Genomic DNA, 43,084 nt, shown 5'->3' on the forward strand with positions numbered 1-43,084 from the left:
TGTCTATCCCCCACCGGCTCTGGAGCGCGTCCCGCCACGCGGCGCCGCGTTGCGCGGCCTGATATTGACGCGGCGACACACCCACCACCCGCTTGAACAGCCGTTGCAGATGAAACGGGCTGACGTGCACGGCGTCGCTCAATTGCGCGAGCGTGAGGCGCTCTTGCGGCTGGGCGTCCAGCGCGGCGCACGCGCGATTGACGATTTCCAGCTCGCGCGGCAGTCCGCCAGGCTGGCAGCGCTTGCAATCGCGAAAGCCCGCGGCGCGCGCGGCGGCAGCGTCCGTGAAGAACGCGACGTTCTCACGGTGCGGCAGGCGCGAGGCGCACGACGGACGGCAGAACACGCCGGTCGTTTTGACGGCATAGAAGAACGCGCCGTCGGCTTGCGATTCGCGGTGCGTGACGGCTTCCCAGCGCGCGTCGTCGGAAGTCCACGTGGTGGCGCTGGAGGCGGTATCAGTAGGTTTGCGGTTCATGATGGTCCCGGAGAGACGGTGTCGATGCTCACCAATGTAGGCCGCATGCCGACACACTACGCTCCGGTTCTTGCTCTGTCATTGCGCTTCTTCGTAGACCCAAAGCCCCGCCAGGCGTCCGTTTAGCGGAAAACTGCGACAATTTGGCACGATATCGGGTTTTCCCTTAAAAAGTTATTGCGCCGCACCAGGTGCATGTGTATATTAGTACTTGTCTCCTCCATGTCTCCTCCTGATATGGATTCAGCCCGCTCCACATAGAGCGGGCTTTTTTTCGTCCATACGGTCCTGATCGGGCCCTCAAGGCGGTTTCACGGCCTGTACTCGCAGCGCCGCCCTTTCTTCTTCTACACTGGCAATTCACCCGTTCTGAGAGTCAGCCAAGGGGCGTTCCACATGAAAATCCACATTCGCGAGATCGATCACGTTGTCATTCGGGCGACGAACGTCGAAGCCATGTCGCGTTTCTATTGCGACGTGCTCGGCTGCCGCATCGAAAAGGAGCAGCGCGATCTGGGCCTGACGCAGTTACGCGCGGGCCGTTCGTTAATCGACCTGTTGCAGGTAGGCGCCAAGCTCGACCACGCTGAAAACGGCGTGCCCGGTACGGGGCGGAATATGGATCATGTGTGTTTGCGCATCGATCCGTTTGACGCTGAAGCGCTCAAGGCGCATCTGGTCGAACACGGCGCGCGGCTGGGCGAACTGGGGCAGCGCTACGGCGCGGACGGCTACGGACAGTCGCTGTATCTGTTCGACCCGGAAGGCAACATGGTCGAACTCAAGGGGCCCCCGGAAGCGGCGCGTGTGACGTCGCTATAAGCTTGCTTGTAGCCCTCAAAAAGCGTCAGGCGTTGGCGGGCGCCTTCAGCACCGTCCATTCGATTTTCACCGCATCGGCTTCGGCGCTGCCGAGCCATGCTTCACCGTCCTGCACCGTGCATTGCAGCCGCATGGTCCGTTCGGCCAGCGAGCCGAGGGCAGTGGCGACGTCTTCGCCGAGCGACCACACCGTCACGTTGCGCATGCGCTCCACCTTGTTGCGCACGCCCTGCCACCAGATATCCGATGCGCGGCCGCCGTAAGCGATCACGATCACCTCGTTCGAGCGGCCGCTCGCCTTGGCGATGCGCCGTTCATCCGGCTGGCCGACCTCGATCCAGGTTTCGATCGCGCCGGTCAGATCCTTCTCCCACAGATCCGGTTCGTCCACATCCGACAAGCCTTTGCAGAATTCGAGACGTTCCTGCGCGAACAGCGCGAACGCGGCGACGCGGACCATCATCCGTTCGTCGGTTTCCGAGGGATGGCGGGCGATCGTCAGCGAATGGTCGGCGTAGTAGTGCCGGTCCATGTTGGCGATCTGCAGTTCCGCCTTGTAAATCGTCGATTTGAGAGCCATGCCGTTGCTAAACCAGGCGCTCGCTCCACCGGAGCGAACTGAAAAGGAATCGTCGACGGCGCGTTGCCGTTTTCCGTGTTTGTTGTACATCTTCTGTTCCTCCCGCGCCGCCAGCCGGCTGCCATGACCACGGGAGAAGCATTTATCGCGCCACTGTCGGTTCGAAAGCGGTGCCGTAGACCTCGCCAGCGGCTTCCCGCAAGGCTTCGAGCACGACTGAGGCCGCCGGCGAAAGCAGGTGCGACTGGCGCGTGATGATACCGAATGTATCCATCCTGCACGGTAAATCGATCGGTACTCGCTTCAGAACGCCATACTGTTGGTATTGACGCGCCACTTCGTCGGGTAAAACCGCCAACATGTCGCTTTGGAGCAGCAAGCTCGAAATCGCCAGAAAATTGTTGGTATTGACCACGTTTTGCGGCGGATTCAGCCCGATTTGCGAAAACATCAGATCGAAGCGATGGCGCAAAACGCTGCCCGGCGGATGCAAAACCCAGCTGGCGTTGACAATTCCGCGCAGTGTCAAACCTGTCTCATTTTCGAGATGATGGCCGGGACGCGCCACGACGCAAAGCGGCTCGTCGGCGAGCGGTTCGTAGCGGACTTCGGTCTTGAACTGGTTCTGCCGCTCCAATACGCGGCCGATCATGATGTCCAATTCACCTTCCGCCAGTCGCGGCAGCATCACATCGGAGGTTTCGACCTCTGCCCAGATTTGCAGTTGCGGATAGCGTTGTTTCACGCTGGCGATCGCGCGCGGCACCATGGTCGCCGCGGCCGCCGCGATCACGCCGATCCGCACCTGGCCTGCCAGACCGGCGCGCAGTGCCGAAATTTCGTCGTGTGCGTGACTTAGGTTCGACAGCACCATGCGCGCATGACGGATCATCACCTCGCCGTACAGCGTGGCGTGCATGCCGTGCGGCGTGCGGTCGAACAGGCTCACTTCCAGCATGTCCTCGAGCTCTTTCAGCAAACGGGACGCGGCTGGCTGGGTCATGCCGAGCACGTCGGCGGCCCGCCGGACGTTGCCCTCCTCTTCCATCGCCGCGAGCAGCAGCAACTGCCGCGTCTTGAGCCGCGCCCGCACGAACCAGTTCGAGTAGCTACGCGTCATGGCCTGTCTCCAACCTGTTTTCTGATGACGCGGCTCGAAGCCACGAACCGCGCACTCTGCCGAGGCAAGGCTCCATCATGCCATACCGGAATTGATATCGGGATGGCCTAAAAAGGGATTGGAAAGTTATTGGGGCGGCTCATACCATTCGTGGACTTTCTGAGCTTCCTCACGTGGCGCCTTTCCGTCGATGAACCGCGATCCGCTCGTCCCACTCGTTGCAAGTCCGTTCCGCCACTACATCAACGGCGGATGGGAGACGGGCGCGACCACGGGCGTCTCGCTCAACCCGTCGGACCTGGACGAACCGGTCGGCGAATATGTACGAGCCGACGTGCGGCAAACCGATATGGCCATCGAAGCGGCGCACGCGGCCTTCCGCGAATGGTCGATGGGTTCGGCGCAGCGCCGTGCGGATGCGCTCGACGCCATCGGCAGCGAGGTGCTCGCGCGCCGCGACGAACTCGGCCGGCTGCTCGCGCGTGAAGTCGGTAAGACGCTGCCCGAGGCCTTAACTGAAGCGACGCGTGCCGGGCAGATTTTCAAGCTGTGCGCGGCCGAGGCAATGCGCGCCTTCGCCGAGCCCGTCGCGTCAGCGCGCGCCGGCGTCGAGATCGACGTGACGCGCGAACCGCTCGGGGTGGTCGGCATCATCGCCCCGTGGAGCGCGCCGCTGGCGATTGCCGCGGCGAAGATCGGCGCCGCGCTCGCTCACGGCAACTGCGTCGTCTTCAAGCCGGCCGAATCGGTGCCGGCTTGCGCGGCGGCGCTGGCCTCGATCATCAGCCGCGCCGGTTTGCCCGCTGGCGTGTTCAATCTCGTGATGGGCAGCGGCCGCCAGGTCGGCGCGCGGATCGTCGCGCATTCGCTGACGGCGGCGATCAGCTTCACGGGCTCGGCGGAAACCGGCACACGCGTGCTGCAAGCCGCCGCCGCGCGGCAGGCGCGAGTGCAGCTCGAGATGGGCGGCAAGAATCCGTTCGTGGTGCTGGCCGATGCCGATCTCGACAGCGCCGTCGAGGCAGCTTTGACCGGCGCTTATGGCTCGACGGGCCAACGCAGCACAGCGGCGGCGAGGTTGATCGTCGAACGCGCGGTGTTCGAGCCGTTCGTGGACGCATTGCAGGCGAAGCTCGCCAGACTCTTGATCGACCACGCGTTAAAGCACGGCACGGACATGGGTCCTGTGGCGAACGCCGCGCAGTTGGAGCGCAATCTCGACTACGTGCGCATCGGTCAGCAGGAAGGCGCGCAATTGCTGCATGGCGGCCGGCAACTGGAGCGCGCCACGCGCGGCTACTTTTTCGAACCGGCGCTCTTCATCGGCGAACCCGAACACCGTATCGCGCGGGAGGAAATCTTCGGCCCCCTCGCCGTCGTGCTGCGCGCCGACGACTACGACCACGCGCTGCATCTCGCGAACGACACCGCATACGGTCTGTGCGCCGGCATCTGCACGCGCTCGCTCAATCGCGCGCGGCATTTTCGCCGTCATGTGCACAGTGGCCTCGTCACGATCAATCTGCCGACCACTGCCGTCGAGCATCACGCGCCCGGCGGCGGCCGTAAGGCGTCCGCCTACGGCGCCACGGATGCGGCCTTCTGGAGCGCCGTGAAAACGGCGTACGTGGCGGGCTGATGGTGACGAGATCTCTTCACCTCACCGCGCACCCCGACGCTCATCCACGTCCCGGCTGACGCCGCCGCGCATCACCCGCTGCAATTAAACGAAATCAATGCAGCCCTTCAACCTCAGGAGACAGATATGACCAGCAAGCTTCGCCGTTTGACCCTATCCGCGATGGCGGCCGCCGCCCTCGCCGCGCCTTTTGCCGCACAACTTTCCGCACACGCGGACGCGCCGCTCAAAGTCGGCTTCCTCGTGAAGATGCCGGAACAGGCATGGTTCATCAACGAACAGAAAGCCGCGAGCGCGCTCGGCCAGAAAGACGGCTTCTCGGTGGTGAACATCGGCACGCCGGACGGTGAAAAAGTGCTGGCCGCGATCGACAACCTCGGCGCACAAGGCGCCAAAGGCTTCGTGATCTGCGCACCGGACGTGCGTCTCGGACCGGCGATCCAGGCACGGGCGAAGCGCTACAACATGAAGTTCGTCACGGTCGACGATCAACTGGTCGACTCCACCGGCAAGCCGCTGCCGAACGTGCCGCATCTCGGCATGTCCGCGTTCAAGATCGGCAATCAGGTCGGCACCGCGATCGCTGAAGAGATGAAGCGCCGTGGCTGGAAGCCGGAAGAAGTCGGCGCGCTGCGCATCACGAACTACGAATTGCCGACCGCGAAACTACGCACCGATGGCGCGACGCAATCGCTCATCGCCGGCGGCTTCAAGAAGGAAAACATCTTCGACGCCCCGCAAAAGACGACCGATGACGAAGGCGGTTTCAACGCGTCGTCGCCGGTGCTCGCGCAGCATCCGAACATCAAGAAGTGGGTGATCTTCGCGCTCAACGAGGAAAGCGTGCTGGGCGGCGTACGCGCAACCGAGCAATTGCACATTCCGGCGGCGGACGTGATCGGTGTCGGCATCAACGGCGCGGGCGAAGCATTCGCCGAATTCCAGAAGAAGGAACCGACGGGCTTCTACGGCACGATCGCCGTCAGCTCGACGATGCACGGCAAGGAAAGCACGGAGAACCTCGTCGAGTGGATCAAGGACGGCAAGCAGCCGCCCGCCGATACGCAGACCACCGGCAAGCTGATGGTGCGTGGCAACTGGCAGGACGTGCGTAAAGAACTCGGTATTTAAGCGAGATTCGAGTTTGCACGCTGCGGGCCGTTTCTCGCTCACGCGAGAGCGGCCCGCACAGGTTGTTCACCAGCTTGAGGTTTTTCGATGACGTCCTCACACACCGAGTCCCATATCGCCGAAGCGGCGCCCTCGCCTGCGCTCGCGTCCACCGAGCCCTATCTGCGACTCGACGGGATCACCGTGCGCTTTCCCGGCGTGCTCGCGCTCGACCAGGTGTCGCTCGAAGTGCGGCGCGGCGAAGTGCACGGCTTGATGGGCGAAAACGGCGCCGGCAAATCGACGCTGCTCAAGGTGTTGTCCGGCGTGAATCAGCCCGCGGCGGGCACCTTGTCGCTCGATGGCGTCGAACAGCAGTTCGTCACGACGAAGGCCGCGATTGCCGCGGGCGTGGCGATCATCTATCAGGAATTGCATCTGGTGCCGGAACTGACGGTCGCCGAAAACCTGATGCTCGGCGCCCTGCCGAATCGTTTCGGCGTGCTGGACGAAAAAGCGCTCGTGGCGCGCGCCGTGCGCGAACTGGAACGCCTCGGCGAAAAGATCGATCCGTCGCAGCAAGTGAAGAATCTCTCGATCGGCCAGCGGCAAATGATCGAGATCGGCAAGGCGCTGATGCGCGACGCGCGCGTAATCGCGTTCGACGAACCGACCAGTTCGCTGTCGTCGCGTGAAACGACGCAACTCTTCCGGATCATTCGCGCGTTGAAGGCCGAGGGTCGCGCGATCATCTACGTCACGCATCGAATGGATGAAGTCTACGAACTGTGCGATCGCGTCACGGTGTTTCGCGATGGCCGCCGCATCGATACGTTCGAAGCGGGTGAAGGACTCGATCGCGATCGCCTGATCAGTTGCATGGTGGGCCGTTCGATCGCCGACGTGTACGGCTATCGCTCGCGCGACCTCGGCGACGTGCAACTCGACGTCAAGGAATTGATGGGACGTGGCCTGCGCGAACCGGCTTCTTTCACGGCGCGCAAAGGCGAAATAGTCGGTTTCTTCGGACTCGTCGGCGCGGGACGTTCCGAGTTGATGAAGCTCATCTACGGCGCGGTCAAACCTGCAGCCGGCGAGATCACGCTCAAAGGCAAGCGCGTGCACTTTGCCACACCACGCGACGCCGTGCGCGCTGGCGTGGCGCTGTGTCCCGAAGATCGCAAGCAGGAAGGCATCGTCTCGATTGCCTCGGTATCGGACAACCTCAACATCAGTTGCCGCCGCCATTTCAGCCGCTTCAACGTGCTCAACGGCCGCAAGGAAGCACAGACCGCGAAAGAGTTCATCGGCAAGCTCGCGATCAAGACGCGCAATGGCGACACGCCGATCGGCACGCTCTCCGGCGGCAATCAGCAGAAGGTGATTCTGTCGCGCTGGCTCGCTGAAGACATCGACGTGTTCCTGATGGACGAACCCACGCGTGGCATCGACGTCGGCGCGCGCAGCGAGATTTATGGCCTGCTGTATGGGCTCGCCGAGGCGGGCCGCACGGTGATCGTCGTGTCGAGCGATCTGGCCGAAGTGATCGGCGTGGCGGATCGCGTGATCGTGATGAAGGAAGGCCGCATCGTCGGCGATCTGCCCAAGGCGCAGGCCACGCCGGATGCGCTGATCAAGCTCGCCCTGCCCCGCTGACGCTGCCTTAAATCCTCGACACAACGAAGGCAATTGAATCGAATCGCGCCATTGACACGGAATACACACCATGCATACACCCTCAACCGATTCCTCGACCCCAGCCGTCGCCTCAGCGGGCCTGAGCGCGCGCGCCGCGCGTACCTGGGACCTGATCAACAAGTCCGGCATCGTGATGGTGTTCGTGATTCTGTTCGCGGCTTTGTCGTTCACCGTGCCGGATTTTTTGAGCTCGCGAAATATCCAGGGCTTGCTGCTCTCCGTCACGCTGATCGGTTCGATCTCCGTGACGATGATGTTCGTTCTCGCGCTCGGCGAAGTGGATTTGTCGGTGGCGTCGATCGTCGCGTTTGCGGGCGTGGTGGCCTCCACGCTGATCACCGCGACGCATAGCGTGCTGCTCGGCGTCGCGGCCGGCGTGCTCGCGGGCGGCGCGGTCGGACTCGTCAACGGCGTGCTGGTCGCGCGCTACAAGATCAACTCGCTGATCGTCACGCTTGCCATGATGGAGGTCGTGCGCGGCCTCGCCTACATCACCTCGAACGGCGACGCCGTGATGATCTCCGAAGAGCGTTTCTTCGACCTCGGCGGCGGCGCGTTCCTCGGCATTTCGTATCCGATCTGGAGCAACATCGTCGGCTTCGTGCTGTTCGGTTTTTTGCTGAAGAAAACCGTGTTCGGCAAGAACGTGCTGGCCGTCGGCGGCAATAGCGAGGCGGCGTTGCTGGCAGGCTTGCCGGTGACTCGCATCAAGATCACAGTGTTCGTATTACAGGGCCTCGTCACCGGATTTGCAGGCGTGATGCTTGCGTCACGTATGAGCCTCGGCGACCCAAAGACTTCCGTCGGCCTCGAACTCGGCGTGATTTCCGCGTGCGTGCTCGGCGGCGTCTCGCTCACGGGCGGGGTCGCGACGATTTCCGGCGTGCTGGTCGGCGTGCTGATCATGGGCTCGGTGCAGGACGCCATGAGCCTGCTCAACGTGCCGACCTTCTACCAATACCTGATTCGCGGCGGGATTCTGCTGCTCGCGGTGCTGTTCGATCAGTTCCGCCGCAGCAAGCGCGTGCACTGACGCGCGCCCCGCTCTACATGTTTGCCAACAGGAGATTTCATGGCTGATTCGAACCAGACTAAAAAGCCGCTACGCAGCCAGGCGTGGTTCGGCCTCAAGGACCGCGACGGTTTTCTGCATCGCTCGTGGATGAAAAACCAGGGCATCCCACACGACGAATTCGACGGACGTCCGGTGATCGGCATTTGCAATACGTGGTCGGAACTGACGCCGTGCAACGCGCACTTTCGCGAACTGGCGGAGTACGTGAAGAAAGGCGTGCATGAGGCGGGCGGCTTGCCGCTCGAGTTTCCGGTGATGTCGCTCGGCGAGACCAATTTGCGCCCTACCGCGATGCTGTTTCGCAATCTGGCCTCGATGGATGTCGAGGAGTCGATTCGCGGCAATCCGATGGACGGCGTGATTCTGCTGGTGGGTTGCGACAAGACCACGCCCGCCTTGCTAATGGGCGCGGCGTCGTGCAATCTGCCCGCGCTCGCGGTTTCCGGCGGCCCGATGCTTAATGGCCGGTTTCGTGGCAAAAACATCGGCTCGGGAACAGGTGTCTGGCAGATGTCCGAGGAAGTGCGCGCCGGCACGATGACGCAGGAAGAATTCACCGAAGCCGAGTCGTGCATGAACCGCTCGCGCGGTCACTGCATGACGATGGGCACGGCGTCGACGATGGCGTCGATGGTCGAATCGCTCGGCATGGGCTTGCCGCACAACGCGGCGATTCCGGCGGTCGATGCGCGCCGCCAGGTGCTGGCGCATCTGGCCGGACGACGCATCGTCGATATGGTTCGCGAAGACCTGACGATGGACAAGATCCTGACGCGCCAGGCGTTTGAAAACGCGATCCGCACGAATGCGGCGATCGGCGGCTCGACCAATGCGGTGGTTCATCTGATCGCGCTGGCCAAGCGGATTGGCGTGAAGTTATCGCTTGAAGACTGGGAGCTGGGTTCGAACGTGCCGTGTCTCGTGAACCTGCAACCGTCCGGTGAGTATTTGATGGAGGATTTTTACTACGCGGGCGGTTTGCCCGCCGTGTTGAAGCAACTCGGCGAGCAAGGGCTCTTGCATAAAGAAGCGTTGACCGTCAACGGCAAGACGATCTGGGACAACGTACGCAACGCGCCGAATCACGACGAGAAAGTCATCACGACGTTCGCCGAGCCGTTCAAGCCGAAGGCCGGCATCGCTGTGCTCAAGGGCAACCTGGCGCCGAATGGCGCGGTGATCAAGCCATCGGCGGCCACAGCGGCGTTGCTCAAGCATCGCGGTCGCGCGGTGGTGTTCGAGAACATCGAGGAACTGCACGCGAAGATCGATGACGAGTCGCTCGATATCGATGAGCATTGCATCATGGTGCTCAAGGGCGCGGGGCCGAAGGGCTATCCGGGTTTTGCGGAAGTCGGCAACATGCCGCTGCCGAAAAAGGTGCTGCAGAAGGGCATTACGGACATGGTGCGCATTTCCGATGGCCGTATGAGCGGCACGGCGTACGGCGCGGTGGTGTTGCATGTGTCGCCGGAAGCGGCTGCGGGCGGGCCGCTCGCGTTCGTGCAGACCGGAGACATGATCGAACTGGACGTCGAAGCACGCCGCCTACATCTGGATGTCACCGACGAAGAACTCGCGCGCCGGCGCGCCGCATGGCAGCCACCGGAGGCGCCCAAACGCGGCTACTACAAGCTCTACGTCGAACACGTGCTGCAAGCGGATCAGGGCGCGGATCTCGACTTCCTCGTCGGATCGAGCGGCGCGCCGGTGCCACGCGACTCACATTGATCCGCACGTCATGAGCTAACAGTTGTTCCCTGCGCTTTGCGAGAAGGCGTACTGCCGATGCGGATTCAGACGATCCGCATCGGCTTTTTTCTGCCTGTTTCAAAGCGAAGCCAACGCGTGCAAATAAAAACGGCCGGGCATTTTATGCCCAGCCGATTTTTAACTCACAGGTTCACCACCCCGGCTTATTAAGCCAGAGGATGTACACCCGCGCAAAATCACATTCCGGCGTTTTCGCCGGAATGTCGGCGTTCAGCTTATTGCTTGATGAATCGATCGTTTGCCCAGAGGCCTTGCGTATCGCTATTACTCGAATTCACGAATTCGACGTCGTGACCGACCACGCGGACGACGCGGAAACTCGAGTTTTCCGGTGTCGAAACACATTGATATCCCGAGAAGAATTCCTGCATCTTTTGCTGTTCACCGGCTTGCGCATGCTGGTCGGCGGCGTCGAGTTTATCCTTCGACAGGCAGCCATATGCATTGGCCTTGAACTGGATGGTTTGCTGCGGCTTGATCATGACGTCTTGCGCCTGAACAGTGGCGGCAGCCAATCCCGCAATGGCGAAAACAAGGGCGAATCGCATTTTCATATTTTCCTCCGGTGCGGGTGGATACTCAGGTTAGCTATGTATTTAACTTTAACGTTGAACCCGCATCTTGCACTTTAGGAGAACGCGAGAGAACGACAAGCACATCTTGTGTGCGGTCGCAACAGCGGCGAATTGTCGCACCGTCCGCGACACCTGCTTAATCGTTGAGCAATGGCTTAAATAGTCGTGATTGCGACGGATAACTAAACGACGGGCGGGGCACGGCGCTTTAACCAGTAAAGCTTTGCGGCGCGTATTCGCGTAAACGAGAGGCACCAATTAAGTGATTTACTACATTTAATCGGCGCAATTGGTGCGTTGCACACAAAGTCATTCAACCGACTAAAGCGGAATCGCGAAATAACGGTGTGTTTGCAGAAGATAAACGGTGCCAGGTGTGAGGGTGGTGCGCACAGGGTCTGCCAAACGGAGGACCCTGTGCGCATTCGCGGAGTCAATCGACGTGCCGATTGGCCTCGAAGAACTCGGACTGGAACATGCACATACGCAAGGCGTTGTGATAGCTGCCATTGCCGAAAAATTCCTCGATCAGCTCGGCCTCGTGCCTGAAGCCGCACTTTTCGTAGACGTGGATCGCCGCCGTATTCGACTTGTCGACGATCAAATAGACCTTGCGCAGGTTCAGCACTGAAAACGCATAGTCGGTTGCGAGCTGCGTGGCGAGGGTCGCGTAGCCGCGGCCTTGCGCATGCGGCGCGATGATGATCTGAAACTCGCCGCGTCGATGGATATAGTCCAGCTCGATCAATTCGACCACGCCGACGGTTTGCCCCTCGTTGTCGATCGCCACGAAGCGCCGCTCGCGCAGGTCGTGCACGTGCTGGTCGTAAAGCTGGGTCAGTTCCGAGAAGGTTTCGTACGGCTCCTCGAACCAGTAACGCATGATTTTCGCGTTGTTGTTCACTTCATGGACGAAGCGCAGATCGGTGCGCTCGAGCGGGCGCAAGGTGAGTTCGCTGCTGCGTTCGGTCGTCATTGGATTCCCCTTGAGAATTATTGGTTTGGATACGCGCGTTCCGTCTCGGCTCGGGCGCTTTCCAGTTAGTCAGGGCGCGGTGCGGGGAGTTCTTGCAAGCTCTCGCGCCCGCACAGCATTATCTTGCGATAAGCCCGGCGGCATGCGAGTCCCGCGAGTGAAGGGCGTCGCGTTGTCGCAGGCCTGTGTTTGACTCGATCGTCGCGATTGTGAGGCGCGCGGCACGGTACGGGTACGCGCGGTGCTCTACAATGAAATCATGCTCCTGCAATCGGAGGCCACCGTGATCGAGAACTTGATATTGGGCGTTTTTCTGGTCATTCCGCTGCTGATCGTCGCATTTCTTTTCTCCGACGAATTGTGGCAGGAACACCGGCACCTGCACGACATGCGGCCCATGCATGTGAGACCGCGCCGCATCGACTGGCGGCATCCGCTGCGGCGCTCGCGGGATCGTCTTTAACGCGTTGCGTTGGCTCGCCGATTGGGCCTCCTGCGTGCTGCACTGCACGAATCCATGTGCCGTCTTAAAATGGCGGCCCGTTGAACGGGAGGATTCGTGCGCAAACTGATGTCATTGATGCTGCTGGCGGCGACGGCCACCGGCTTCGTGCCGGCGGCTGCCGAGGCGCACTCGCGCGTGGTGTGCAAACGTGTATGGGTGCATGGCCGTCTGGTGAAGCGTTGCCGTCGCGTGCCGGCGCCGCGCCATCACCATCATCGTCGTCCGCCGCCGCATCACGGGCCGGCGCCATACCATCGGTAGTGATGAAATGAAAACCCGCCGCGCGCGGGTTTTTTTGCGCGTGCCGCAAGGGCAGGGGCGGGGCGACGCGCAGTGCGCCAATAAAAAAGCCTGCCCGTTTCGGGCAGGCTAAAAAGAGATCCACACTCAATGCCTTGTGAGGACCAAGGCAAGGAGCAGTCTAGCCGTGCGGCACGCAACGCTGGTTTCAGCGGCTTTTACACATGTTACGGCGCATGACGGCCTCAGTCGGCGCGCCAGTGCGAGCGAATCCGCTTAGCGAGCGCTTCGAGCGTGTCCGCGTCGGCGACATCGCGCGCATGCATGCGCAGCGGCTGGCCTTCCCAACGCGGGATCACATGAAAATGCACATGCGGCACCGTTTGTCCCGCAGCCGAGCCATTGAATTGTCCGATGAACACGCCGTCCGGCCGCAACGCCGCGCGCACCGCAATCGCGAGCTTCTGTGTCATGCGCATGCATGCCACCGTCGAGGCATCCGACAACTCGAAAATCTCCGCAGCGGCTTCCTTCGGCACCACCAGCAGATGGCCGTCGGCTTGGGGCATCAGGTCCATGAAGGCGAGGGCGGCATCGGTTTCGGCCACCTTGATGCAGGGTAGTTCGCCACGCAGAATCCTTGCGAAGGGATTGCTGTCGTCGTATTTCATCGCGTTCCTCTCATGGTGGAAGGTCATATCGGGTAAAGCGCTGTTGCCGACATTGTCCATCACCTGTGTTACACCACGCCCACGCGCGCTGCGCGTTTGATCGCCTGAGGCGGCTGACCGAACGCGCGCAGAAAGGCGCGCCGCATCCGTTCGGTATCGACGAAGCCGGTCTCCGCGGCCACCGCCTCCATGGAATGGCGGCCCGCTTCCAGCATGGCGCGCGCGGCTTCGACGCGCAATGCCTCGATGGCTTTGGCGGGCGATTGACGGGTTTCGTCGCGAAACGCACGGCTGAACTGGCGCGGACTGAGATGCGCGACGTCGGCGAGCTGTTCGACCGTCAACGGCTCGCGCAGATGGCTTTTGGCGTACGACAGCGCGTTCTGGATGCGGTCGGATTTCGGCTCCAAGTCCAACATGGCCGAGAACTGCGACTGGCCGCCGGTGCGGCGGTGGTACACAACGAGCTTCTTGGCGATTGCGCGCGACACCTCCACGCCGAGATCGTTTTCAACGAGCGCCAGACACAGATCGATGCACGCCGTCATGCCGGCCGACGTCCACACCGACCCATCGACGATAAAGATGCGGTCTTCATCCACGCGCGCCTGTGGAAAGCGCCGCTGCAGATTGCGAGCGTGAATCCAGTGGGTCGTGGCGTGGCGGCCGTCAAGAATCCCGGCCTCGGCCAGCACGAACGCGCCGGTACAGATGCTGGTGGTGCGCCGCGAGGCGACCAGCGCCTCGTTCAGAAACGCCAGCAATCCCGGCGACGACGGCGCGATCTGCATCGCGCCGGTGACCACCACGGTGTCGTACGCCGGATCGCCGAACGGTCGGGTGGCGATCTCGACGCCGGCCGAGCTGCGCACCATGCCGCCATGCTCCGAAATAACCTCCACGTCGTACTCAGGCTGGCCGGCCTCCAGGTTGGCCAGCTCGAAGATCGAGACCGCCACCATATCGAGAATCTGGAAGCCGGGAAAAACCACCACGCCGACGTGTTTCATTGCGATGTCCTAAAACGAGGTAAATACGACATTTGAGACAACAGGCTACGCGCCTAGACTTGCCTCGTCAACACCGCAATGCCACCAAAAACGTTGCGGCGGCGGAGGTTTCCGGGTTTTCCCATTCATCGGACAGGGCAGAGGCACAACGCGCGACGCCCGCAAGGAGAGATTCAAATGGCAACGCAAGCAGGTAAGGGAACGGCATTGGTGACGGGTGCATCGTCGGGTATCGGCGCGGTATATGCAGACCGCCTCGCGCGGCGCGGCTACGACCTGATTCTGGTGGCGCGCGACGTCGAGCGGCTGAACGGACTGGCCGAGCGTCTGAAGACGGAAACCGGCCGCCATGTCGAGACGATCGGCGCGGACCTCACCGTCAAAGCCGACGTGCGCCGCATCGAAGAACGGTTGCGCGCGGACCGTGGCATCACGATGCTGGTCAACAACGCGGGCGTCGGCGCGACGGCCTCGCTGATCGATTCGGACGTGGACGAGCTCGAAAAAATGATCGACCTGAACGTCACCGCGCTCACGCGCCTGACGGCGGCGGTCGTGCCGGGCCTGGTGGAGCGGGGCAACGGCGTCGTGATCAATATTTCGTCGATCGTGGCGCTGTCGCCGGAACTGTTGAACGGCACGTACAGCGGCACCAAGGCCTACGTGCTCAACCTGACGCAGTCGCTGCATCACGAAGTGGGTGGCAAGGGCGTGCAATTGCAGGCGGTGTTGCCAGGCGCGACCAGCACGGCATTCTGGGACCGCGCGGGCCTCGCGGTCGAACATCTGCCGCAACAGATCGTGATGACCGCCGAAGACATGGTGGACGCCGCGCTCGCCGGCCTCGACCAGGGCGAACTGGTGACGATTCCGTCGTTGCCGGATGCGACGGATTGGGAGCGCTTCAACAGCGCGCGCCAGCACCTGCAGCCGAATCTGTCGCATAAGCTGCCGGCCGCACGCTACACGCGCGGCGCTGCTTCCGCGTAAAGCCGGACTGAAAGCGCCTTCAGCGCCAGTCAGTCGACACGTCGTCGGGATCGACCAGCGTCAATCCCGACGACGGCAACGGCAACGCCGTCTTGTATCGCACCTGTTTGAGCGCAAAGCTCGAGCGGATATTGGAAATGCCTGGAATCTTCGTCAGATGATCGACGATGAAGCGCTCCAGCGTCTGCATATCCGGCATCACCACGCGCAGCAGATAGTCGGCGTCGCCCGTCATCAGGTAGCACTCCATCACCTCCGGACGTTCCGAGATCGCCTGCTCGAAGCGCTGCAGCGCGTCTTCCACCTGCTTTTCCAGACTCACCTGAATGAACACGTTGATGCGCAGCCCGAGCGGCTCCGGGTTCAGCAACGTGACCTGCTGCTTGAACAGACCGAGCTTTTCGAGCGCCCGCACGCGGTTGAAGCACGGCGTGGGCGATAGGTTCACCGAGCGCGCGAGATCCGCATTGGTGATGCGCGCGTTCTGCTGCAACTGGCTGAGGATGCCGATGTCGATGCGGTCCAGCCGTCTGGGTGGCGTGGTCATAGATGAAATATTCTGTCGTGGTGGCGAAATCCGGAATAAATAGCCTATCGCAGCGCGGGACCACAAGCAAATGAGACGCTCATTTTGTGAGCACGTGGTTACCATTGACTCACTCGATCTTGAACCAAACGCGTCGATGCGGGAGTGGTGCCATGACGGATTTGTCCAGCGGTAGCGAGCAGTTGCGGTCTTTGAATGCGCAGCGTGTTGAAAGCGCGGAGCAGGCGGACACCGATCCGCAGGAAACCGCCGAGTGGCTTGAAGCGCTCGACGCGGTCGTCGCGCACGTCGGCCGTGACCGTGCGCAATTTCTGTTCGACCGGCTCGCGAGTCATGCGTTGACGCTTGGTGTCGAATCGGCGCGCACCAATGTCACGCCGTACCAAAACACGATTCCTTTCGAGCAACAGCCGCGCTATCCGGGCAATCTCGAACTCGAAGAACGGCTCGCCGCCGCGCTGCGCTGGAATGCGCTCGCGATGGTGGTGCGCGCGAACCAGGCCTACGGCGAACTCGGCGGCCATATTGCGAGTTACGCGTCGGCGGCGGATCTGTTCGAGGTCGGCTTCAACCATTTCTTTCGCGCGGCCGCGCCTGGCGGCGAAGAGGGTACGGGCGACCTCGTGTACTTCCAGCCGCATTCGTCGCCGGGTGTGTATGCGCGGGCTTACCTCGAAGGGTTTTTAAGCGAGCAGCATCTCCAGCACTACCGTCGCGAGATCGGCGGTCCGGGCTTGTGTTCGTATCCGCATCCGTGGCTGATGCCGGACTTCTGGCAGTTCCCGACCGGCTCGATGGGGATCGGCCCGATCAACGCGATTTATCAAGCGCGTTTCATGCGCTATCTCGCCAATCGCGGCCTCGCGCAGACGGAAGGCCGCAAGGTGTGGGGCTTTTTCGGCGACGGCGAAATGGACGAGCCGGAATCGACCGGCGCGCTCTCGCTGGCCGCGCGCGAAGGGCTCGACAACCTCGTGTTCGTGATCAACTGCAATCTGCAGCGGCTCGACGGTCCGGTGCGCAGCAACGGCCGCATCATCGATGAACTGGAAGCGCACTTTATCGGCGCCGGCTGGAACGTGATCAAGGTGGTGTGGGGCTCGGACTGGGACGCGCTGTTCTCGCGCGATCGCACCGGCGCCTTGCTGCGCGCGTTCGCGCATACCGTCGACGGCCAATTCCAGACCTTCTCGGCCAACGACGGCGCCTACAACCGCGAGCGCTTCTTCGGCCAGAACCCGGAGCTTGCCGCGCTCGCCGCGCAATTGAGCGATGACGACATCGACCGCCTGCGCCGTGGCGGTCACGACGTGCGCAAACTGCACGCGGCCTACGCGAAGGCGCTCGACCATCGCGGCCAGCCGACGGTGATCCTCGCGAAAACGATGAAGGGCTTCGGCATGGGCACCTCGGGCCAGGGCCGCATGACCACGCATCAGCAAAAGAAGCTGGGCTTCGACGACCTCAAGGCGTTTCGCGATCGCTTCCGCCTGCCACTCACGGACGAGGACGTCGAACAGGTGAAGTTCTACAAACCCGCGGAAGACAGCCCGGAAATGCAATACCTGCATGCACGCCGGGCGGCTCTCGGAGGCTATCTGCCCAGAAGGCGGAGAGTTGCATCGAAGGGGCTGACCGTCCCGCCGGTGTCCTCCTGGGGGCAATTTTCGCTGGACTCGAACGGCCGCGAGATGTCGACGACGATGGCGCTGGTCCGCATGCTGACCGCGCTGCTCAAGGATCAGGAAGTCGGGCCGCGCGTGGTGCCGATCGTCGCCGATGAAGCGCGTACCTTCGGCATGGCGAACATGTTCCGTCAGGTCGGCATCTATTCGCCGCTCGGGCAGTTGTATGAGCCGGAAGATCTCGGCTCGATGCTTTACTACCGCGAGGATACGAAAGGCCAGATCCTGGAAGAGGGCATTTCGGAAGCGGGCGCGGTGTCGTCATGGATCGCGGCGGCGACGTCGTACAGCGTGCACGATCTGCCGATGCTGCCGTTCTACATCTACTACTCGATGTTCGGTTTCCAGCGCATCGGCGATCTGATCTGGGCGGCGGCGGATCAACGTGCGCGCGGCTTCCTGATCGGCGCGACCTCGGGCAAGACGACACTCGGCGGCGAGGGCCTGCAGCATCAGGACGGCTCGAGCCATCTGGCGGCATCGACGATTCCGAACTGCCGCGCTTACGATCCTGCGTTCGCGTACGAAGTTGCCGCGATCGTCGACGAGGGCATGCGTGAGATGGTGGAACAACAGCGCGACGTGTTCTATTACGTCACGGTGATGAACGAAAACTACGCGCAGCCTTCGGTGCCGGGCGGTGACATGCAGGCGTTGCGCGAAGGGATTCTCAAGGGCATTTATCCGCTGGCTGCGCAAGCGCAGGAGCAGGAGAGCACGCAAGCTCAAGTGCAACTGCTCGGCGCGGGTGCGATTCTCGGCGAAGTGATTGCGGCGCAACAGATGTTGAAGGACGACTGGCGGATCGACGCGGCGGTGTGGAGCGTCACGAGTTTCACCGAATTGCAGCGCGACGGCATGGCATCGGAACGGCTCGCGCGTCTTGGCGAAGCGACCGGCGCGCCGTATGTCACGCAAGCGCTCGAACCGTCGCGAGGCCCGATTATCGCCGCGACCGACTATGTTCGTGCCGTGCCAGAACTTATTCGCGCATACGTGCCACGCCGTTATGTGACGCTCGGTACCGACGGTTTCGGCCGCAGCGATACGCGTCAGGCGTTGCGCGAGTTTTTCGAAGTAGACCGCAAGGCGATTGTGATCGCCGCGCTGAAGGCGCTGGCCGACGAGGGCGCAATCGACACAAGCGTGCTTGTCGAAGCGCGTAGCAAGTACCTCGGTGACGCCGCGGTCGGCGCAGCGTCCTGGCAATGCTAGAAAACGCCTAACGCATCGTTACTGCCATTGCCATTGCGACAAATGAAAACGCGCCCTGCAGACGGGCGCGTTTTCATTGCACGTTAGTAGCATCACATCTCGAACAATCAGTCACTCACCGCCACCTGATTCTTCCCGTCCCGCTTCGCGCGATACAAGCCGACGTCGGCCGCTTCGATCAGCTTCGTCACCGGCTCGGCGGCTGACGGCACGAGCGTCGCCGCGCCAATGCTGATCGTCACGACGCCGGTCGCGGAGCCCGAATGCGGAATCGCCAGCGCCTCGATTGCAATGCGGATCTTTTCCGCGAGCAGACGCAAGCCGCCCGCCGACGTGCCCGGCACCACCACCGCGAACTCTTCACCACCGAAGCGCGCCGCGAGATCGGCCGAGCGTCCGAGGCACGATTCGACGGTTTGCGCGACCCGCTTGAGCACTTCGTCGCCGGCGACGTGCCCATAGGTGTCGTTGTAAGCCTTGAAGTTATCCACATCGATCATCAAAAAGCCGAGGCCGGTTTTGTCGCGTGTGCTGCGACGCCATTCGGCGGCCAGATATTGATCGAGATAGCGGCGATTCGACAGTCCCGTCAGGCCGTCCGAATGCGTGAGCCGTTGCAATTCCAGATTCGTTGCGAGCAATTGCTGCTGCGATTGCCGCAGCGCCTTGTACGCCTCGTCGCGTTGAATCAGGTTCAGATACGAGCGCGAGTGATAGCGGATGCGCGCGATCAACTCGATGCGATCCGGTAGCTTCACCAGATAATCGTTGGCGCCGGCGGCGAAGGCCGCGCTTTTCACGAGCGGCTCTTCCTTGGTCGACAGCACGATGATCGGAATATCGCGCGTCGCCGGATTCTGCCGGTATTGGCGCACGAGGGTGAGACCGTCCGTGCCCGGCATCACGAGGTCCTGAAGGATCACCGTCGCGCGCGTTTCCGCGGCGCAGCGCAGCGCTTCTTCAGGCGACGCGCAGTAGTGAAAGTCGACGCTCGCTTCGTCGGCCAGCGCCTGGCGAATCGCCTCGGCGATGATCGCCTGGTCGTCGACCAGCAACACCATGATCGGGCACTCGGCTGCGGGCGGATTGCCGAGGATGCGCGCCAGGGCGTCATCGATCGCGAGATTGGGGGCGACCACCGCGTCCGACGCAAGGTCCTGCGCGGCGGCGTTTTGATGCGGTTCAGGAGTGTCCATGTGTTTCACCCAGAATGAGTGTCAGTGATTCGAAGCGGATCATAGGCGGCACGTGTGCGGCTAGCGCGCGTTGACCGCGGTCGCGAGCGCGGCAGCGATGCGCGGCAAGGGCAGGATCGCGGCGGCGGCGTCGAGCGCGGCAGCCGCTTTCGGCATGCCGTACACGGCGCTGGTCGCCTCGTCTTGCGCGATCGTGTGATAACCCTTGGTGCGCATCGCCTTGAGCCCGATCGCGCCGTCGCGGCCCATGCCGGTTAGCAGTACGCCGATGGCACGCGCCGGCCAGCGCGCCACCACGCTGTGAAAAAACACGTCGACGGAAGGGCGGTAAGGCGTCTCTTCCGGCACGCGCGTGTAGCCGAGCACGTTGGGCAGTCTGAGATGCAGATGATCATCGGTGGCGGCGAGCAGCGCGATGCCCGCTTGCGGACGGTCGCCTTCGCTGGCGATTCGCACCGGCAGCGCCGATTGCTGGTTCAGCCAGTCCGCCATGCCGGCCGCGAACGCCGCGTCGACGTGCTGCACGATGACGATGGCCGCTGCAAAATCCCTGGGCAGGCCGGCGAGCAGCGTGGCAAGCGCCGCCGGTCCGCCCGCCGATGCACCGATCGCCACCAGCGGCGTGTCGCGGTTCGTCGCGCAGGCGGACGACGACGCGGCCGCCGCGCCGGGTGCATTGCGTTCCTTGACGAGCGCCGCGATGCGGTCGATCTTCGCGATCAGCGTGGCGATGCTCTTGTGCGCGTCGGGACCGCTGAGCGACGGCGTATCGACGGCGTCGAGCGCGCCCGCGCCCATCGCTTCATAGACGCGCCATGCGTTGGCGCCCACGTCAACGGTGACGATCAGGATCGCGCATGGGGCGCGCGCCATGATGCGGCGCGTCGCCTCGATGCCGTCGACGTTCGGCATCACCAGATCCATCAGCACGATGTCGGGCCGCTGCGCGGTGCAGAAATCGACCGCCTGCTGGCCGTCCTGCGCGATCCACAGCACCTCGTAGTCGTGGCGCGCCGCGAGCGCGCGACGCAGCGCCTCGACGGCGAGCGGCATGTCGTTGACGATTCCGATTTTCATCCGTTTTTACCCGTAGGTTTAACCGTAAGCTTCGCCGATCAGATCACGCACCGCATCGAGCAGTGCTTCGTCATGAAAACTGCCTTTCGCCAGATAGTAGTCCGCGCCCGCGTTCAGTCCGGCGCGGCGGTCTTCTTCACGATCCTTGTACGACACGATCATGACCGGCAGCGACTGCAACTGCGGATCGCGCTTGATGAGCGTGACGAGTTCGATGCCATCCATGCGCGGCATGTCGATGTCGGTGATGACGAGGTCGAAGCGCTCGCCGCGCACGGCGTTCCAACCGTCCATGCCATCGACGGCGATCGTCACGTCGTAACCGCGCGTGGCCAGCAGCTTGCGTTCGAGTTCGCGCACGGTGAGCGAATCGTCGACCACCAGCACGCGGCGCGTGGCGCGCTGAGCCGCGTGTGCGACGCCGTGTTGCGTGTGCTTGAGATCGCCGCCCGCCACGAGCCGTTCGACGGAACGCAGCCAGTCGTCGACATCGGCGATCAGCACTGGATCGCCGTTCTCCATCAGCGCGCCGGCGGTGATGTTGCGGATCTTGCCGAGACGCGGATCGAGCGGCTGCACCACCAGCATCCGCTCGCCGAGAAAACGGTCGACCACCACGCCATAGGTTTGCGGGCCGTCGCCGATCACGATCATGCTGACGGTGCCGCTTTCATCCGCGGGCGGCGCGGTGTCGAGAATCTGATGCGCGGTGACGACGCCGATGCGCCGGCCGGAAAAGGCGATGTGCTGATGCCCTTCGAGCAATTCGATCTCCGCGCGGCTCACGTGCAGCGTGCGGTTCACATGCGCGAGCGGCACCGCGTACGGCTCGCCCGCGACTTCGATCAGCAGGCTGCGGATCACCGAGAGCGTCAACGGCAACTGCAGTTGCACGCGCGTGCCGAGGCCGGGTTCATGCGTGATTCGCACCGTGCCGCGCACGCGTTTGACGACGTCGTGCACCGCGTCGAGTCCGACGCCGCGGCCCGAGACCTCGGTCACCTGATCGCGTAGCGAGAAGCCCGGCAGGAACAGGAATTCGAGCAGCTCGGCTTCGGATAGACGCGCGACCGTTTCCTCGCTCGCGAGCTTCTTGCGCACGATCGACGCGCGCAAGGCGTCGAGATCGATGCCCGCGCCGTCGTCGGAAACGGTGATGAGCAGTGCACCGGCCGTGTGACGCGCGTCGAGCGTGAGCGTGCCTTCTTCCGGCTTGCCGCACGCGAGGCGCACGGCGGGTGTTTCGATGCCGTGGTCGAGCGCGTTGCGCAGCATATGGCCGAGCGGCGCTTCGAGCAGATCGAGAATGTCGCGGTCCACCTGGGTCGATTCGCCGACCAACTGCCAGCGCACCATCTTGCCGAGCGAACGGGCGACGTCGCGCACCATCCGCGCGAGGCCACCGGTGCCGTCGCCGAAAGGACGCATGCGGCATTGCAGGGCGGCGTCGTAGAGTTGCTGCGACAGATGCGTCGAGCGGCGGTCGAAGCTCTCAAGATCGGCAAGACGCTCGGCCAGCAGATGCTGCGATTCGGCGGTGAGGCGGCGGACTTCTTCGAGCGCGGCTTGGGCGCGCGGGTCGAGCTTGAGGTCGGCGAGCGTTTCGTGCAGTTGATCCAACGCGCGGGTGCTGTCGCGTTGGACGCGCTTTACGCGCAGCATCGATTGCGCGAAGGGTTTTAGCCAGCGCGATTCGACCAGCGATTCGCCTGACAAAGACAGCAGGCGGTCGAGGTTGTCGGCGCGCACGCGCAGCATGCGGCCGGCTTCGGTGGTTGTGGCGCTTGTGCCTCGTACGCTGCTCGATGCGGGTGCCGTGGCGGGCGTATTGTCCGGTGCGGACGGTGGCGCGGAGGAAGCCGGTGTGGCTTCGGCGCGCAGCGCATCGGCTAGCAGGTTGAATGCGGCGTCTGCGCCTGCGCCCGAACTTGAGCCCGAAGGTATCGAGGCGACCGAGGCTGTTGGCGGCTCGGTGGCAATGCTGCGCGCGGGTTCAAACGGCGCGGCTGCCGATGGCGTCACATCCCGCCGCATCGTCGCGCCATGCGGCACCACACCCGCCATACGCGCCTGCAACGCCGCCACACACGTGCCGACCGCGTCGCGAGCCGACTCGTCTTCATCGTTGCCGATGCGCGCGACGATATCCACCCCGCGCAGCAACTCGTCGATCCAGGCCGAGTCGAGCAACGCACGCCCTTCCTGCGCGGCGACGAAGCAATCCTCCATGGCATGCGCTAGCTCGACACCGACCTGCACGCCGACAATGCGGGCCGCGCCCTTCAACGAATGCGCGGCCCGCATGCAGGCCTCGAGCGCGCCGGCATCGCGCGGCGCGCGGTCGAGGGCGAGCAGGCCGTCGTTGAGCACGCGCGCCTGCGTCCGCGCTTCTTCGCGGAACAGATCGATCAGCGACGGGCGGCGTGGGTCGTCCGTCATCCGAGACTCCGGTTCAAGGTGTCGAAGAGCGCGTCGGCATCGAGCAGGCCGACGCTCATGCCGCGCCACGGCGCGACTGCGCGCGTATGCGCGGCGGCGGCATGCGAAAGTGTGGCGGGCGGCGGGCAAAAGCTGGCCGTCGCGATCCGGTGCACGCCGTCGACCTGATCCACCGGGAACACCGCGTGTTCTTCAGCGCGCGAGACGACGAGCAAGCGCGGCAGATCCTGACGCGCGCGATCGTCACGTACGGCGCCGCCGCCGGTTTCGGAGCCGAGCAGATGCGCGAGCGACAGGCACACCAGCAACTCGCCCTGCACATTCACCACGCCCAGCACCGCGCGATGCTGCCGATGCGGCAACGTATGAATCGGCCGCGTCTGCACGATGCGTTTGAAGATCGGCGTGGGCAGCGCAAGCCATTCGTCGCCGATGCGAAAAACGAGGAACGATTCGCTTGTGCCCTGCACATTCTGTTGCGGTTGCGCCCGTGCGCGCACGTCGTGCTGCGAGAGATCCACCAAGGGAATCGGCCGTTCCAGCAGCTTGGCCGCGGCCGCTTCGAACACCGGGCAATTCAGGCAGCGCACGTATTCGACAAGACGCTCGCACGACGAATCGCCGCGCACGCCGATGCGATTCCAGCAATCGTCGAAGCTCACCGTCTGCGCGTCAGCCACGTTGCGCTCCCTGTGCGCGCGACGCGCGTTGCATCAACAGGCGCGCACCGTCGCGGTCGCCCTCGAGTTCGAGCAAGGTCGCGAGATGCGCGAGCGCTTCCGTGTGCTGAGGGTCGAGATACAGCGCCTTGCGATAGTGGCTGCGTGCGAGGTTCGCATCGCCGTTGGCATCGGCCAGGACGCCGAGCAGATAAAACGCGTCGGCGTGCGGGGCGTGGTGTTCCAGATGGGCGTTGATCGCCGTGGCGGCTTCCGCGAGGCGGCCGGCGTCGGCCAAGGCGTGCGCGGCTTGCAATGTGTCGCGTGCGGCGTTGGTCGGCGGCGACAGCGGTTTGTGTGCCGGCAGCGGAGCGGCCATCGATGTCTCGCGCATGTGCGGCGCGACGTTGTCACGCGGCGAGAACTGCGTCACACCATTGAACGGCGTGCGCGCAACCGGATCGGGCCACGCAAAAGGCTGCGCGGAAAACACGGGTGGCGGAGCAAGCGCCGGCACCTGCGAACGTGTCATTGCGAGCGCGGCGGCAGTGGCGAGCGGCGCGGTGTGCCAGCCCTTCAACTGCGGCTCGTCGGGCGCGCCGCGATGAAATGCGAATGCCAGCGGGATCTTTGCGGACTGCATGCCGTAACGCATCAGCAGCCCGGTTTCCGCGGGACCGACGAACAGCGTGCCGTTTTCGGCCAGCACGCTATTGAGCGCCTGCAAGGCTTTTTGCTGCGCATCGCGGTCGAAGTAAATCAGCACGTTGCGGCAGAACACGAAATCGTAGACGCCAAGCGACGATGCGTCGAGTTGCATCAGATTGGCCCGCGAGAACCGCACCGCTTCGACGATGCGCGGCGCGAGACGCCAGCCGTCTTCAGTGCGCGCGAAGTGCGCGTCGCGAAACGGAAACGCATTGCCGCGAAACGAATTGCGTCCGTAGACGGCGCGCTGTGCTACTGCGAGCGAGCGCTCGCTGATATCCATTGCGTCGATGCGCAACTGCGCGGCGTCGATGCCTGCGTCGAGCAGCGTCATCGCGATCGTGTACGGTTCTTCGCCGGTGGAGCACGGCAGGCTCAGGATGCGCAGCGGCAGTGCGTTGCCGCGCTCCGCGAGACGCTCATGCGCGAGCCGCGCGAGTGCTTTGAACGCGTCGGCGTCGCGGTAGAACCAGGTCTCCGGCACGACCACCGTTTCGATCAGCGCCTGCACCATCGAAGGCGAGCTTTGCGCGGCTTCCCAATAGTCGGTGAGCGTGGCTTCGGCGCGGCCTTCCGCGCACCACGCCGCCGCGCGCTGATCCACCGCGCGCTCGATCGCACTATGGCCAAGCGATGCCGCATCGAGCCCGATGGTCCGATGCAGCAGCTCGGCGAAGCGTCGATAGAGCGGTGCGTTGTCGTGATGCGCGTTCATGCGTGCGCCTCGGGGAACAGCATAGCTTTGACGTCGTCGGGCAGCAGATGCTCGACGCGGATCCACTGTACGAGGCCGCCCGCTTCGCTCGCGACCGGGCCGAGATAACGCGCGTGCGGCATGTCGAGACCGGCATCCTGAAACGCCGTCATGTCCAGTCGAATGGTGCGCGTCGCGCCTTCGAGCAGCAGCGCGAGCAAGCGCGTCGTGCCCGCATGCGGATAGCGCACCAGCACGATGCGCGTCGACATCAGTTGCGCGGCGGGACGGCCGAGCGCGAGCGCCGGCAGATCGATCAGCGGCAGCGGCCCGCCTTCGTGATCGAGCACGCCCGCCACCCACGACGGCGCGCCGGGGATCGTCTTCGGCGGCGACTGCGGCGTGAGCGGCATCAGACGCTCCACCTGCGTCGCGTCGATCACATACCGTTCGCTATCGAGCGTGAAGAGGATGAAGAGCATCGGCGTGTGCGTGGGCGGTGGAGGGGCGTGCGAGTGTCGGCTTCGATCAGCGCGCCGTGGCGCGTCAGGCCGTCACCTTGAAGCGCGACACACCGGTGCGCAGACTGTTGGCGACGTGCGTCAGATCGTCGATCGCCTGAGTCGACTGGCGCAGCGATTCCGCCGTCTGCTGCGCGGCTTCCGAGAGTTGCGTCAGCGCCTGGGTTATCTGCTCGGCACCGGTGGCTTGCGTCTGCATGCCCTCGTTGACCATCGAGAAGCGCGGCGCGAGCTGCTGCACCTGTTGGATGATCTGCGTGAGATGACCGCCGACGTTCTGCACGTCGAGCATGCCGCGCCGCACTTCTTCGGAGAACTTGTCCATGCCCATCACGCCGGCGGCCACCGCGGACTGGATTTCCTTGACCATCTGTTCGATGTCGTAGGTTGCCACGGCGGTTTGATCGGCGAGGCGGCGAATCTCCGTTGCCACGACCGCGAAGCCGCGGCCGTATTCGCCGGCTTTCTCGGCCTCGATCGCTGCGTTCAAGGAGAGCAGATTGGTCTGGTCCGCGACCTTGGTAATCGTGGCGACAACCTGGTTGATGTTGCTGGCCTTCTCGTTGAGGATCGCGAGCTTCGCGTTGACCGAGCCGGCCGCTTCCATCACGAGACGCATGGTTTCTTCCATGCGCGCGAGGCCGGCGTGACCCGTGCCCGCGAGCGCGGCCGACTGGCCGGCCACTTCCGACACTTCGTTCATGGTGCGCAGCAGATCGCGCGAGGTCGCGAAGATCTCACGCGACGTAGCGCCGATCTCGGTGGTGGTGGCGGCGGTTTCGTTCGCGGTGGCTTGTTGCTCGCGCGAGGTCGCGGCGATTTCCGTCACCGATGTCGTCACCTGTACCGCTGACTTCTGCGCCTGGCCGACCAGCGCAGTGAGTTCGTCGGTCATGCGGTTGAAGCCCGCTTCGAGCGCGCCGATTTCGTCCGCGCGATTCAGTTGCAGGCGTTGGGTCAGGTCGCCTGTGCGCATCACGTCGACAACGCGCAGCACCTTGGCCATCGGCGTGGTGACGGCGCGCAGCAGCCAGTATCCGGCCAGCACGGCGACGACGGCGGCGACCAGCAGCATCACCAGCAGCACGATGCGGGTCGTCTCGACCGAGGTGCGGATGCTTTCAGCGGCTTTGTCGGCGTCGGCCTTGTTGTTTTCGACCAGCTTGCGCGCCGAGAGACGGCCCGCTTCCCAGATCGGCGTGAGTTGCGTGTTGAAGATACGCACGGCGTTTTCTTTCGAACTCGGCAGGGCGTTCAGCAGCGATGCCTGGATCGGCAGGTACTGCGTGTGTTGCTGGCGGAAGTCGTTGAAGAACTCACGATCGCTGTCGCGGAAGATGGTCGCGCCGTAGTCGCCGAGGAGCTTCTGCAGCGTTTGCTCGGTGTCTTGCAAACGATCGGTGTCGCGCTTGACGGAGTCGGGGTCCGCGTCGACATAGATGAGGCGCTGCGTGACGGTGTAGTTCTCGAACCAGGCCGCGCGCATCGCGGTCGCATAGTAGAGGCCCGGCATCGAGTCCTGCTGCTGGCTCTTCGCGTCGCGGTCGATGCCGCCCAGCTGCTCGAAGGTGACGATTGCCATTGCCAGCATCACGATCAGCACGATCCCGAAGCTGCACAGAATCCGTTGCCGGATGGTCCATTGTTTCACGCGCACGCCCCTTACTTTTGTCGCTTGTCTCGACCCGTGTTGTCGACGTGGTCCGATCCTGCGATCGACGGGCCGGAGAGCTTTGCGGGTTGTCAGATTTATCCGACAGATTATGCGGCGAATTTTACATTGATCGGTGGAATGGGGTAGTGGGTATCGCGCTTGATTGGGTGGCGGCGCTAGCGCGAGTGATTGCGCGGACCTTGCCATCAACTGGAACGGGATACGACCATTTTTCCCGCTTGGGAAAAATGGTTTGCGCTGTGGCGGCCGAGCGGTCGCTTGCGTCCTTCCTTTCTTTCTCAGTGGCGAGCATTGCCACGCGACTCCGCGCGCCGCGTTACATGGGTAATGTCCGGTTACCACTTGCAGCATCTATTTCCGCGCGCGCCAGCCACAATCTGTTCCATGCCTGAACGGCGGGGAGTCAAACATGAAAAAGATCGCAGTGGCGTTGTTGATGGTGGGAAGTCTGAGCGTGGCGGACCAAGCGTCGGCGCACGGTAATGGCGGCGATGTCGTCGGTGCGCTAATCGGCGGGGCCGTGCTCGGGGCGGTGGTGACCTCGGCGCTGAATCCAGCGCCGGTGGTGGCTTACCAGCAGCCTGTGTATGCGCAACCGGCGTATCAGCCCGCGCCGGTCTACGCGCAAGCGCCGCCGGGATACTGCTATGACCCATACCAACGTGCCTATGTGGCGTGCGGTGCGCCGCCGCCGGCGCAATACGGATATCCGCAACCTCAGCCGGGTTGGTAATCAATCGCGGAACGCGCGCATCGTTGCGCGCGCCATAGGCAAAAAGGCCGTCGTGTTACGCGACGGCCTTTTCATTTCAATGCGCGACTCAGTGCCTGTGATGCAGCCACTCCGCATAGTGCGTGTCAAGCCAGCGCTCGAGTCTTTGCGGCTTTGTCTTCTGGTGGTAGTGGGACGCGGCCCAGATAGCAACGCCGACCAGCAGCATGACAGCAGGCCCCAGCAAATAAGCGATCAACGATTCAGACATGGGAGCCTCCGTATCGAGTTGCGTCCACCCTTCAGTTTAGGCGATGAAATGCGGGAGAAAAGGTCCGCGTGATGCGATTGTGGCGAGTGCCTGGTTCCGGCGTATTTCTCACCTTTGAAACCTAGTGGAAAATCTTATTTTCTCTTTTAAAACAAAAAGTTGATTCAGATTGAATTGATTTTGTGTACCATCAAAATCACTTGATTTGAAGGCTCGGCGGGCCAGTTGTTCGTTCAGCGCGCGCTGGTCGGCGGCTTTCGGGCGGCTTCGATCTGCGCATCCACGAAATCCGCCCATTGCTGCACAACCCGACGCTGTTCCGCCGCATTTTTTTCCGCGCTCGCGCCTTGCTTGATGCGCTCGGACATATCGGCCGTGTTCTGATCGAGCACGTCTGACGGCTTTGCGATCTCGCGCAGATGCGCCGTTGCTGTACGCCGGAAGTCATGCAGGACGAAATGCTCCACGTCGAGGCCGAGTGCCTTGACCGCCTGATTCAGCGTACTTTTGGCGATCGGCCGATCGTCGCCCCTGACGCTCGGGAATACGAAGTGTCGGCTGGCCCTGGCGTCGTGAAGCTCGCGCAACATCGAAACCGCCTGCTGCGAAAGCGGTACGCGCTGATCGCGATCTTTTCTCAGACGGGCAGCGGGTATCGTCCACGACGCTCTGTCCAGATTGAATTCGGCCCACGTCGATTCAATCAGGTCCGATTTCCGCACCATCGTCAGCACCAGCAAGTGCAGCGCCAACTTCAGCGGCCGGCGAATGCTCGACGCGTCGATCGAGCGAAACATGGCGCCGATCTCGTCGCCCGAGAGCACGCGGGTGCGGCTGTCGAACGTGGCGATGGAGCGCGCCGGCACGACCTCGGCCGGGTTGCTGGCCGCGAGTTGCCGCGCGATCAGATACTCGTAGAGGCGCTTGACCACATTGCGCGTATGCAGCGCCATTTTCGGCGAACCGCGGCTCTTGATTCTGTCGCATATCGCTACGATGTCATCGGCGGTGACCGCCTTGATCGGCATGTGGCCGATGGCGGGCAAAACATCCTTGTCGAGCGCGCGACGCGTGGTGCGGCGGTATTCCTCCGACTTGCCCGCCATTTCCGTCGCGAGATAAAGCTCGGCGGCTTCGCGCAGCACATCGGCTTTGCTTTCCGCGCCGCGGTCGCGCCGCGCCGTGGCGACCGGCGAGATGCCTTGCGCGACCATCTCCGCGTACTTTTGCGCCTTGGCCCGCGCGACGCGCAACGAGATCATCCGGTAGTCGCCGATCGTGGCGAGCGGCTGACGCTCGCCGTTCAACGTGTAGCGGAAACGCCAGACCTTGGTGCCGGTCGTCATGACTTCGATGACGAGGCCGTTGCCGTCGGCGACGCAATAACGGGTGGCGCGCGGTTCGAGCGCGCGGATCTGGGCTTCGGTGAGGGGGACGGCTAAGCGGGGCATGCTCGGATCGCTGACACTGATATGCGGACAGCGGCGATTTTAAACCTTATGGCGGCTGTGTACCAAAGATTTAGCGATTTTTGGGTCAACGCAGCGGAATTTCGCGCTCGCGAATCTGCGCTTTGAGTTACGCCGAAGGCCTTTATAGTTATGACTTCGGCGCCTACCAACCGACCCTCGCTCACTTCCCAATACAGAACCTACTAAAAATCACTCCGAGCAGGTCGTCCGAACTGAACTCACCAGTGATCGAATTCAGCTGATCCTGCGCGAGGCGCAGTTCCTCAGCGAACAAATCAAGCGCTTGCGAGTTCTGATCGGCATGCGCGGCTGCAGTCGCCAGATGCTCCTCGGCGGCGCGCAGTGCAATCAGATGCCGCTCGCGCGCCAGATACACGCTTTCCGCGCCCGCTTGCCAGCCGGCGATCCGCAGCAACTCGTCGCGCAACAGCGCAACACCGTCGCCCTGTTTCGCCGACAGCCGCACTTCGCTCAGATCGAGGTCGGCGTCGAGCGCCTGCGTCGCCGGCGCGAGGCCGGTCAGGTCCGTCTTGTTCAACACGCGCACCACCGGCACACCGCCGGGAAAGCGTCCGGCAATCGCCTCGTCTTCCGTCGTCATGCCGGTGCGCGCATCGAGTAGATGAAGCACCACATCCGCGCGCTCGATTTCGCTCCATGTGCGCGCAATGCCAATCTTTTCGACTTCGTCCTCGGTATCGCGCAGGCCGGCTGTGTCGATCACGTGCAGCGGAATGCCTTCGATCTGAATCGTCTGCGCGACCTTGTCGCGCGTCGTGCCGGCGATCGGCGTGACGATGGCCAGCTCCGCGCCGGCTAGCGCGTTCAGCAGCGACGATTTGCCGACGTTCGGCTGCCCGGCCAGCACTACCGAGAGTCCTTCGCGCAACAACGCGCCTTGCCGCGCTTCGCTCAGCACGTGTGCTAGGCGCTCGCGAATGCGCGTGAGCTTGCCGCGGGCGTCGGCGGCTTCGAGGAAGTCGATCTCTTCTTCGGGGAAATCGAGCGTCGCTTCGACCAGCATGCGCAGCGTGATTACGTCTTCGACCAGCGCGTGAATGTCGCGCGAAAACGCGCCGTCCAGCGAGCGGCCCGCCGAGCGCGCGGCGGCCTCGGTGCTGGCTTCGATCAGATCGGCGACCGCTTCGGCTTGCGCCAGATCCAGCTTGTCGTTGAGAAAGGCGCGGCGCGTGAATTCGCCGGGCTCAGCCAGGCGCAAACCGAACCCGCGGCCGGCGTCGATGCAACGCTGCAGCACGAGTTGCAGCACCACTGGACCGCCGTGGCCTTGCAGTTCGAGCACATGCTCGCCCGTGTAGGAATGCGGCGCCGGAAAGTAGAGCGCGATGCCGCGGTCGAGCGCATTGCCGCTGGCGTCGAGAAAAGGGACGTAGCTGGCGTGGCGCGGCGCGAGTGTCTGGGCGGTGAGCGCCTGCATCAGCGGCTGGGCCGCGGCCTCTCCCGCGCGGCCGAACGAAATCCGCACGACACCGATTCCTCCACGGCCGGGCGCGGTGGCAATGGCGACGATCGGATCGGAATCGGTGGTGAGCATAGAAAGCGTGGCAAAAACGGAGAGGAGGGCAGGGCGGCGTCGGTCAGCGCGGCGCGAGGCATTGTAACGCGGGCGCATCCAGCGGCCGTGTCGCAGCGCTCTCGTTGATGGCGGAAGCTGACTTATCCAGGCAGTTGGGATTTATCTCAAACGAGCTAGGATTGCTACTGCGTATCTTGAGAATAGATAAGAGGTTGTAGGACGGCGAAGTCGCAGACAGGCGCACCAGGCAAGGAAAAAACACCAAATTCTACAAATTCGGCAGACCCATTGCCCGAAGCGGCCCGCAAGCTAAAAGTATCTCAAATACGCTAAAACTAAACTTGCTTGGTTGTCAAGTGATTGAACGTTGAATTGCACAATTCGGCCCATGCCGACCAATAAAGAAAAAGCCGCCTTCGCCAAACGGTTGAAGGACCTGCTGGAGCCGCTGAAGATTCGCGGCGGGACCAAGCTTGCCGAGCAGTTCAACCTTCGCTATCGAGGCGAGCGAGAGGTCACGCCGCAAACCGCTCATAAGTGGTTATCTGGTACGACGATTCCGAAGCCCGATAAGTTGCGTACGTTAGCCGAATGGTTGAACGTCAAGGAGCATTGGCTGCACTATGGACCGTCGCCGGGCGTGAACGCGAGGCCGTTGGCGCGTGGCGAGAAATATCCGCCGTCGGCGGAAACGATCGAGCTTGCTTCCAAGATCGAGTCGCTCACGCCGAAAGACCGCTTTCTAGTCGAAGAGATGATCGTGCGCTTTTACGGTGAAGACGCGGAAGAGGAGTGATAGCGGCATCGCGAGGTGTAGCCACGCCGCGAGCATGAAAAAAGCCGCCCGGTTCGCACCGGGCGGCTTTTCTATTGCTGCTATCAGAGCTTCAAGAGAGAGTGGGCGTTGCCGCCCACCTCAGGCAAAACATCATCAAGCCGCTTTGGCCTTCGCCTGACCCATCATGCGCGTGATGTAGTACTGCTGGGCGATCGACAGCACGTTGTTCACGACGTAGTACAGCACCAGACCGGCCGGGAAGAAGAAGAACATGACCGAGAACGCGATCGGCATGAACATCATCATCTTGGCTTGAACCGGGTCCGGCGGCGTCGGGTTCAGCTTGGTCTGCAGGAACATCGAGACGGCCATCAGCACCGGCAGAATGAAGAACGGATCTTGTTGCGACAGATCGTGAATCCACAGAATCCACGGTGCGCCGCGCATTTCCACCGACGACAGCAGCACCCAGTACAGCGAGATGAACACCGGAATCTGAATCACGACCGGCAGACAGCCGCCGAACGGATTGACCTTCTCGGTCTTGTACAGCTCCATCAGCGCCGAGTTCATCTTCTGCGGATCGCCCTTGAAGCGTTCGCGCAACGCTTGCATGCGCGGCGTGATCGCCTTCATGCGCGCCATCGACTTGTAGCTCGCGGCCGACAGCGGGAAGAACACGGCCTTGATCAGCAGCGTGAGCAGCACGATCGACCAGCCCCAGTTGCCGACATAGCTGTGGATCTTCTCGAGCAGCCAGAACAGCGGCTTCGCGATGATCGTCACCCAGCCGTAATCCTTCACCAGTTCCAGACCCGGCGCGATGCCTTCGAGCATGCGCTCTTCTTCCGGACCGGCGAACAGGCGCGCGGAGACGTCGACAGTTTGGCCCGGGGCGATGGTCGGCACCGGCTGCTTCACGCCGACGCGATACAACGCCGGATCGATCTTCTCGACGTAAATGTCGCGCTTCACGCCCTGCTGCGGAATCCAGGCCGACGCGAAGTAATGCTGGACCATCGCGATCCAGCCGTTGTCGGCCGAGGTCGCGTAATCCTGCTTGTTCTTGTCGACGTCGCCGAACGTCATCTTCTGGAAGTGATGCTGGTCGGTGTAGACAGCCGGCCCGATGAACGTGTGCGAGAAGCGCGGCGTTTCCACCGGCTGATCGTCACGCACCAGTTCCATATAGACCGACGGGCTCACCGGCGTGGTGCCGACGTTCTGGATCTTCGTGTCGACGCCGATCACATAGCTGCCACGCGTGAACGTGTAGGTCTTGATGACCTTCACGCCACCTTTCACCGGCGATTCGAAGCTGAGCTGGAACGACTTTTCGTTGCCCGTCAGATCGTGTTGCTGATTCGGCAGCGGCGTGTAGATGTCGTTGTGATTCGGGAAATCGCCGCCGAGCAGGCCCGTGCGCGCCAGATACGTGTGGTTCGCGGTGCGGTCGAACAGCGTGATGACGAGATCCGGCTGCTTGCCGTCGCCTTGCTTCACGAGCGACAGCTTCGACAGCGTGCCGCCGCGAGTGTCGATTTCGCCGCTATAGACGTCGGTGTTGAACTTGATCAGTTGCGATTGCGTCGCCGCCGGCGCGTTGCCCGGTGCGGCTGCGTTCGTGGCCGGCAGATCGGCGGGCTGGGTTCCCGGCGTCGTGGTTCCCGGTGCGGCGCTACCGACGGTCTTGGTCGGCGTGGCGCTCGGGAAGAACATCGACGGGCGTCCGTGGTCGCGTTGCCAGTTGTCGAACAGCATGACCGCTGACATGAAAAAGATGACCCATAGGACGGTGCGTTTGATATCCATGCGTTGTCTCAGTGTCGATGGAACGGCGCGTCAGCGCTTTTCAGAAGTGGGAGGCGGGACGAGATCGATGCCACCCGCGGAAAACGGGTGGCAGCGGCAAATACGCCTGGCGGCGAGATAAGTCCCGCGCGCGGCGCCATGATACTGGATTGCTTCGCGCGCGTAATCAGAGCAGGAAGGGTAAAAACGGCACCGGTTGCCGAGCATTGGGCTCACGGCAACCTTGTAGAAACGCAATAAAGCGATGAGTACCGTTTGCATGGCTAGTGCGGCCGGACGGCGCCGCGCAACGTGGAGTACCGGGCGACGCCCGCGCAGCACGGCCGCCGGAGCGGCCTGAACTGCAAAGCGGGCGGTCACTTGAGCGTCATTCCGTCTTGGGCGCTTCCGCGGGCGGCGCCTCGCGACGGGTCACTTCGCGCGCGGCCTTGTCGAGCAGCGCCTCAATTTCGCTGCGGCACAGCGCCCTCAACGGCGGCGACGAGGCGCTCGGCAAAGCCTTCTTGTCGAAGCGCGTGTGCAAACGCAGCAGCACATCCCAACCGCCGAATTCCGCGCGACGCAGCCGGAAGGCTTCGCGCGCGATTCGACGTACCAGATTACGCGTGGCCGCGCGCGGCGCATACTTCTTGCCGATCACGAGGCCTAGGCGAGCTTCGTTGCCGGTGGGCCGGCCGTACACCACGAAGTGCGCGGTGCGGCGCCACGGGCGCAAACGAAAAACGGATGAAAATTCATCCGTTTTCAGCAGCCTTGCGGCTTTAGGGAAGGCGGCTTGCGCTCGCAACGGAACCGAGCCCTGTTGCTGCGCCCCAGCCGTTCCCGCCTTACCGCTGGCGTCGCTTGGCACACACAGTGCGCGCAATCCGCTCGCCTGCCTTAGATGGCGAGGCGCTTGCGGCCCTTCGCGCGACGTGCGTTGATGACCTTGCGGCCACCTGCGGTCTTCATGCGAACGCGGAAGCCGTGGGTGCGCTTGCGACGGGTAACGGAAGGTTGGTAAGTACGTTTCATGTTGCTCTCACTTGATCGACTGATCGAAAATTAACCGCACGATCATCGCTGAAGCGGCAATGGCCGGGCGTTTACAGAATTGGTTTTCGCGGAACCCGCTATTTAAACCGGTTTTTCGTTGACCGTCAATAGTTTAGCCTGGTTCGGCCGCGCCCCGCGAGGAGTTCGCCTGATGATCCGTCCCTGTGGATAACTCCCTTGCGGGTCCGTTTTGGCGTTAGAATCTCGCCTTACTTCCCAAAAATCCTGCACGCCGCTCCGGCTCGCTTGCCCCGCAAACCCTTGTGGCACAAGCGCCTGGAGCCATTGCGCCTGGTTAGTCTGGCTGCTCAGGGCCTTGTTGCGTGCGCGCGACAGGGGCAGCGGCAACCGCCGTGCACACCATAACGACAGCAACTCGATGAACGATTTCTGGCAACACTGTTCCGCATTGCTGGAGCGTGAGCTTACGCCCCAGCAGTACGTGACGTGGATCAAACCGTTGGCCCCGGTCGCCTTCGACGCCGCTGCGAACACGCTTAGCATCGCTGCGCCGAACCGTTTCAAGCTCGACTGGGTCAAGAGCCAGTTCTCCGGCCGCATCGCGGATATGGCCCGCGATTTCTGGCACGCCCCGGTCGACGTCCAATTCGTACTCGATCCGAAAGCCGGCATGCGCGCCCCTGCGGCAGCCGCGCCGGCACCGGCGCGTCCGGCTTCCGCGCCTAGCTCGATGGGCGGTAGTGCCGGCAATGGCGCTGCGGTGGACGCAGCCGTCGGCGCCGTGCAAGCGGCGCAGGCCGTACGCGCGAACGGCGCAAACAGCGCGATGGCCAACCTCAACGCGAATGCCCGCGCGGCAGCTGAACACCACGCAAACGCACGCGCCGCGGCTGAAGATTCCGCCGACCTCGACCTGCCCAGCCTCGACGCAAACGAAGCCGCGGCCGCCCGCCGCACGTGGCGTCCGGGCCAAAGCGCCGGCTCGAACGGCAACGGCGAAAACGACTCGATGTACGAGCGTTCCAAGCTGAACCCGGTGCTCACCTTCGACAACTTCGTGACCGGTAAGGCCAACCAGCTGGCGCGCGCTGCGGCGATTCAGGTCGCGGACAACCCCGGTATCTCGTACAACCCGCTGTTTCTCTATGGCGGCGTCGGTCTGGGCAAGACTCACCTGATCCACGCGATCGGCAACCAGCTGTTGATGGACAAGGCCGGCGCACGGATTCGCTACATCCACGCGGAACAGTATGTGTCCGACGTGGTGAAGGCGTACCAGCGCAAGGCGTTCGACGATTTCAAGCGCTACTACCACTCGCTCGACCTGCTGCTGATCGACGATATTCAATTCTTCTCAGGCAAGTCGCGCACGCAAGAGGAATTCTTCTACGCGTTCGAGGCGCTGGTCGCCAACAAGGCGCAGGTGATCATCACCAGCGACACGTATCCGAAGGAAATTTCGGGTATCGACGACCGCCTGATCTCGCGCTTCGACTCCGGCCTGACCGTCGCGATCGAGCCGCCCGAGCTGGAAATGCGCGTCGCGATTCTGATGCGCAAGGCGCAATCCGAGTTCGTGAGCCTGAATGAGGACGTCGCGTTCTTCGTCGCGAAACACTTGCGTTCGAACGTGCGTGAGCTCGAAGGCGCGCTGCGCAAGATCCTCGCGTATTCGAAGTTCCACGGCCGCGAAATCACGATCGAAGTGACGAAAGAAGCGCTGAAAGACCTGCTGACGGTGCAGAACCGGCAGATTTCGGTGGAAAACATCCAGAAGACCACGGCTGACTTCTACAGCATCAAGGTCGCGGACATGTATTCGAAGAAGCGTCCCGCGAACATCGCGCGGCCGCGGCAGATCGCCATGTATCTGGCGAAAGAGCTGACCCAGAAGAGTTTGCCGGAAATCGGCGAACTGTTCGGCGGGCGCGACCACACCACGGTGCTGCACGCGGTGCGCAAAATTGCCGACGAGCGCAGCAAGGACGCGCAACTGAACCACGAACTGCACGTTCTGGAGCAGACGCTGAAGGGCTGAGCGGTCTGTCTGGAAAAAACGACCTGTTTATTTCCAAACTCGCCCCCATTTTAGTGAGGCGGTTCCGTTTTCAGGCACAATACAGGTTTAACCGCCCGGCGGCCGCGGGCGGATTTCACGCCGTGACAGGCGCTGCGTGGCGCCGGCGGGGAGCCACGGCTGCGTGCTGGAAAGCTGTCCTGGCAAGGCGCGCAGGCCGTTATATCAACGAAGGAACTCTATGCAACTGGTCAAGACCGAACGCGATAACCTCCTCAGGCCGCTGCAAACCGTGAGCGGCATCGTCGAACGCCGCCATACGTTGCCGATCCTCGCCAATTTGCTGATTACCAAGAACGGCCCTGATGTGTCGTTCCTGTCGACCGACCTCGAGTTGCAGATCACCACGCGTGCCGATTTCGGCGTGGGCGGCGATTCGGTGGCGACCACGGTGGCAGCGAGAAAGCTCCTCGACATTCTGCGCGCCATGCCCGACGGGCAGGTCACGCTCACGCTGAACGACAAGCGTCTGACCGTGCAATCCGGCAAGAGCCGCTTTGCGCTGCAAACGCTCGCCGCGGACGAATTCCCGACGGTCGCGCAAGCTAAAGACTACGGCGCGAACCTCGTGGTTCCCCAGAAGACGTTCCGCCAGTTGCTCGGCATGGTCCATTTTTCGATGGCCCAGCAGGACATCCGCTACTACCTGAACGGCATGCTGCTGGTGGTGGACGGCGACCAGCTGATGGCGGTCGCAACGGACGGCCACCGTCTGGCGTTCTCGTCCATGAAGATCGAAGGCTCGTTCCAGCGTCAGGAAGTGATCATTCCGCGCAAGACGATTCTGGAACTCCAGCGTCTGCTGGAAGACATCGACGACACGCTGAAGATCGACATCGCGCAGACGCAGGTCAAGTTCACGTTCGGCCAGGTCGAACTGGTGTCGAAGCTGGTGGAAGGCAAATTCCCCGACTTCCAGCGCGTGATTCCGAAGTCGCACAAGAATCAGTTCGTGATCGGCCGTGAAGAACTGCAGCGCTCGCTGCAACGCGCCGCGATTCTGACCTCGGACAAATTCAAGGGCGTGCGCTGCATCATCGAGCCGGGCCAGTTGAAGATCATGTCGACCAACGCCGATCAGGAAGAGGCGCAGGAAGAACTGGAAATCGCATACGACGGCGACAGCGTCGATATCGGGTTCAACGTCACGTATCTGCTCGACGTGCTCGCGAACCTGAAGGTCGACACGTTGCAAGTGAGCCTGGGCGACGCCAGCTCCAGCGCGTTGATCACGATTCCCGAGAACGACGAATTCAAATACGTCGTCATGCCGATGCGCATCTAACGCGTCCAACACCAAAGAACACACCAAGGGGCGCAGCGCCCCTTTGGCGTTTTTATGGTGATTTGAAAAGTCCCGAGCAGCAACCTTGCAGCAACGCAGAACCGGAAAAAATCCATGACTGAAACGAACAATTCGCAACCCGACAACAGCTACGGCGCATCCTCGATTCAGATCCTCGAAGGTCTGGAGGCGGTGCGCAAGCGGCCCGGGATGTACATCGGGGATACATCGGACGGGACCGGTCTGCATCACCTCGTATTCGAAGTGCTGGACAACTCCATCGACGAAGCGTTAGCGGGGCATTGCAACGACATCCAGGTGATCATTCACGCGGACAACTCCATTTCCATCACCGACAACGGCCGCGGCGTGCCGACCGGTCTGAAGATGGACGACAAGCACGATCCGAAGCGCAGCGCCGCTGAAATCGTGATGACCGAGTTGCACGCCGGCGGCAAGTTCGACCAGAACAGCTACAAGGTGTCCGGCGGCCTGCACGGCGTGGGCGTGTCGTGCGTGAACGCATTGTCCGCGTGGCTGCGTTTGACCATTCGCCGCGACGGCAAGAAGCACTTCATGGAATTCCACCGTGGCGTGCCGCAGAACCGCATTATCGAAGAGATCGACGGCGTGGCCGTTTCGCCGATTCAAGTTACCGGCGAGACCGAGAACCGCGGCACCGAAGTGCACTTCCTCGCCGACGAGACGATTTTCGGCAACATCGAATATCACTACGACATTCTGGCCAAGCGGATTCGCGAACTGTCGTTCCTGAATAACGGCGTGCGAATCAAGCTGACCGACCAGCGCACCGGCAAGGAAGAAGATTTCGCGTTCGTGGGCGGCGTGAAGGGCTTTGTCGAGTACATCAACAAGAACAAGTCCGTGCTGCACCCGAACATTTTCCACATCAGCGGCGAGAAAGACGGCGTGGGCGTGGAAGTGGCGATGCAGTGGAACGACAGCTACAACGAAAACGTGCTGTGCTTCACGAACAACATTCCGCAACGTGATGGTGGGACGCACTTGACCGGTTTGCGTGCGGCGATGACGCGCGTGTTGAACAAGTACATCAACGATCACGAAGTCGCGAAGAAGGCGAAGGTTGAGACTTCTGGCGACGATATGCGTGAAGGGTTGTCGTGCGTGCTGTCGGTGAAGGTGCCGGAGCCGAAGTTCAGTGCGCAGACGAAGGACAAGCTGGTGTCGTCGGAAGTGCGCGCGCCGGTGGAGGATGTGGTCGCGAAGGCGCTCGAGGAGTTTCTGCTTGAGACGCCGAATGACGCGAAGATTATTTGCGGCAAGATTGTGGATGCGGCGCGCGCGCGGGATGCGGCTCGGAAGGCGCGGGAGATGACGCGTCGGAAGGGTGTGCTCGACGGCGTTGGTTTGCCTGGGAAGCTGGCGGATTGCCAGGAGAAGGATCCGGCGAAGTCTGAGATTTATATCGTCGAGGGTGACTCGGCAGGCGGGTCGGCGAAGCAGGGTCGGGATCGGAAGTTTCAGGCGATTCTGCCGCTGCGCGGTAAGGTGCTCAATGTGGAGAAGGCAAGGTATGACAAGCTGCTTTCTTCGGAGCAGATTGTTACGCTGATTACCGCTCTCGGTTGCGGGATTGGTAAGGAAGACTACAACCTCGATAAGCTGCGTTATCACCGCATCATCATCATGACCGATGCTGACGTTGACGGTGCGCACATTCGGACGCTGTTGTTGACGTTCTTCTATCGGCAGATGCCGGAGATGATCGAGCGTGGGTATATCTATATCGCGCAGCCGCCGCTGTTCAAGATCAAGGCGGGTAAGGATGAGCGGTATTTGAAGGATGAGGCTGAGGTTAATGCTCACATTTTGAAGCTGGCTTTGCAGGGGTCGGAGTTGCTGGCTTCTGAAGGTGCTACGCCGATTACTGGGGATGCGTTGGGTGAGTTGGCTCGGGCTTATTTGCTTGCTCAGGCTGTTGTTAACCGGTTGAGCCGGTTGTATGACGCTGGGGCGCTCGAGGCTGTGATGGATGGGATTGCGATCGATCTGTCCAGCGAGGAAGCGGCTGATGCATCGGCTAAGGCTCTGGAAGCGAAGCTGCGGGATGATCCGTTGAAGCCTGAAGTTAAGGTCACGACGATGTATGACCCGGTGCGTGAATTGCGCTCGCTGCGGGTTGCGAGGACGCATCACGGGAATCAGAAGATTTCTGTGTTGGATCAGGATTTTCAACTCACTGCTGACTATCAACAGCTGATCAATACCGCTAATACGTTTAAGGGGTTGATTGGGGTTGGGGCTGTCATTAAGCGTGGTGAGCGGAGTATGGCGGTTACTGACTTCAAGTCCGCTATGAAGTGGTTGCTGGCTGATGCTGAGCGCAATATTTCGAAGCAGCGCTATAAGGGGCTCGGTGAGATGAACCCTGGGCAGCTTTGGGAGACGACGATGGATCCGACCGTGCGTCGCTTGCTTCGTGTGCAGATTGAGGATGCTATTGCTGCCGACGGCATTTTCACTACGCTTATGGGGGATGATGTGGAGCCGCGGCGGGCGTTTATTGAGTCGAATGCGTTGAGGGCGGGGAATATTGATGTTTGATGTTGTAGGTTTTGCAGGGAAACGGAAATCGTTGGACTAACGCCAAGTTAGCTGGACTCGAATGTAGGGAAATGATTAGATTTTCGTGCTTGTCATCGGACAGCACTGAACGGTAGGTGCGCGTCGCATGTATTGAGGGGCGATTCGGCTGTGGTTGGCTCGAATTGCCCGATGGCGGAACTCTGAGGGTTATAGGTGAAAAGCCTGTAACCCTTTACGCGTTCGGGTGTGGGGCAATACCGCTATGGAGGTGGGTTCGATCAACATCGCGGAGGAGAATCAGGTGCGCGCGTATCGGGTCTTCTTTTTTTGAAACGATGCAGTTACCAGAGCCTTCGAACGCTCGGTGACGCGCGCACGAAAGCTTACGTCGAACAATGCAAGGTCGCAGGGTCACAGCCGAACGCCAAGTATTTGCTCGACCTACGCTTCCATGATTTGCGGCACAGGGCCACAACTCGACTAGCTTCGATTTTCCCAATGCATGAACTAACAAAAATTACGGGGCGCAAGGACCGCGCATGCTGATGCGCTATTACCATCCGCGCGCTGAGGACTTGGCGAAGGGCTCATGTGACCAACGACCGCGTCCCTAGAGCCTCGGACGGTTGGCGGAGCAAGCGCCCGCCAACCTCGCGCCTAGAACTAGTGATCTACAGAAACGGCGTGTGCGGGACTTTTTAACAAGCTCGCTTCGGGCAGCAACGCGCTTGCCATTTGCAATCCAACAAGAACCTGATAGAGACGGGGAGCCATGGAAACCATTCGCATATTTCTTTCGTACAGCTGGGAATCTGAAACACACGACACATGGGTTAAAAGACTCGCAGACCGGCTGGATCGCGCTCGCGCAATTGCTGTATAGCGCGCTGGCGTCGTCCGTTCAGTGCTCGTCCACAACGCCTGCGGCGCCTGTGGCGGCGCCCTTAACTTGCGCGGCACCGGCATTCGCGTTCGAATCGGAGTAGGAAACGAACCGCGAATGGCTGGCTTCTTCGTAACTGGTGGCAGGGCACAAAACCGGGCCCACCTCGACTCGCCGATCAGGAAAATAAGAGCCTGCTCTTGCGCCTGCGAGGATCGATCACTTAGATGGTGAGCGACTAATGCCATTGTCTCTAACTCGAATATTCAGGCCGGCGGCTCACTTCGCGCGATCTCTATCCAGCCACGGTCGAACGTAAACGTTCGCGCATGAGCGACGGGATCTTGAATGCGCAAAATTCGCGATTGTGCAAGGTCGGTTGCGTGCTCGACGACGTAAAGCCAGTACGCGGGGCCACGCTCTCGAGCATACTCGAACTGGACCCGAGAAAGGCCCACAGGACGGTTCGCGAGCGAGCCGGTCATTGACTTCACCTCGATCCATCGGATGGGCTTGCCGGAGCTGTCTTTCTCGTAGAGGTCATACCCAGGGTTACCTTCCGGTGTGCGGCACAGCGTCGGCTCCAACTTGATGATCTGCTCAATGGCTTGCTCCTCGATCTTCATTCGTGCGGCATGGTCAATGCCGTCTGGATCAGCCTCCTGCTCATTGGGATGTGCGCCCACATATGAGATAAAGGAACGACTAGCCGCTTGTCCGGGCGATCTTCTATCATGAGCACTGCTGCCGGTCCCGCTGGGCTCGCCTGATCGCCCGGCGCCCTCGTGCGAATCGCGGGCTCCTAGGCGGCCACCGTCTAGCGTACCCCCTTTACCTGTGCGCCTTTGCCCTCCTCCTGCATCGCGTGTTATGGCATCGTCACCGCCGTCTGGATCGAGCGTGCCAGAGGGGATGTCTGGCATATCGTCACCGTACAAGTCGTTTGCAGCACCGTAAACATCCTCGTCGTGGGGGGGGGGGGGGGGGCGCCCCCCCCCCCCCCCCCCCCAGGTCT

38 protein-coding genes and 1 pseudogene are annotated in these 43,084 nt (G+C 62.2%); 16 read left to right on the forward strand and 23 right to left on the reverse strand.

The window, feature by feature from the left end; genetic code table 11:
- A partial coding sequence (locus tag PQR42_RS41850; protein ID WP_408495571.1) for an Ada metal-binding domain-containing protein occupies nt 1–478 on the reverse strand: 478 nt, incomplete at its 3' end.
- Nucleotides 479–874: 396 nt separating this feature from the next.
- Here PQR42_RS41850 and PQR42_RS41855 point away from each other — a divergent pair.
- Nucleotides 875–1,300 carry a VOC family protein gene (locus tag PQR42_RS41855; RefSeq protein ID WP_408206962.1) on the forward strand — a complete coding sequence of 142 codons (426 nt, stop codon included), beginning with the start codon at nt 875–877 and terminating at the stop codon, nt 1,298–1,300.
- Nucleotides 1,301–1,325: 25 nt separating this feature from the next.
- Here the strand turns inward: PQR42_RS41855 and PQR42_RS41860 are convergent, their stop codons facing one another.
- Together PQR42_RS41860 and PQR42_RS41865 are read right to left on the reverse strand one after the other, a co-directional pair.
- Nucleotides 1,326–1,880, reverse strand: a complete 555-nt coding sequence (locus PQR42_RS41860) for a YaeQ family protein (protein WP_408383899.1) — start codon at nt 1,878–1,880, stop codon at nt 1,326–1,328.
- 142 nt (nt 1,881–2,022) lie between these two features.
- Nucleotides 2,023–3,000 (reverse strand): LysR family transcriptional regulator, encoded by a 978-nt coding sequence (locus PQR42_RS41865; protein WP_408206958.1) that lies wholly within the window; start codon nt 2,998–3,000, stop codon nt 2,023–2,025.
- 190 nt (nt 3,001–3,190) lie between these two features.
- Here PQR42_RS41865 and PQR42_RS41870 point away from each other — a divergent pair, with 190 nt between their 5' ends.
- The 5 genes from PQR42_RS41870 to PQR42_RS41890 all read left to right on the forward strand — a co-directional run bounded on the left by PQR42_RS41870 (nt 3,191) and on the right by PQR42_RS41890 (nt 10,253).
- Entirely contained in the window at nt 3,191–4,639 is a 1,449-nt protein-coding gene (locus PQR42_RS41870; RefSeq protein ID WP_408383897.1) for an aldehyde dehydrogenase family protein, read from the forward strand.
- 126 nt (nt 4,640–4,765) lie between these two features.
- Nucleotides 4,766–5,770, forward strand: a complete 1,005-nt coding sequence (locus PQR42_RS41875) for an arabinose ABC transporter substrate-binding protein (protein ID WP_408383895.1) — start codon at nt 4,766–4,768, stop codon at nt 5,768–5,770.
- Nucleotides 5,771–5,857: 87 nt separating this feature from the next.
- Nucleotides 5,858–7,405 carry an L-arabinose ABC transporter ATP-binding protein AraG gene (araG, locus tag PQR42_RS41880; protein WP_408383894.1) on the forward strand — a complete coding sequence of 516 codons (1,548 nt, stop codon included), beginning with the start codon at nt 5,858–5,860 and terminating at the stop codon, nt 7,403–7,405.
- 70 nt (nt 7,406–7,475) lie between these two features.
- Entirely contained in the window at nt 7,476–8,480 is a 1,005-nt protein-coding gene (gene araH, locus PQR42_RS41885; RefSeq protein WP_408206950.1) for an L-arabinose ABC transporter permease AraH, read from the forward strand.
- Nucleotides 8,481–8,519: 39 nt separating this feature from the next.
- Nucleotides 8,520–10,253, forward strand: coding sequence for an IlvD/Edd family dehydratase (locus PQR42_RS41890; RefSeq protein ID WP_408383892.1), 1,734 nt, complete (start codon nt 8,520–8,522; stop codon nt 10,251–10,253).
- A 257-nt stretch (nt 10,254–10,510) separates the two neighbouring features.
- On the opposite strand, the gene sap1 is transcribed toward PQR42_RS41890, so the two are convergent.
- On the reverse strand, nt 10,511–10,849 hold the full coding sequence (sap1, locus tag PQR42_RS41895; RefSeq protein WP_408383891.1) for a surface attachment protein Sap1: 339 nt from the start codon (nt 10,847–10,849) through the stop codon (nt 10,511–10,513).
- A gap of 454 nt (nt 10,850–11,303) precedes the next feature.
- Nucleotides 11,304–11,846 carry a spermidine N1-acetyltransferase gene (speG, locus tag PQR42_RS41900; protein ID WP_132376474.1) on the reverse strand — a complete coding sequence of 181 codons (543 nt, stop codon included), beginning with the start codon at nt 11,844–11,846 and terminating at the stop codon, nt 11,304–11,306.
- A gap of 283 nt (nt 11,847–12,129) precedes the next feature.
- On the opposite strand from speG, the gene PQR42_RS41905 reads away from it, so the two are divergent.
- The gene (locus PQR42_RS41905) at nt 12,130–12,309 is read left to right on the forward strand and encodes a hypothetical protein (protein ID WP_408212111.1); all 180 of its coding nucleotides are present in this window, start codon (nt 12,130–12,132) and stop codon (nt 12,307–12,309) included.
- Nucleotides 12,310–12,405: 96 nt separating this feature from the next.
- Nucleotides 12,406–12,612 carry a hypothetical protein gene (locus tag PQR42_RS41910; protein WP_408212114.1) on the forward strand — a complete coding sequence of 69 codons (207 nt, stop codon included), beginning with the start codon at nt 12,406–12,408 and terminating at the stop codon, nt 12,610–12,612.
- Nucleotides 12,613–12,836: 224 nt separating this feature from the next.
- On the opposite strand, the gene PQR42_RS41915 is transcribed toward PQR42_RS41910, so the two are convergent.
- Both PQR42_RS41915 and PQR42_RS41920 read right to left on the reverse strand, forming a co-directional pair.
- Nucleotides 12,837–13,262, reverse strand: coding sequence for an HIT family protein (locus tag PQR42_RS41915; protein WP_408212116.1), 426 nt, complete (start codon nt 13,260–13,262; stop codon nt 12,837–12,839).
- A gap of 68 nt (nt 13,263–13,330) precedes the next feature.
- Nucleotides 13,331–14,272, reverse strand: coding sequence for a GlxA family transcriptional regulator (locus PQR42_RS41920; protein ID WP_408383889.1), 942 nt, complete (start codon nt 14,270–14,272; stop codon nt 13,331–13,333).
- 177 nt (nt 14,273–14,449) lie between these two features.
- Between PQR42_RS41920 and PQR42_RS41925 the strand changes: the two genes are divergently transcribed.
- On the forward strand, nt 14,450–15,262 hold the full coding sequence (locus PQR42_RS41925) for an SDR family NAD(P)-dependent oxidoreductase (protein ID WP_408383887.1): 813 nt from the start codon (nt 14,450–14,452) through the stop codon (nt 15,260–15,262).
- 19 nt (nt 15,263–15,281) lie between these two features.
- Here the strand turns inward: PQR42_RS41925 and PQR42_RS41930 are convergent, their stop codons facing one another.
- Nucleotides 15,282–15,809: an Lrp/AsnC family transcriptional regulator gene (locus tag PQR42_RS41930; RefSeq protein WP_115781476.1), complete on the reverse strand. Its 528-nt coding sequence runs from the start codon at nt 15,807–15,809 to the stop codon at nt 15,282–15,284.
- A 152-nt stretch (nt 15,810–15,961) separates the two neighbouring features.
- Here PQR42_RS41930 and mdeB point away from each other — a divergent pair, with 152 nt between their 5' ends.
- Entirely contained in the window at nt 15,962–18,709 is a 2,748-nt protein-coding gene (gene mdeB, locus PQR42_RS41935; protein WP_408383882.1) for an alpha-ketoglutarate dehydrogenase, read from the forward strand.
- A 107-nt stretch (nt 18,710–18,816) separates the two neighbouring features.
- On the opposite strand, the gene PQR42_RS41940 is transcribed toward mdeB, so the two are convergent.
- From PQR42_RS41940 to PQR42_RS41970, 7 genes are all read right to left on the reverse strand, one after another.
- Nucleotides 18,817–19,905, reverse strand: a complete 1,089-nt coding sequence (locus PQR42_RS41940) for a diguanylate cyclase (protein WP_408383881.1) — start codon at nt 19,903–19,905, stop codon at nt 18,817–18,819.
- Nucleotides 19,906–19,965: 60 nt separating this feature from the next.
- The gene (locus PQR42_RS41945) at nt 19,966–20,982 is read right to left on the reverse strand and encodes a chemotaxis response regulator protein-glutamate methylesterase (protein ID WP_408212132.1); all 1,017 of its coding nucleotides are present in this window, start codon (nt 20,980–20,982) and stop codon (nt 19,966–19,968) included.
- A gap of 18 nt (nt 20,983–21,000) precedes the next feature.
- A complete protein-coding gene (locus PQR42_RS41950) occupies nt 21,001–23,421 on the reverse strand; it encodes a hybrid sensor histidine kinase/response regulator (protein WP_408383880.1) in 2,421 nt (806 codons plus the stop codon).
- On the reverse strand, nt 23,418–24,101 hold the full coding sequence (locus PQR42_RS41955) for a chemotaxis protein CheW (RefSeq protein ID WP_408383878.1): 684 nt from the start codon (nt 24,099–24,101) through the stop codon (nt 23,418–23,420). The genes PQR42_RS41950 and PQR42_RS41955 overlap by 4 nt, the downstream gene beginning before the upstream one ends.
- The gene (locus PQR42_RS41960; RefSeq protein WP_408383877.1) at nt 24,094–25,503 is read right to left on the reverse strand and encodes a CheR family methyltransferase; all 1,410 of its coding nucleotides are present in this window, start codon (nt 25,501–25,503) and stop codon (nt 24,094–24,096) included. Before PQR42_RS41960 ends, PQR42_RS41955 begins: the two co-directional genes overlap by 8 nt.
- Nucleotides 25,500–25,964 carry a chemotaxis protein CheW gene (locus PQR42_RS41965; protein WP_408383876.1) on the reverse strand — a complete coding sequence of 155 codons (465 nt, stop codon included), beginning with the start codon at nt 25,962–25,964 and terminating at the stop codon, nt 25,500–25,502. The genes PQR42_RS41960 and PQR42_RS41965 overlap by 4 nt, the downstream gene beginning before the upstream one ends.
- 64 nt (nt 25,965–26,028) lie before the next feature.
- Complete coding sequence (locus PQR42_RS41970) at nt 26,029–27,654, reverse strand: methyl-accepting chemotaxis protein (protein ID WP_408212147.1); 1,626 nt, start codon at nt 27,652–27,654, stop codon at nt 26,029–26,031.
- 433 nt (nt 27,655–28,087) lie between these two features.
- On the opposite strand from PQR42_RS41970, the gene PQR42_RS41975 reads away from it, so the two are divergent.
- Nucleotides 28,088–28,411 carry an ecotin precursor gene (locus PQR42_RS41975; RefSeq protein WP_408383875.1) on the forward strand — a complete coding sequence of 108 codons (324 nt, stop codon included), beginning with the start codon at nt 28,088–28,090 and terminating at the stop codon, nt 28,409–28,411.
- 88 nt (nt 28,412–28,499) lie between these two features.
- Here PQR42_RS41975 and PQR42_RS41980 read toward each other — a convergent pair whose 3' ends face one another.
- The 3 genes from PQR42_RS41980 to mnmE form a co-directional block, all read right to left on the reverse strand.
- Nucleotides 28,500–28,661 (reverse strand): hypothetical protein, encoded by a 162-nt coding sequence (locus tag PQR42_RS41980; protein ID WP_012434883.1) that lies wholly within the window; start codon nt 28,659–28,661, stop codon nt 28,500–28,502.
- 233 nt (nt 28,662–28,894) lie between these two features.
- Nucleotides 28,895–30,112 carry a tyrosine-type recombinase/integrase gene (locus tag PQR42_RS41985; RefSeq protein WP_408383874.1) on the reverse strand — a complete coding sequence of 406 codons (1,218 nt, stop codon included), beginning with the start codon at nt 30,110–30,112 and terminating at the stop codon, nt 28,895–28,897.
- A gap of 181 nt (nt 30,113–30,293) precedes the next feature.
- Nucleotides 30,294–31,688 carry a tRNA uridine-5-carboxymethylaminomethyl(34) synthesis GTPase MnmE gene (mnmE, locus tag PQR42_RS41990; protein WP_408212157.1) on the reverse strand — a complete coding sequence of 465 codons (1,395 nt, stop codon included), beginning with the start codon at nt 31,686–31,688 and terminating at the stop codon, nt 30,294–30,296.
- A gap of 370 nt (nt 31,689–32,058) precedes the next feature.
- On the opposite strand from mnmE, the gene PQR42_RS41995 reads away from it, so the two are divergent.
- Nucleotides 32,059–32,466: a transcriptional regulator gene (locus PQR42_RS41995; RefSeq protein ID WP_012434886.1), complete on the forward strand. Its 408-nt coding sequence runs from the start codon at nt 32,059–32,061 to the stop codon at nt 32,464–32,466.
- 135 nt (nt 32,467–32,601) lie between these two features.
- Here PQR42_RS41995 and yidC read toward each other — a convergent pair whose 3' ends face one another.
- From yidC to rpmH, 4 genes are all read right to left on the reverse strand, one after another.
- Nucleotides 32,602–34,260, reverse strand: coding sequence for a membrane protein insertase YidC (gene yidC / locus PQR42_RS42000; RefSeq protein WP_408212159.1), 1,659 nt, complete (start codon nt 34,258–34,260; stop codon nt 32,602–32,604).
- Between the two features lie 30 nt (nt 34,261–34,290).
- Nucleotides 34,291–34,521: a membrane protein insertion efficiency factor YidD gene (gene yidD, locus PQR42_RS42005; RefSeq protein WP_007180115.1), complete on the reverse strand. Its 231-nt coding sequence runs from the start codon at nt 34,519–34,521 to the stop codon at nt 34,291–34,293.
- Nucleotides 34,522–34,627: 106 nt separating this feature from the next.
- On the reverse strand, nt 34,628–35,125 hold the full coding sequence (locus PQR42_RS42010; RefSeq protein ID WP_408212162.1) for a ribonuclease P protein component: 498 nt from the start codon (nt 35,123–35,125) through the stop codon (nt 34,628–34,630).
- A gap of 14 nt (nt 35,126–35,139) precedes the next feature.
- Complete coding sequence (rpmH, locus tag PQR42_RS42015) at nt 35,140–35,274, reverse strand: 50S ribosomal protein L34 (RefSeq protein ID WP_004198824.1); 135 nt, start codon at nt 35,272–35,274, stop codon at nt 35,140–35,142.
- Nucleotides 35,275–35,674: 400 nt separating this feature from the next.
- On the opposite strand from rpmH, the gene dnaA reads away from it, so the two are divergent.
- The 4 genes and pseudogenes from dnaA to PQR42_RS42035 form a co-directional block, all read left to right on the forward strand.
- Entirely contained in the window at nt 35,675–37,294 is a 1,620-nt protein-coding gene (gene dnaA / locus PQR42_RS42020; protein ID WP_408212165.1) for a chromosomal replication initiator protein DnaA, read from the forward strand.
- A 220-nt stretch (nt 37,295–37,514) separates the two neighbouring features.
- Nucleotides 37,515–38,618 carry a DNA polymerase III subunit beta gene (dnaN, locus tag PQR42_RS42025; protein WP_007180118.1) on the forward strand — a complete coding sequence of 368 codons (1,104 nt, stop codon included), beginning with the start codon at nt 37,515–37,517 and terminating at the stop codon, nt 38,616–38,618.
- 114 nt (nt 38,619–38,732) lie between these two features.
- On the forward strand, nt 38,733–41,204 hold the full coding sequence (gene gyrB / locus PQR42_RS42030; protein WP_408383872.1) for a DNA topoisomerase (ATP-hydrolyzing) subunit B: 2,472 nt from the start codon (nt 38,733–38,735) through the stop codon (nt 41,202–41,204).
- A 316-nt stretch (nt 41,205–41,520) separates the two neighbouring features.
- Nucleotides 41,521–41,800, forward strand: a pseudogene (locus PQR42_RS42035) (site-specific integrase); the annotation flags it as partial.
- 535 nt (nt 41,801–42,335) lie between these two features.
- On the opposite strand, the gene PQR42_RS42040 reads toward PQR42_RS42035, so the two are convergent.
- Nucleotides 42,336–42,695, reverse strand: coding sequence for a protein NO VEIN domain-containing protein (locus PQR42_RS42040; RefSeq protein WP_408495578.1), 360 nt, complete (start codon nt 42,693–42,695; stop codon nt 42,336–42,338).
- Between the last annotated feature and the right edge of the window lie 389 nt (nt 42,696–43,084).

The organism is Paraburkholderia sediminicola, from assembly GCF_046027355.1.
In the GTDB taxonomy this organism is placed as follows: Bacteria; Pseudomonadota; Gammaproteobacteria; order Burkholderiales; family Burkholderiaceae; genus Paraburkholderia; species Paraburkholderia sediminicola_B.

Excerpts from the sequence above, each read along its gene's own strand:
- PQR42_RS41855 (WP_408206962.1), top strand. The coding sequence starts at position 875 with ATGAAAATCCACATTCGCGAGATCGATCACGTTGTCATTCGGGCGACG.
- PQR42_RS41860 (WP_408383899.1), bottom strand. The coding sequence starts at position 1,880 with ATGGCTCTCAAATCGACGATTTACAAGGCGGAACTGCAGATCGCCAAC.
- PQR42_RS41865 (WP_408206958.1), bottom strand. The coding sequence starts at position 3,000 with ATGACGCGTAGCTACTCGAACTGGTTCGTGCGGGCGCGGCTCAAGACG.
- PQR42_RS41870 (WP_408383897.1), top strand. The coding sequence starts at position 3,191 with ATGAACCGCGATCCGCTCGTCCCACTCGTTGCAAGTCCGTTCCGCCAC.
- PQR42_RS41875 (WP_408383895.1), top strand. The coding sequence starts at position 4,766 with ATGACCAGCAAGCTTCGCCGTTTGACCCTATCCGCGATGGCGGCCGCC.
- araG (WP_408383894.1), top strand. The coding sequence starts at position 5,858 with ATGACGTCCTCACACACCGAGTCCCATATCGCCGAAGCGGCGCCCTCG.
- araH (WP_408206950.1), top strand. The coding sequence starts at position 7,476 with ATGCATACACCCTCAACCGATTCCTCGACCCCAGCCGTCGCCTCAGCG.
- PQR42_RS41890 (WP_408383892.1), top strand. The coding sequence starts at position 8,520 with ATGGCTGATTCGAACCAGACTAAAAAGCCGCTACGCAGCCAGGCGTGG.
- sap1 (WP_408383891.1), bottom strand. The coding sequence starts at position 10,849 with ATGAAAATGCGATTCGCCCTTGTTTTCGCCATTGCGGGATTGGCTGCC.
- speG (WP_132376474.1), bottom strand. The coding sequence starts at position 11,846 with ATGACGACCGAACGCAGCAGCGAACTCACCTTGCGCCCGCTCGAGCGC.
- PQR42_RS41915 (WP_408212116.1), bottom strand. The coding sequence starts at position 13,262 with ATGAAATACGACGACAGCAATCCCTTCGCAAGGATTCTGCGTGGCGAA.
- PQR42_RS41920 (WP_408383889.1), bottom strand. The coding sequence starts at position 14,272 with ATGAAACACGTCGGCGTGGTGGTTTTTCCCGGCTTCCAGATTCTCGAT.
- PQR42_RS41925 (WP_408383887.1), top strand. The coding sequence starts at position 14,450 with ATGGCAACGCAAGCAGGTAAGGGAACGGCATTGGTGACGGGTGCATCG.
- PQR42_RS41930 (WP_115781476.1), bottom strand. The coding sequence starts at position 15,809 with ATGACCACGCCACCCAGACGGCTGGACCGCATCGACATCGGCATCCTC.
- mdeB (WP_408383882.1), top strand. The coding sequence starts at position 15,962 with ATGACGGATTTGTCCAGCGGTAGCGAGCAGTTGCGGTCTTTGAATGCG.
- PQR42_RS41940 (WP_408383881.1), bottom strand. The coding sequence starts at position 19,905 with ATGGACACTCCTGAACCGCATCAAAACGCCGCCGCGCAGGACCTTGCG.
- PQR42_RS41945 (WP_408212132.1), bottom strand. The coding sequence starts at position 20,982 with ATGAAAATCGGAATCGTCAACGACATGCCGCTCGCCGTCGAGGCGCTG.
- PQR42_RS41950 (WP_408383880.1), bottom strand. The coding sequence starts at position 23,421 with ATGACGGACGACCCACGCCGCCCGTCGCTGATCGATCTGTTCCGCGAA.
- PQR42_RS41960 (WP_408383877.1), bottom strand. The coding sequence starts at position 25,503 with ATGAACGCGCATCACGACAACGCACCGCTCTATCGACGCTTCGCCGAG.
- PQR42_RS41965 (WP_408383876.1), bottom strand. The coding sequence starts at position 25,964 with ATGCTCTTCATCCTCTTCACGCTCGATAGCGAACGGTATGTGATCGAC.
- PQR42_RS41975 (WP_408383875.1), top strand. The coding sequence starts at position 28,088 with ATGAAAAAGATCGCAGTGGCGTTGTTGATGGTGGGAAGTCTGAGCGTG.
- PQR42_RS41980 (WP_012434883.1), bottom strand. The coding sequence starts at position 28,661 with ATGTCTGAATCGTTGATCGCTTATTTGCTGGGGCCTGCTGTCATGCTG.
- PQR42_RS41985 (WP_408383874.1), bottom strand. The coding sequence starts at position 30,112 with ATGCCCCGCTTAGCCGTCCCCCTCACCGAAGCCCAGATCCGCGCGCTC.
- mnmE (WP_408212157.1), bottom strand. The coding sequence starts at position 31,688 with ATGCTCACCACCGATTCCGATCCGATCGTCGCCATTGCCACCGCGCCC.
- PQR42_RS41995 (WP_012434886.1), top strand. The coding sequence starts at position 32,059 with ATGCCGACCAATAAAGAAAAAGCCGCCTTCGCCAAACGGTTGAAGGAC.
- yidC (WP_408212159.1), bottom strand. The coding sequence starts at position 34,260 with ATGGATATCAAACGCACCGTCCTATGGGTCATCTTTTTCATGTCAGCG.
- yidD (WP_007180115.1), bottom strand. The coding sequence starts at position 34,521 with ATGCAAACGGTACTCATCGCTTTATTGCGTTTCTACAAGGTTGCCGTG.
- rpmH (WP_004198824.1), bottom strand. The coding sequence starts at position 35,274 with ATGAAACGTACTTACCAACCTTCCGTTACCCGTCGCAAGCGCACCCAC.
- dnaA (WP_408212165.1), top strand. The coding sequence starts at position 35,675 with ATGAACGATTTCTGGCAACACTGTTCCGCATTGCTGGAGCGTGAGCTT.
- dnaN (WP_007180118.1), top strand. The coding sequence starts at position 37,515 with ATGCAACTGGTCAAGACCGAACGCGATAACCTCCTCAGGCCGCTGCAA.
- gyrB (WP_408383872.1), top strand. The coding sequence starts at position 38,733 with ATGACTGAAACGAACAATTCGCAACCCGACAACAGCTACGGCGCATCC.
- PQR42_RS42040 (WP_408495578.1), bottom strand. The coding sequence starts at position 42,695 with ATGAAGATCGAGGAGCAAGCCATTGAGCAGATCATCAAGTTGGAGCCG.